At 68.8% G+C, this 57,671-nt stretch carries 49 protein-coding genes (2 of these 49 only partly in view); 26 read left to right on the forward strand and 23 right to left on the reverse strand.

What is annotated here, in order from left to right; all coding sequences use genetic code 11:
* Nucleotides 1-326, reverse strand: partial view of a tRNA (N(6)-L-threonylcarbamoyladenosine(37)-C(2))-methylthiotransferase MtaB gene (gene mtaB, locus PBN85_RS05695; protein WP_271300413.1) — the 5' end (the start) only. It extends 1,078 nt beyond the left edge of the window; the window shows 326 of its 1,404 coding nt (coding positions 1-326); it begins with the start codon at nt 324-326; the stop codon falls past the left edge of the window.
* A gap of 40 nt (nt 327-366) precedes the next feature.
* Here mtaB and PBN85_RS05700 point away from each other — a divergent pair, with 40 nt between their 5' ends.
* The 5 genes from PBN85_RS05700 (at nt 367) to rimM (ending at nt 3,705) form a co-directional block, all read left to right on the forward strand.
* Nucleotides 367-900, forward strand: coding sequence for a DUF924 family protein (locus PBN85_RS05700; RefSeq protein WP_037530126.1), 534 nt, complete (start codon nt 367-369; stop codon nt 898-900).
* A 163-nt stretch (nt 901-1,063) separates the two neighbouring features.
* Nucleotides 1,064-2,572 (forward strand): signal recognition particle protein, encoded by a 1,509-nt coding sequence (gene ffh / locus PBN85_RS05705; RefSeq protein WP_037530128.1) that lies wholly within the window; start codon nt 1,064-1,066, stop codon nt 2,570-2,572.
* A 40-nt stretch (nt 2,573-2,612) separates the two neighbouring features.
* Nucleotides 2,613-3,032, forward strand: coding sequence for a 30S ribosomal protein S16 (gene rpsP / locus PBN85_RS05710; RefSeq protein WP_037530130.1), 420 nt, complete (start codon nt 2,613-2,615; stop codon nt 3,030-3,032).
* Between the two features lie 57 nt (nt 3,033-3,089).
* The gene (locus PBN85_RS05715; RefSeq protein WP_271300414.1) at nt 3,090-3,239 is read left to right on the forward strand and encodes a hypothetical protein; all 150 of its coding nucleotides are present in this window, start codon (nt 3,090-3,092) and stop codon (nt 3,237-3,239) included.
* The gene (gene rimM, locus PBN85_RS05720; protein WP_037530134.1) at nt 3,205-3,705 is read left to right on the forward strand and encodes a ribosome maturation factor RimM; all 501 of its coding nucleotides are present in this window, start codon (nt 3,205-3,207) and stop codon (nt 3,703-3,705) included. Before PBN85_RS05715 ends, rimM begins: the two co-directional genes overlap by 35 nt.
* Before the next feature lie 709 nt (nt 3,706-4,414).
* Here rimM and PBN85_RS05725 read toward each other — a convergent pair.
* Nucleotides 4,415-5,323, reverse strand: a complete 909-nt coding sequence (locus PBN85_RS05725) for an NAD(P)/FAD-dependent oxidoreductase (RefSeq protein WP_051583133.1) — start codon at nt 5,321-5,323, stop codon at nt 4,415-4,417.
* 51 nt (nt 5,324-5,374) lie between these two features.
* On the opposite strand from PBN85_RS05725, the gene PBN85_RS05730 reads away from it, so the two are divergent.
* The 4 genes from PBN85_RS05730 to rplS are packed head-to-tail and all read left to right on the forward strand — an operon-like array spanning nt 5,375 to nt 7,154.
* Complete coding sequence (locus tag PBN85_RS05730) at nt 5,375-5,647, forward strand: AbrB/MazE/SpoVT family DNA-binding domain-containing protein (RefSeq protein ID WP_037530773.1); 273 nt, start codon at nt 5,375-5,377, stop codon at nt 5,645-5,647.
* Entirely contained in the window at nt 5,640-6,035 is a 396-nt protein-coding gene (locus PBN85_RS05735; protein ID WP_037530139.1) for a type II toxin-antitoxin system VapC family toxin, read from the forward strand. Before PBN85_RS05730 ends, PBN85_RS05735 begins: the two co-directional genes overlap by 8 nt.
* Nucleotides 6,032-6,757 carry a tRNA (guanosine(37)-N1)-methyltransferase TrmD gene (trmD, locus tag PBN85_RS05740; protein ID WP_271300415.1) on the forward strand — a complete coding sequence of 242 codons (726 nt, stop codon included), beginning with the start codon at nt 6,032-6,034 and terminating at the stop codon, nt 6,755-6,757. Before PBN85_RS05735 ends, trmD begins: the two co-directional genes overlap by 4 nt.
* A 4-nt stretch (nt 6,758-6,761) precedes the next feature.
* Nucleotides 6,762-7,154: a 50S ribosomal protein L19 gene (gene rplS / locus PBN85_RS05745; RefSeq protein WP_037530145.1), complete on the forward strand. Its 393-nt coding sequence runs from the start codon at nt 6,762-6,764 to the stop codon at nt 7,152-7,154.
* Between the two features lie 59 nt (nt 7,155-7,213).
* Here rplS and PBN85_RS05750 read toward each other — a convergent pair whose 3' ends face one another.
* The 6 genes from PBN85_RS05750 to PBN85_RS05775 all read right to left on the reverse strand — a co-directional run bounded on the left by PBN85_RS05750 (nt 7,214) and on the right by PBN85_RS05775 (nt 14,141).
* Complete coding sequence (locus PBN85_RS05750) at nt 7,214-7,567, reverse strand: hypothetical protein (RefSeq protein WP_037530148.1); 354 nt, start codon at nt 7,565-7,567, stop codon at nt 7,214-7,216.
* Nucleotides 7,560-9,110, reverse strand: a complete 1,551-nt coding sequence (locus PBN85_RS05755) for a PepSY-associated TM helix domain-containing protein (RefSeq protein ID WP_271300416.1) — start codon at nt 9,108-9,110, stop codon at nt 7,560-7,562. Before PBN85_RS05755 ends, PBN85_RS05750 begins: the two co-directional genes overlap by 8 nt.
* Entirely contained in the window at nt 9,107-9,415 is a 309-nt protein-coding gene (locus tag PBN85_RS05760; RefSeq protein ID WP_271300417.1) for a hypothetical protein, read from the reverse strand. Before PBN85_RS05760 ends, PBN85_RS05755 begins: the two co-directional genes overlap by 4 nt.
* Before the next feature lie 149 nt (nt 9,416-9,564).
* Nucleotides 9,565-11,601 carry an RNA polymerase sigma factor RpoD gene (gene rpoD, locus PBN85_RS05765; RefSeq protein WP_037530151.1) on the reverse strand — a complete coding sequence of 679 codons (2,037 nt, stop codon included), beginning with the start codon at nt 11,599-11,601 and terminating at the stop codon, nt 9,565-9,567.
* Nucleotides 11,601-13,481 (reverse strand): DNA primase, encoded by a 1,881-nt coding sequence (gene dnaG / locus PBN85_RS05770; protein WP_037530154.1) that lies wholly within the window; start codon nt 13,479-13,481, stop codon nt 11,601-11,603. The genes rpoD and dnaG overlap by 1 nt, the downstream gene beginning before the upstream one ends.
* A gap of 207 nt (nt 13,482-13,688) precedes the next feature.
* Nucleotides 13,689-14,141: a GatB/YqeY domain-containing protein gene (locus PBN85_RS05775; protein ID WP_271300418.1), complete on the reverse strand. Its 453-nt coding sequence runs from the start codon at nt 14,139-14,141 to the stop codon at nt 13,689-13,691.
* Between the two features lie 144 nt (nt 14,142-14,285).
* Between PBN85_RS05775 and carA the strand changes: the two genes are divergently transcribed.
* From carA to greA, 3 genes are all read left to right on the forward strand, one after another.
* On the forward strand, nt 14,286-15,473 hold the full coding sequence (gene carA, locus PBN85_RS05780; RefSeq protein ID WP_271300419.1) for a glutamine-hydrolyzing carbamoyl-phosphate synthase small subunit: 1,188 nt from the start codon (nt 14,286-14,288) through the stop codon (nt 15,471-15,473).
* A 47-nt stretch (nt 15,474-15,520) separates the two neighbouring features.
* Nucleotides 15,521-18,844: a carbamoyl-phosphate synthase large subunit gene (gene carB, locus PBN85_RS05785; RefSeq protein ID WP_271300420.1), complete on the forward strand. Its 3,324-nt coding sequence runs from the start codon at nt 15,521-15,523 to the stop codon at nt 18,842-18,844.
* Between the two features lie 75 nt (nt 18,845-18,919).
* Nucleotides 18,920-19,396, forward strand: a complete 477-nt coding sequence (gene greA, locus PBN85_RS05790) for a transcription elongation factor GreA (protein WP_037530161.1) — start codon at nt 18,920-18,922, stop codon at nt 19,394-19,396.
* Nucleotides 19,397-19,477: 81 nt separating this feature from the next.
* Here greA and PBN85_RS05795 read toward each other — a convergent pair whose 3' ends face one another.
* Together PBN85_RS05795 and PBN85_RS05800 are read right to left on the reverse strand one after the other, a co-directional pair.
* Nucleotides 19,478-21,046, reverse strand: coding sequence for an alpha-N-arabinofuranosidase (locus PBN85_RS05795; protein ID WP_271300421.1), 1,569 nt, complete (start codon nt 21,044-21,046; stop codon nt 19,478-19,480).
* 187 nt (nt 21,047-21,233) lie between these two features.
* Nucleotides 21,234-21,545, reverse strand: coding sequence for a hypothetical protein (locus PBN85_RS05800; protein ID WP_271300422.1), 312 nt, complete (start codon nt 21,543-21,545; stop codon nt 21,234-21,236).
* A gap of 403 nt (nt 21,546-21,948) precedes the next feature.
* Between PBN85_RS05800 and PBN85_RS05805 the strand changes: the two genes are divergently transcribed.
* Nucleotides 21,949-22,341, forward strand: a complete 393-nt coding sequence (locus tag PBN85_RS05805; protein WP_271300423.1) for a hypothetical protein — start codon at nt 21,949-21,951, stop codon at nt 22,339-22,341.
* Nucleotides 22,342-22,377: 36 nt separating this feature from the next.
* Here the strand turns inward: PBN85_RS05805 and PBN85_RS05810 are convergent, their stop codons facing one another.
* Nucleotides 22,378-22,701: an FtsB family cell division protein gene (locus PBN85_RS05810; RefSeq protein ID WP_051583136.1), complete on the reverse strand. Its 324-nt coding sequence runs from the start codon at nt 22,699-22,701 to the stop codon at nt 22,378-22,380.
* Between the two features lie 32 nt (nt 22,702-22,733).
* Nucleotides 22,734-24,011 carry a phosphopyruvate hydratase gene (gene eno, locus PBN85_RS05815; protein ID WP_037530167.1) on the reverse strand — a complete coding sequence of 426 codons (1,278 nt, stop codon included), beginning with the start codon at nt 24,009-24,011 and terminating at the stop codon, nt 22,734-22,736.
* A gap of 137 nt (nt 24,012-24,148) precedes the next feature.
* On the opposite strand from eno, the gene PBN85_RS05820 reads away from it, so the two are divergent.
* The 5 genes from PBN85_RS05820 to PBN85_RS05840 all read left to right on the forward strand — a co-directional run bounded on the left by PBN85_RS05820 (nt 24,149) and on the right by PBN85_RS05840 (nt 26,043).
* On the forward strand, nt 24,149-24,619 hold the full coding sequence (locus PBN85_RS05820; protein WP_271300424.1) for a hypothetical protein: 471 nt from the start codon (nt 24,149-24,151) through the stop codon (nt 24,617-24,619).
* Between the two features lie 7 nt (nt 24,620-24,626).
* The gene (locus PBN85_RS05825; protein ID WP_271300425.1) at nt 24,627-24,968 is read left to right on the forward strand and encodes a phage holin family protein; all 342 of its coding nucleotides are present in this window, start codon (nt 24,627-24,629) and stop codon (nt 24,966-24,968) included.
* Nucleotides 24,965-25,300: a DUF3618 domain-containing protein gene (locus PBN85_RS05830; RefSeq protein ID WP_271300426.1), complete on the forward strand. Its 336-nt coding sequence runs from the start codon at nt 24,965-24,967 to the stop codon at nt 25,298-25,300. The genes PBN85_RS05825 and PBN85_RS05830 overlap by 4 nt, the downstream gene beginning before the upstream one ends.
* 24 nt (nt 25,301-25,324) lie before the next feature.
* Nucleotides 25,325-25,708 carry a hypothetical protein gene (locus tag PBN85_RS05835; RefSeq protein ID WP_051583137.1) on the forward strand — a complete coding sequence of 128 codons (384 nt, stop codon included), beginning with the start codon at nt 25,325-25,327 and terminating at the stop codon, nt 25,706-25,708.
* Between the two features lie 104 nt (nt 25,709-25,812).
* The gene (locus PBN85_RS05840) at nt 25,813-26,043 is read left to right on the forward strand and encodes a DUF4170 domain-containing protein (RefSeq protein WP_037530177.1); all 231 of its coding nucleotides are present in this window, start codon (nt 25,813-25,815) and stop codon (nt 26,041-26,043) included.
* 3 nt (nt 26,044-26,046) lie between these two features.
* Here the strand turns inward: PBN85_RS05840 and PBN85_RS05845 are convergent, their stop codons facing one another.
* The 4 genes from PBN85_RS05845 to map are packed head-to-tail and all read right to left on the reverse strand — an operon-like array spanning nt 26,047 to nt 30,008.
* On the reverse strand, nt 26,047-27,366 hold the full coding sequence (locus tag PBN85_RS05845; protein ID WP_271300427.1) for an ABC1 kinase family protein: 1,320 nt from the start codon (nt 27,364-27,366) through the stop codon (nt 26,047-26,049).
* Between the two features lie 13 nt (nt 27,367-27,379).
* Nucleotides 27,380-28,444: an SDR family oxidoreductase gene (locus PBN85_RS05850; RefSeq protein ID WP_271300428.1), complete on the reverse strand. Its 1,065-nt coding sequence runs from the start codon at nt 28,442-28,444 to the stop codon at nt 27,380-27,382.
* Between the two features lie 56 nt (nt 28,445-28,500).
* A complete protein-coding gene (locus PBN85_RS05855; RefSeq protein ID WP_271300429.1) occupies nt 28,501-29,178 on the reverse strand; it encodes a GNAT family N-acetyltransferase in 678 nt (225 codons plus the stop codon).
* 2 nt (nt 29,179-29,180) lie between these two features.
* Nucleotides 29,181-30,008, reverse strand: coding sequence for a type I methionyl aminopeptidase (gene map / locus PBN85_RS05860; protein WP_271300430.1), 828 nt, complete (start codon nt 30,006-30,008; stop codon nt 29,181-29,183).
* A gap of 50 nt (nt 30,009-30,058) precedes the next feature.
* On the opposite strand from map, the gene PBN85_RS05865 reads away from it, so the two are divergent.
* Nucleotides 30,059-30,817 (forward strand): competence/damage-inducible protein A, encoded by a 759-nt coding sequence (locus PBN85_RS05865; protein ID WP_037530190.1) that lies wholly within the window; start codon nt 30,059-30,061, stop codon nt 30,815-30,817.
* Between the two features lie 292 nt (nt 30,818-31,109).
* On the opposite strand, the gene PBN85_RS05870 is transcribed toward PBN85_RS05865, so the two are convergent.
* The 7 genes from PBN85_RS05870 to PBN85_RS05900 form a co-directional block, all read right to left on the reverse strand.
* Complete coding sequence (locus PBN85_RS05870; protein WP_271300431.1) at nt 31,110-33,020, reverse strand: alpha-L-fucosidase; 1,911 nt, start codon at nt 33,018-33,020, stop codon at nt 31,110-31,112.
* Nucleotides 33,021-33,043: 23 nt separating this feature from the next.
* Nucleotides 33,044-35,395 carry a GH92 family glycosyl hydrolase gene (locus PBN85_RS05875; RefSeq protein WP_271300432.1) on the reverse strand — a complete coding sequence of 784 codons (2,352 nt, stop codon included), beginning with the start codon at nt 35,393-35,395 and terminating at the stop codon, nt 33,044-33,046.
* On the reverse strand, nt 35,392-36,849 hold the full coding sequence (locus PBN85_RS05880; RefSeq protein WP_271300433.1) for a glycoside hydrolase family 125 protein: 1,458 nt from the start codon (nt 36,847-36,849) through the stop codon (nt 35,392-35,394). The genes PBN85_RS05875 and PBN85_RS05880 overlap by 4 nt, the downstream gene beginning before the upstream one ends.
* Nucleotides 36,846-39,392, reverse strand: coding sequence for a glycoside hydrolase family 3 C-terminal domain-containing protein (locus PBN85_RS05885; protein ID WP_271300434.1), 2,547 nt, complete (start codon nt 39,390-39,392; stop codon nt 36,846-36,848). Before PBN85_RS05885 ends, PBN85_RS05880 begins: the two co-directional genes overlap by 4 nt.
* A gap of 31 nt (nt 39,393-39,423) precedes the next feature.
* Nucleotides 39,424-41,988 carry a beta-mannosidase gene (locus PBN85_RS05890; RefSeq protein WP_271300435.1) on the reverse strand — a complete coding sequence of 855 codons (2,565 nt, stop codon included), beginning with the start codon at nt 41,986-41,988 and terminating at the stop codon, nt 39,424-39,426.
* Complete coding sequence (locus PBN85_RS05895; protein ID WP_271300436.1) at nt 41,985-44,315, reverse strand: beta-N-acetylhexosaminidase; 2,331 nt, start codon at nt 44,313-44,315, stop codon at nt 41,985-41,987. The genes PBN85_RS05890 and PBN85_RS05895 overlap by 4 nt, the downstream gene beginning before the upstream one ends.
* Nucleotides 44,316-44,473: 158 nt before the next feature.
* Entirely contained in the window at nt 44,474-47,248 is a 2,775-nt protein-coding gene (locus tag PBN85_RS05900; RefSeq protein WP_271300437.1) for a TonB-dependent receptor, read from the reverse strand.
* Nucleotides 47,249-47,664: 416 nt separating this feature from the next.
* Between PBN85_RS05900 and PBN85_RS05905 the strand changes: the two genes are divergently transcribed.
* The 7 genes from PBN85_RS05905 to nagE form a co-directional block, all read left to right on the forward strand.
* A complete protein-coding gene (locus PBN85_RS05905) occupies nt 47,665-48,450 on the forward strand; it encodes a copper homeostasis protein CutC (RefSeq protein ID WP_271300438.1) in 786 nt (261 codons plus the stop codon).
* Nucleotides 48,451-48,526: 76 nt separating this feature from the next.
* Complete coding sequence (locus PBN85_RS05910; RefSeq protein WP_037530205.1) at nt 48,527-49,264, forward strand: GntR family transcriptional regulator; 738 nt, start codon at nt 48,527-48,529, stop codon at nt 49,262-49,264.
* A gap of 40 nt (nt 49,265-49,304) precedes the next feature.
* Nucleotides 49,305-50,324, forward strand: a complete 1,020-nt coding sequence (locus PBN85_RS05915) for an SIS domain-containing protein (protein WP_271300846.1) — start codon at nt 49,305-49,307, stop codon at nt 50,322-50,324.
* Complete coding sequence (gene nagA, locus PBN85_RS05920) at nt 50,321-51,457, forward strand: N-acetylglucosamine-6-phosphate deacetylase (protein WP_271300439.1); 1,137 nt, start codon at nt 50,321-50,323, stop codon at nt 51,455-51,457. The genes PBN85_RS05915 and nagA overlap by 4 nt, the downstream gene beginning before the upstream one ends.
* Complete coding sequence (galA, locus tag PBN85_RS05925; protein WP_271300440.1) at nt 51,454-54,369, forward strand: beta-galactosidase GalA; 2,916 nt, start codon at nt 51,454-51,456, stop codon at nt 54,367-54,369. The genes nagA and galA overlap by 4 nt, the downstream gene beginning before the upstream one ends.
* Nucleotides 54,370-54,452: 83 nt before the next feature.
* Nucleotides 54,453-56,936, forward strand: a complete 2,484-nt coding sequence (gene ptsP, locus PBN85_RS05930) for a phosphoenolpyruvate--protein phosphotransferase (protein ID WP_271300441.1) — start codon at nt 54,453-54,455, stop codon at nt 56,934-56,936.
* Nucleotides 56,933-57,671 carry the 5' portion of an N-acetylglucosamine-specific PTS transporter subunit IIBC gene (gene nagE / locus PBN85_RS05935; protein WP_271300442.1) on the forward strand. It continues 956 nt past the right edge of the window, so 739 of the gene's 1,695 nt are visible here — the first part of the coding sequence; the start codon lies at nt 56,933-56,935; its stop codon lies beyond the right edge, outside the window. The genes ptsP and nagE overlap by 4 nt, the downstream gene beginning before the upstream one ends.

Genomic DNA, 57,671 nt, shown 5'->3' on the forward strand with positions numbered 1-57,671 from the left:
TCGCCGACCACGACGGGGGCGAGGCTGTCCCACGCCGCGCGCGACAATTTCTCGCCATTGCCGATCACCCGGTCGACCTCGGGCATCGCCGCAAAGCCCTGCGGGTCGATCTGCGCCGCGCAGCCGGTGACGACCAGCTCGGCGTACGGCCGGTCGCGCCGCGCCCGGCGGATCGCGCTGCGCGTCGCCTTGACCGCGGCGTTGGTCACCGCGCAGGAGTTGACGACCACGGTATCGCGCCCGGCGACGAGCGTCCGGATCGTTTCGCTCTCGGCGATGTTGAGGCGGCAGCCGAGGGAGATCACCTCTGGCGCGGGAGCAGGCATGGCGGGCGATTTAGTCAGTGATGGAGCCCAAGTCCATGACATGGCGACGGCGGTGCTCGACTTCTGGTTCGGGCTGACCAGCGAACAGCAATTCGCCAAGGACGACGCCCTCGACCGGACGATCGCCGCACGCTTCGCGGCGATGCGCGATGGCGTGCTGCGCGCGCGGGCGGAAGGCTGGCGCGACGATCCCGATACGCTGCTGGCGGCGATCATTCTGCTCGACCAATTCTCGCGCAATCTGCATCGCGGCGCGGCGGAGGCCTATGCGGCGGACGGCCTTGCGCGCGAATTGACGCACACCGCGATCGGACGGGGCTGGGAGGGGCGCTATCCGCCCGAACGGCGCGTCTTCCTCTACATGCCCTTGATGCATGCGGAGGATCTGGCGGAGCAGGACCTGTCGGTGACGAAGTTCGAGGCGCTGGGGCTTGCGGATAACATCGCCTTCGCACACGATCATCGTGACGTGATCGCAGCCTATGGACGCTTTCCGAGCCGCAATGCCGCGCTGGGACGCGAATCGACCGATGCGGAACGCGCCTATCTCGCCCGGCCGGATGCCGGCTGGTAGGACCAAGCGGCCACTCTTGCCTCCATCGTCACTTTCGACTAACAGCGATGCACGTTCCTCCACGGAATGCGATCGATGAAGCGCCCATGGGTGCACGCTGGCCGGCGAGGTTTCGCCCGCCGGCGTCTTTTGCGTTGCGTGGCATGATAAGGGTTTCGAGGCGATGTTCGACAGTCTGAGCGACCGGCTTGGCGGCGTATTCGACCGCCTGCGTGGCCGTGGCGCGCTGACCGAGGCCGACGTGCGGACGGCGATGCGCGAAGTGCGCGTCGCGCTGCTCGAGGCCGACGTCGCGCTGCCGGTCGCGCGCCAGTTCGTCGACAAGGTGACCGAGGAAGCGGTCGGCCAGAACGTGCTGCGCTCGGTCACGCCGGGGCAGCAGGTCGTCAAGATCGTCAACGACGCGCTGGTCGAGATGCTCGGCGCCGACGCGTCGGAGCTGGACCTCTCCGTTACCCCGCCCGCGGTGGTGATGATGGTCGGCCTGCAGGGCTCGGGCAAGACGACGACCACCGCCAAGATCGCCAAGCGCCTCGCCGCCGGTGTCGGCGGGCGTGACCGCAAGAAGGTGCTGATGGCGTCGCTCGACGTCAATCGCCCCAATGCGCAGGAACAGCTCGCGACCTTGGGCACGCAGGTCGAGGTGGCGACGCTGCCGATCGTCCCCGGCCAGCAGCCGGTCGACATCGCCCGCCGCGCGCTCCACGCCGCCAAGCTCCAGGGCTATGACGTGCTGATGCTCGACACCGCCGGCCGGCTTCACGTCGACCAGGCGCTGATGGACGAGATGAAGGCGGTGGCGGAGATCGCCACGCCGCAGGAGATCCTGCTCGTCGTCGACTCGCTGACCGGGCAGGACGCGGTCAACGTCGCCCAGAACTTCTCCGAACAGGTGCCGCTGACCGGCGTCGTGCTCACCCGGATGGACGGCGACGCGCGCGGCGGTGCCGCGCTGTCGATGCGCGCCGTCACCGGCAAGCCGATCAAATTCGCCGGTACCGGCGAAAAGATGGACGCGCTCGAAGCCTTCCATCCCAGCCGCGTCGCCGGCCGCATCCTAGGCATGGGCGACGTCGTCAGCCTGGTCGAGCGCGCCGCTGAATCGATCCAGCAGGAAGACGCCGAGCGGATGACCGCGCGGCTCGCCAAGGGTCAGTTCGACATGAACGACCTGCGCGGTCAGCTCCAGCAGATGCGCCGGATGGGCGGCCTCGGCGCGCTCGCCGGCATGATGCCGGGGATGAAGAAGGCGCAGGGCGCGCTCGCCACCGCCGGCGGCGACAAGATGCTGATCCACATGGATGCGATGATCGGCTCGATGACCGTCAAGGAACGGACCAAGCCCGAGCTGATCAACGCCAAGCGCAAGATCCGCATCGCCAAGGGATCGGGCACGACGGTGCAGGAGGTCAACAAACTCCTCAAGATGCACCAGGAAATGTCGACCGCCATGAAGAAGATCAAGAAGATGGGTGGTCTCAAGGGCATGATGGCGATGCTCGGCAAGGGCGGCATGGGTGGTCTCGGCAATGCAATCGGCGGCGCCGGGCTCGGCGACATGATGGACAAGGCCGGCGGCGGCCTGCCCAAGGGGCTGCCCGGCCTCGGCGGCGGCCAGGACGGCATGCCCAAGCTTCCGCCCGGTTTCGAAAATCTTCTCAAGAAGAAATAAGACTTCAACGCAAACGACTTAGAACGAAGGATTATCTACAATGGCACTCAGCATTCGCCTGTCGCGTGGCGGCTCCAAGAAGCGTCCCTATTACCGGATCGTCGTCGCCGACGCGCGCAGCCCGCGTGACGGCAAGTTCATCGAGAAGATCGGCAACTACAATCCGCTGCTCGCCAAGGACGCCGAGAACCGCATCGTCCTCGACGCCGAGCGCGCCAAATACTGGCTGTCGAACGGCGCGCAGCCGACCGACCGCGTCGCGCGCTTCCTCGACGTCGCCGGTATCCGTGAGCGCGCCGCGCGCAGCAACCCCAACAAGGGCAAGCCGGGCGAGAAGGCGACCGAGCGCGCCGAGGAGCGGGCCGAGAAGCTGAAGGCGCAGGAAGAGGCCGCCGCCGCCGCCGCCGCCGCCCCGGCCGAAGAGGCGCCTGCCGCCGACGCCGAGACTGCCGAGGCGTAAGCATCGAAGCCGGCCATGGTGCGTTGATAGCCTCTCATTCCGAGGAGTTGACGCATCATGGCCGCCGAACCCGATCCCCGTACCGCCGCCGACGAACCGACCGACACGGCGGCGACCGACGACGCCACCAATCAGGGCGTCTCGGCCACCGAACCCGCAGAGGGAGACGATGATGCCCCAGCAGGAGACGGCGGATCGCCGGGCTGAGCCCAGCGTCACGCTCGCGGTGGTGATCGGCGCGCACGGCGTCAACGGCCAGGTGCGCCTCAAGGTCTTCGCCGAGGATTTCGGCAGCTACAAGAGCTTCAACCAGGGCGCGCTGACGCTCAAATCGGCGCAGGCCGGTAACAACGGCCTGATCGTCCGATTCGCCGAAGTCGCCGACCGCAACGCCGCCGAGGCGCTGCGTGGTACCGAATTGACCGTGCCGCGCTCGGCGCTGCCGCCGCTCGGCGACGGCGAATATTATCATGCCGATCTGATGGGCCTGCCGGCGGTGTCGACCGACGGCAGCGCGCTGGGCCGTGTGGTGCTGATCGAGAATTTCGGCGCCGGCGACGTGCTCGAGATCGAGCGGCCCGACGGCAAACGCTTCATGGTGCCGATGAACGCCGACGCGGTGCCCGAATGGAACGCAGACCGGCTGGTGGTGACCGCCGACTTCGTCGAATGACGCGGTGGCGGTGACGGGCGCAATCGGCCGGAGCGATCTGTCCTATAGTCCCCTGACGGGCTATCCTCGCGCACGCTCTTTCTAATGTGAGTCGCTCGTAGCGCAGGAATCGAAACGATCGCAGCGGATCGTTTCCGTTAAGGTGTCCAAGTTGTCCACGTCAGCGGGCTGACACGATCGCCGCGACACCCGCGCCGCGTGCCAAGCCGTCCCGTATTCCCGCGCAGGCGAAAATCCAGTGGCCAAGCAGAACAACGGCTTACCGGGTGAAGACCACAAGGATGCCGCCTCGCGGGAGCGCTGCGAAGAGGCTCGGCGGCACCCAAAGCGGGCCGCGGCCTAGGGCGTTCGGTCACTCAAACGTGGCGTTACCCGAAGCGCACCGTCGCCCAAAGCGCTCCGTCAATCCAGACGTGTTCCGGGGTCCACCGTTCCGCAAGGTTAGCGGCTTACGCTCCCGCGGAACCGTGGATGCCGGAACAAGTCCGGCATGACCAAGGGTGCAAGGGTCTCGCCTTCGCGCGGGCAAGGCCAAGGCCACCACCTTTCCCAACCGCCCATCCCGGCGGAGGCCGGGGTCCAGTCGGGCGAACCTCTAGACGGACTCACGCCACTCGCCTGACTTCGCCACGGACAGCGGATATGCAAAAGACCCGCCCCAGCCGCCGCGCTACCCTCGCAGGAACGCCGCCGGCGGCGGACCCGGCCATCACCGCCGGATCGGCTGTCGCTCGGCGAGCGTGTTGCGGATCGTCGTCGCCGCGACCCCGGCCTCGCCCATCGCATGGCTGATCTGGTCGAGCCCCTTGACCACGTCCCCCGCCGCGAACAGCCCCGGCACGCTGGTGCGTTGGTGATCGTCGACCTCCAGGCAGCCGTCGCCATTCGCCCGCGCCCCCGCCGCCACCGCGAGATGCGAGCGGATACGCGATCCCAGCGCCGGATAGACGCTGTCGAACGCCATCCGCCCGTCCGCCGTATCGAGCGCGAGACGATTGCCCTCGATCTGCCAATTGCCGCACGGACCGGCGACGCGCGCGATCCCCGCCGCATCGAGCCGGGCGACGCATGCGGGGTCGAGCCGATGCTCGGCGTCCGGCGCGATCAGGGTGATGTCGCGGCTATAGCCGCGCAGGAAGATCGCCTCGCGCATGCCATGGTCGCCGGTGCCGATCACGCCGACGCGCTTGTCGGTCACCTCATAGCCGTCGCAGATCGGGCAATAGCGGAACAGGCCGCGTTCGAGCGCCGGGTCGTGCACCTCCGGCAGGATGTTGGGCCGGTGATTGACCACCCCCGTCGCCAGCAGCACGGTGCGCGCGCGATACCGGCCGTGATCGGTGACGATGGTGAAATCCTCGCCGTCTGGCTCGATCGCGGTGACCTTCTTCTCCTCGCGGTGCGCGCCGTAACGCTCCGCCTGGGCGAGCATCAGCCCCAGCAGGTCCTTGCCGGCGATGCCGTCCGGATAGCCGGCATGATTGTGCGTGCACGGGATCATCGCCGCGCGGCTCGACCCGCTGTCGAACAGCCGGATCGAAAGGTGAAAGCGCGCCAGATAGATGGCGGCCGTCAGCCCGGCGGGGCCGGCGCCGATGATGATGCAATCGTCGGTCACGCTTGAAGGCTCAGCTGCATGTATATACGTCCCGTAGATACGGAGATTGGCATGGCTAACGAATATCGCGCCAAGGTGTTCAAATCAGGAAATTCGGTTGCGTTGCGCTTACCCAAGGCGCTGGGTCTGAAGGAAGGGGACGAGATGATCCTGCGGGAGGAGCGCGGGGCCTTCGTGATCGAGGCTGCGCCGCCTGTGCGGAAGAAGATCGACCTGACCGGCATCTACGGTTCCTGTCCAGGATTGAAGCCCTTGGCACCGGAAGACCGGATGATGGAGCCGCGTGACCTCGATTGGGCCGGGGCGCTGTTGCAGCGTGACTGATCTCCGGGTCGCACCCCGTTTCCTGCTCGACTCGAACATCTGCATCTACCTGCTGGAGGCGCTGTCGGACCGTGCGCGTCACCGGGCGGAATCATGTGCCTTGGGTGAGGTCGTCACCTCCGCCGTCGTCTATGCCGAGGTGCTGCGGGGCGTCGATCCGGCGGACGGCCATGCGATGCGCGCCATGCGTGCGTTCTTCGATCTCATCACGCCGCTGCCGTTCGATACCACGGCCGCCGAGGCCTATCAGCGACTACCCTTCCGCCGCGGCCGGTTCGATCGGCTCATCGGCGCGCATGCGCTGGCGTTGCGGCTGACCGTCGTCACCGCCAACGTGTCGGATTATGCCGATATCCCCGGCCTCTCCGTGGAAAACTGGACCCAATGACCTTCGCTGCGACGATCCTCACCCTCTACCCCGAGATGTTCCCCGGGCCGCTCGGCGTCTCGCTCGCCGGCCGGGCGTTGCGCGAAGGGGGGTGGCGGTGCGATCCGGTCCAGATCCGCGACTTCGCCACCGATCGGCATCGTTCGGTCGACGATACGCCGGCGGGCGGCGGTGCCGGGATGGTGCTGCGCGCCGACGTGCTCGCCGCCGCGGTCGACAGCGTCGCGGACGACCGCCCGATCCTCGCGATGACGCCGCGGGGGCGGCCGCTCTCCCAGGCCAAGGTCCGCGCCATCGCCGGCGGTCCCGGCGTCATCATCCTGTGCGGCCGGTTCGAGGGCTTCGACGAGCGCATCTTCGCCGGCCGTGCTATCGAGGAGGTGTCGATCGGCGACTATATCCTGTCGGGTGGCGAGATGGGGGCGCTGGTGCTGCTCGATGCTTGCATTCGGCTGCTCCCCGGCGTAATGGGCGCGGCTTCAAGCGGTGTGGACGAGAGCTTCGAAACGGGGCTGCTCGAATATCCGCAATATACCCGACCATTCGATTGGGAAGGGCGCACGATCCCCGAAGTGCTGCGATCGGGGGATCATGCGAGGATCGCGGCCTGGCGCAAGTCGATGGCCGAGACCGATACACGGCTAAGGAGGCCGGATCTGTGGGAGCGCCACGAGGGCGCTCGGGTCCGACCTCCCTCTGGCGCGCGGCACGAGAAGGACTGATGCGATGAACCTGATCCAGCAGCTCGAAGCCGAGCAGATCGAAAAGCTGACCGCCAAGCGCGCGATCCCCGAATTCCGTCCCGGCGACACGCTGAAGGTCGGCGTCAAGGTGGTCGAAGGCGAGCGGACCCGCGTCCAGAATTACGAAGGCGTGTGCATCGCCCGGTCGAACAAGGGCATGGGCTCGTCGTTCACCGTGCGCAAGATCAGCTTCGGCGAGGGCGTCGAGCGCGTCTTCCCGCTCTATTCGCCCAACATCGATTCGATCGACGTCGTCCGCAAGGGTGCGGTGCGTCGCGCGAAGCTCTATTATCTGCGTGGCCGTACCGGCAAGTCGGCGCGTATCGCCGAGCGTCGCGACACGCGTCCCGCCAAGGGCACCGTCGCCGCGGAATAATCCGTCGGTTCGGTGGAAAAATAAGGGCGTGGGAGGCTTCCTCCCGCGCCCTTTTCGCGTCAGCGGTCGGCGGCGGTGGCCGGGCTGCGCAGCAGCGCGGCGAGCGATGCGGCGGCGCGGCGCTTGGCCGCGAGCAGCCAGCGCGCCGGAGCGAGCGCGGCGATCGGCTGCGCCGACAGCGCCAGCACGACGATCACCGCGCCGATCGACGCGCCGGTCAGCGCGCGCACCCAGCGTTCGCCGCTCAGCGGGGCGCCGCAATGGAGCAGCGCGACGGCGAGCAGCGCCGCCGCGCCGCCGCGCAGCAACCATAGCTCACCACGGCTCGCCGTACCCGCCTCGCGGCGGAAGCGGAACGAGGCGCCGGCGAAGAGCAGCCAGGCGGTGGCGGAGAGCAGGATGGTCTCAGGCATGGATCGTCTCGGTCTGGCGGATACGGCGCGCGGCGGGCCGCGGCGGTCGGCCGGCGCGCCAGCTGGCGACGCCGAAGAGGATGGCGATGGCGAGCATCGCCAGGTCGAAGGCAGCGAATAACGTGTCGTCGCGCAGCAGCGAGCCCGGTAGCCCGCGCCCGGTCGTCACGGCATTGGCCAGCGGGATCGCGGCGAAGGCGAGCGCGCCGAGGGCGAAGCCCTCGCGCCAGGCGCGACGCGTCGGCCGCGCGAACTGGAGCAATGCCACCACGCCCCAGGTCCAGAACATCGCCGCGACCTCCCGGTCGGCGCGGCCGGGCAGATCGGCGGGGATCAGCCGGTTCGCGAGCAGGAAGGCGGCCATGCCGATCGGCAGCCCGACGATCGTCGCGATGTTGAGCCGCTCGACCAGCCGCAACCCGAAGAAGGGGGCGGCATTGGGGCGTCGCCGTGCCGCGGTCCACAGCAGCAGCCCGGTGCCGACCATCGCCGCGCCGGTCAGCCCGAGTCCGAACAGGGTCCAGCGCAACGCCGGCCGCGCGAATTGCGCGACGTGGAGGCCCAGCATCACCCCGGCGGTGGTCAGCGCCGGCCCGGCGTCACCGCTCGCCGCGATCAGCCGCCCGGTCGCGCCGCTGTAGGTCAGCGTCGGTCCGCGCGCATTGAGCGAGGCGCGGGGCGAGCGGTAGATGGTCACCGCCGCGGCGGCGTCATTGGGGTTGCGGATCGTCACGATCGCCGCCGGCGCGTGCCACCGGGCTTGCGCATCGGCAATCAGCGGCGCGACCGGCACCAGCGGCGCGGCGCGGCCCGCCGCCGCCGTCTCGGCCGGATAGCGATAGGCCGCCTGCGCGAAATCGGCCGGCTTGGCGTAGTTGCTGAGGATCGGATAGGGCATGTACATCACGACCAGCGTGATCAGCCCGGTATAGGTGATCACCGCGTGATAGGGCAGCGCCAGCACCGCCGAGACGTTGTGCGCGTCAAGCCAGCTGCGCTGCCCCTTGTTCCAGCGCAGCGTGAAGAAGTCGGCGAAGATGCGCTTGTGCGTCACCACGCCCGAGATGATCGCACCCAGCATGAACAGCGCGCACAGGCTGGCGAGCCAACGTCCCCAAGGATAAGGCAATTGCAGCTGGAAGTGGAAGCGATAGAAATGCTCGCCGCCGCGGGTTTCGCGGCCGTGCACCGGCTGGCCCGTCACGCCGTCGAGCGACAATTCGTTGGGGCGATTGTGGCCCGTGTCGGCGGCCTTGGCATTGGGCGTGATGAAGACGCGGGTGACCGGCTCGCGGTCGGTCGGCAGCGAGAGGTACCAGGCTTCGTCCTCGGGACCGACCGATTGCAGATAGCGGACCGCGCTGGTCGCCGCGACCCCGGCCGGGACGGCATGCGCATCGACCTCTGGCTGCATCCAGCGGGTGATTTCGGGGCGGAAATAGCTCGCCGTGCCGGTCAGGAACATCGCGAACAGCAGCCAGCCGGCGACGAGGCCGAGCCAGCCGTGGATCCACGCCATGTTGCGCCGGAGCGAGCCGTTCACGCGCGCACTCCGAGCCACCAGAGCAGCGCGGCGCAGAGCAGGGCGCTGCCCCACACGCCGGCGAGAATGCGGCCGAGCCGCGGCTCGTGGAAGCACCACAGGGCGATCACCGGATAGAGCAGGATCGACAGGATCAGCGCCCAGCCGGTCGCCTCCGCCCGGTCGATCGGCAGCAGCCGCGCCGACAGCGCCGAAAGCCCCGCCGTCGCCGCATAGCCGCCGATCAGCGCGGTGAGGCAGCGCAGCACCATCGGCCAGCGCGCCTTTGACGCCGCGGGCGTGGGGCAGGGCGGGGTCGCCTTCATCAGCATAGGGAGCGGGTCGTGCCGGCCATGCCGGTCCTATAGCCCGTCTTGCGAACGCCTATCAATAGCGTATTTCACGCGGCGGTGATTTGCCCGCGCGAGCCGATAGCGAAGGGGCCGCCGGATCGTCTCCGGCGGCCCCTGTCGGCTTACTGGTCGAGGAAGGAGCGCATCTTGCGGCTGCGACTCGGATGCTTGAGCTTGCGCAGCGCCTTCGCCTCGATCTGGCGGATGCGCTCGCGCGTCACGCTGAACTGCTGGCCGACCTCTTCGAGCGTATGATCGGTGTTCATGCCGATGCCGAAGCGCATGCGCAGCACGCGCTCCTCGCGCGGGGTCAGCGAGGCGAGCACCCGCGTCACCGTCTCCTTGAGGTTGGCCTGGATCGCGGCGTCGACCGGGATCACCGCATTCTTGTCCTCGATGAAGTCGCCGAGATGCGAATCCTCCTCGTCGCCGATCGGCGTCTCGAGGCTGATCGGCTCCTTGGCGATCTTCATCACCTTGCGCACCTTCTCGAGCGGCATGCTCAGGCGCTCCGCCATTTCCTCCGGCGTGGGCTCGCGACCCTGTTCGTGGAGGAACTGGCGGCTGGTGCGGACCAGCTTGTTGATCGTCTCGATCATATGCACCGGGATACGGATGGTGCGCGCCTGATCGGCGATCGAGCGGGTGATCGCCTGCCGGATCCACCAGGTCGCATAGGTCGAGAATTTGTAACCGCGGCGATATTCGAACTTATCCACCGCCTTCATCAGGCCGATATTGCCCTCCTGGATCAGATCCAGGAATTGCAGGCCGCGATTGGTGTATTTCTTGGCGATCGAGATGACGAGGCGCAGGTTCGCCTCGACCATCTCCTTCTTGGCGATGCGCGCTTCGCGCTCCGCCTTCTGCACCATGTTGACGATGCGGCGGAATTCGGTGAGCGCCATGCCGGTCTGCTGCGAGATCTCGCTGATCTCGCCGCGGATGCGGTCAACCGCGTCGGCTTCGTTATTGGCGAAGTTCGCCCATTTCTTGTCGAGCTTGCCGACCGTCTGCAGCCAGGTGTCGTCCATCTCGTGGCCGACGTAGCGGTCGAGGAAGTCCTTGCGGCTGACCTTGTGCCGTTCGGCGAGGCGCAGCATCTGCCCGCCCAGTGCGGTCAACCGGCGGTTGAACGCGTAGAGCTGATCGACAAGATATTCGATCTTGGCGTTGTGGAACTGGACGCTCTCCACCTCGGCGGTGAGTTCCTCGCGCAGCTTCTGGTATTTGCGCTCGTCCGCCGCCGAAAGCTCGCCGCCCGCCTGCATCGCGTCGAGCCGCGCCTGCTGGATCTTGCTGAACTTCTTGTAGAGCGCGGTGATGTTGGCGAACCGCTCGAGCGCCTGCGGCTTGAGCGTCTCCTCCATCTGCGCGAGGCTGAGCGTATTGTCCTCATCCTCGTCGTCCGAGGGACGCGGCGCGCGCGGCTCACCCGATTCGTCATCGTCGTCCGCGGACGGCTCCTCGGGCTCTTCCTCGTCCTTGAAACTGGCGCCGGCGGTCTTCTCGCTGATCTCGCCGGATTCGTCGTCCTCGGCCCCCTCGACCTGCTCGGCCGACGGACCCTTGGACAGCATCGCATCGAGATCGAGGATCTCGCGCAGCTGCATCGTGCCTTCGTTGAGCTGCGTCGACCAGTCGATGATCGCGTTGAAGGTGATCGGCGATTCGCACAGGCCGAGGATCATCGTGTCGCGACCCGCCTCGATCCGCTTGGCGATGGCGATCTCGCCCTCGCGGCTGAGCAGCTCGACCGCGCCCATCTCGCGCAGGTACATGCGGACCGGGTCGTCGGTGCGATCGACGGTCTCTTTCTTCTTGGTCTCGAGCGCGGGCGCGGCGGAGCCGTCGCCATCGGCCTCGACGGGCTCGGCCTCGTCGTCCTCGGCCGGCTCCTTGTCCTCGCCGTCCTCGCCGGCTTCCTCATTCTCGACGATGTTGACGCCCATCTCGTTCAGCGCGGACATGATGTCCTCGAGCTGATCGGACGACATCTGATCCTGGGGCAGCGCCTCGTTGAGCTGGTCGTAAGTGATGTAGCCGCGCTTCTTGGCGCGGGCGACCAGCTTCTTGATATCGGCGTCATTGAGGTCGATCAGCGGCGCGTCGGTCACGTCCGCACCCTCATCGCCACCGCTACCGTTAACCTTCGCCATCAATTACCCTCGGATCCAAACGATCGGGCGTCTTCGTTCGACTGCACCAGATTTGCAAGTCGAAGCTCCAAGCCCTGTTTCTCTTTCACCAACGCCACTTGCCGTTCGAACGCCTCGGCGGTGAAGTGCGCCTGCATCGAGGCGGTCGCTTCACCGAGCGCCATGTCCACTTCGGGGCGCGCCACCATGATGGCGATCGCTTCGTCGAGGTCGGCACGGGCGCGGGCGGGGTCGCCGCCGCTCTGCGTGAACGAATAGGGCATCGTATCGGCCCTCAGCAGATCGCTCGCGATCGCATCGAAACCGGACTTCGCCAATATGGTGCGCAGGCGCGCGCTATCAAGCGCCTGATCCTCCAGCGCGACGTCGACCACCGCCTCGAACAGCCGGCCGAGCGCGCCGTCGATCAGCTTGAGGCTGCCGAGCACCTCCATATGCCGCGCGATCTCGACCGGGTGGCGGATCAGCCCGGCGAGGATCGCCTTGGCGAGCACGCGGTCGATGCCGGCGGCGTGGAAGGCCTTGGCATCCTCGGTCGGCGGGGCGATCGGCGGCTTCCACTGGCCGTCGGCACCGCGCTTGCCCTGCGCGCGCGGCGCGGCGGGGGTGAAGGCGCGGCGTTTCGGGGCGAAATGTTCGTAGAAGCGGTTCTTGAAGTCGCTTTCATATTCCTTGCGCACCGATCCGTCGGCGATCGTCGCGGCGAGCTCGTGCAGCCGCTGCTTGAGCCCGGCGCGCTGCTCGGGCGTGTCGAGCGCGCCCGCGGCGACCTCGCTCTGCCAGAGGCGATCGACCAGCGGCTGCGGCTGCTGGAGCAGCGCCTCCATCGCCGCGCGGCCACCGCCGCGGACGAGGTCGTCGGGGTCCTGCCCCTCGGGCAGGGTGACGAAGGCGAGGCTGCGACCGTTGCCGAGCATCGGCATCGCGCGATGCGCCGCGCGCAGCGCCGCTTTCTGTCCGGCGCTGTCGCCGTCGAGGCAGAGGATCGGCACGTCGCTGATCCGCCACAGACGTTCGAGCTGCGCCTCGGTCAAGGCGGTGCCGAGCGGCGCCACCGCATCGCCGATCCCCGCCTGCGCCAGCGCGATCACGTCCATATAGCCTTCGACGACGAGGATGCGTGCCGACTTGCGCGCGGCGGGCGCGGCGCGGTCGAGATTGTAGAGCGTGCGCCCCTTGTCGAAGAGCGGCGTGTCGGGCGAGTTGAGATATTTGGGCTCGCCCTCGCCGATGACGCGGCCGCCGAAGGCGATCACCCGGCCGCGCGCGTCGCGGATCGGGATCATCAGTCGGCCGCGGAACCGGTCATAGGGTTCCTTGCCGTCGACCTGGATCAGCAGGCCGCATTCGATCAGCGCGGCGTCGCCATAGTCCTTGAGCGCGGCGCGCAGCTTGCCGCGGCTGTCGGGCGAGAAGCCCATGCCGAAGGCCCGCGCGGTCTCCGCCGAGATGCCGCGCCTGGCGAGCACCGCGCGCGCCTCGGCGCCGGCGATGCCATGGAGCTGCTCGGTGAACCAGGCGGCGGCATCCTCCATCGCCTCGTGCAGGCCCTTCGCCCGCTCCGCCTTGGCGGCAGAGGCGCGATCCTGTGCCGGCATCTCCATGCCGGCGGCCTGCGCCAGTTCCTTGACCGCGTCGATGAAGGGGAGGCCGCGCTGATCGGTCATCCAGCGGATCGCATCGCCATGCGCCGAACAGCCGAAGCAATGATAGAAGCCCTTGTCGTCGTTGACGTAGAAGCTGGGCGTCTTCTCGTTATGGAACGGGCAGCAGCCGCGCATCTCGCGCCCGGCCTTCTGCAGCTTGGTCGTCTTGCCGATCAGCGCGGACAGCGACGTGCGGGCACGCAGTTCGTCCAGAAAGGCCGGCGAAAGACTCATGCCGTGATTTTACCATGCGCGCTGGGGCGCCATTCGGCAAGGGCGCGTTTGATCGGAAAAGGAGGCTTTGACGGGCGGACGGGCCGGCGCCCGTGACAGCCGCCGGAACTGCCCGATCGGGGAGGCTTCATCCTGCGCCCCTCGTCGTCCCCGCCTGCGCCCGGACGACGCAAGACGGAAAGGAAAAGGGTTGGAAGCAAAGCCCCCTTATGACAGCGCCGCCTTCACCAGCCCGCTCGCCTTGCTCATGTCGAGGCTCGCGGCGTGGCGCGCCTTCAGCTCCGCCATGACCTTGCCCATGTCCTTCATACCGCTCGCGCCGAGCTCGGCCTTGATCGCCTCGATCGCGGCGACGGTGTCCGCCTCGCTCATCTGCGCCGGCAGGAAGCGTTCGATCACCGCGACCTCGGCCTTCTCCGCCTCGGCCAGCTCCTGACGGCCGCCGCTTTCGTACATGGCGATCGATTCGCGGCGCTGCTTGACCATCTTCTGCAGCACCTCGACCACCACGGCATCGTCGTCGGGCGTGGTGCCGCTGGTGCGCAGCTCGATGTCGCGGTTCTTGATCGCGGCCTGGATCAGGCTGATCGCGCTGCGGGTTTCCTTGTCGCCCGCCTTCATGGCGGTGACCTGGGCGGCCTTGATGTCGTCGCGAATCATGGGGAAGCTCTCGAAGATGGCGGTGAAGCGGACAAACCTAGCGGAGGAACGCTCCTTCGTGAACCGGTTGACCTGACGGGGGCGGGGGGCTAGCGGGCGCCTCTTAGCGACATAGACGAAATCTGTAGGAGTGCCCGCCAAGCCATGGCCGACGCCAAGCCCATTGCCATGCCTGCGAAGCCTGACGGCGCGACGGGTGTTCTGGTCCTCGCCACCGGTGAGGTGGCCTGGGGCCGCGGCTTCGGTGCGGAGGGGGCCGCGGTCGGCGAGGTGTGTTTCCACACCGCGATGACGGGCTATCAGGAGATCATGACCGATCCGTCCTTCGCCGGGCAGATCATCACCTTCACCTTCCCGCACATCGGCAACGTCGGCGCCAACCCCGACGATATCGAGGCGGATGCGCCGCATGCGCTCGGCATGATCGTGCGCGAGGACGTGACCGCGCCGTCGAACTTTCGCGCGGTCGAGCGGCTCGACGGCTGGATGAAGCGGCATACGCGCATCGGCCTCGCCGGGATCGACACGCGCGCGCTGACCCGCCGCATCCGCGCCGGCGGCGCCCCCAACGGCGTCGTCGCCCATTCGGCGAGCGGCGACTTTGACCTGCCCGCGCTGCTCGAGATGGCGCGCGGCTGGCCGGGGCTCGAGGGGATGGATCTCGCCAAGACGGTGTCGACCGAGGCGCATTACGCCTGGGGCGAGAGCCGCGAAGGCGGCGTCTGGCGGTTGGGCTTCGGCTATGGCGGCAGCGATGCGGGGGCGCGTCCGCACGTCGTCGCGATCGACTATGGCAGCAAGCACAACATCTTCCGCAATCTCGTCCGCGCCGGTGCCAAGGTCAGCGTGCTGCCGGCCGAGGCGACGTTCGAGCAGGTGATGGCGCTCGACCCCGACGGCATCTTCCTGTCGAACGGCCCCGGCGATCCCGCCGCGACCGGGACCTATGCGGTGCCGGTGATCCGCCAGTTGCTCGACACCGGCAAGCCGCTGTTCGGCATCTGCCTCGGCCACCAGTTGCTCGGCCTGGCGGTCGGCGCGACGACGACCAAGATGTTCCAGGGCCACCGCGGCGCCAACCATCCGGTCAAGCGGCTCGCCGACGGCGTCGTCGAGATCACCAGCATGAACCACGGCTTCGCGGTCGAGCGGGACTCGCTGCCCGCCAACGTCCGCGAAACGCACGTCTCGCTGTTCGACGGATCGAATGCGGGACTGGAGCTGACCGACCGGCCGGCGTTCAGCGTGCAATATCACCCCGAGGCGTCGCCGGGGCCGCAGGACAGCCTGTATCTCTTCGAGCGGTTCGTAGGATCGCTGTCGCCGCGGTGACGCTCTCTCCGACCGCCCCAGTCATGCCCGTTCCGGAATTCTGACCCATGCCCAAACGCACCGACATTTCCTCCATCCTCGTGATCGGCGCCGGACCGATCGTCATCGGGCAGGCGTGCGAGTTCGATTATTCGGGCACGCAGGCGATCAAGGCCCTGAAGGAAGAGGGCTATCGCATCGTCCTGGTCAATTCGAACCCGGCGACGATCATGACCGATCCCGAGCTGGCCGACGCGACCTATGTCGAGCCGATCACGCCGGCCGTCGTCGCCAAGATCATCGAGAAGGAGCGGCCCGACGCCGTTCTGCCGACGATGGGCGGGCAGACCGCGCTTAACACCGCGCTGGCGCTGTTCCACGACGGCACGCTCGACAAGTTCGGCGTCCAGATGATCGGTGCCGATGCCGAGGCGATCGACAAGGCGGAAGACCGCCTCAAGTTCAAGCAGGCGATGACCAAGATCGGGCTGGAAAGCGCGCGTTCGGCGATCGCGCATACCGTCGAGGAGGCGCTCGCCGGGCTCGAGGTCACCGGCCTGCCGGCGATCATCCGGCCGAGCTTCACGATGGGCGGGTCGGGCGGCGGCGTCGTCTACAACCGGTCCGAATTCGTCGACATGGTCCGCAAGGGGCTCGACGCATCGCCGACCACCGAGGTGCTGATCGAAGAATCGCTCCTCGGCTGGAAAGAATATGAGATGGAGGTGGTGCGCGACCGCAAGGACAATTGCATCATCATCTGCTCGATCGAGAACGTCGATCCGATGGGCGTCCACACCGGCGATTCGATCACCGTCGCGCCCGCGCTGACGCTGACCGACAAGGAATATCAGATCATGCGCAATGCATCGATCGCGGTACTCCGGGAGATCGGCGTCGAGACCGGCGGATCGAACGTCCAATTCGCGGTCAATCCGAAGGACGGCCGCCTCGTCGTCATCGAGATGAATCCGCGCGTGTCGCGTTCCTCGGCGCTGGCGTCGAAGGCGACGGGCTTCCCGATCGCCAAGGTCGCCGCCAAGCTCGCGGTCGGCTATACGCTCGACGAGATCGACAATGACATCACCGGCGCGACGCCGGCGTCGTTCGAGCCGACGATCGACTATGTCGTCACCAAGATCCCGCGCTTCGCTTTCGAGAAGTTCAAGGGCGCCGAGGCGGTGCTGTCGACCGCGATGAAGTCGGTCGGCGAGGTGATGGCGATCGGCCGCAACATCCATGAATCGATGCAGAAGGCGCTGCGCGGCCTGGAGACCGGCCTGTCCGGTTTCAACGAGGTCGACCGGCTGGTCGGCGCGCCGCGCGCCGAGATCGAGGCGGCGCTGGCGGTGGCCACCCCCGACCGGTTGCTGGTCGCGGCGCAGGCGTTGCGCGAGGGCTTCACCGTCGCCGAGATCCACGCCATCGCCAAATTCGATCCGTGGTTCCTCGAACGGCTCGCCGAGATCGTCGCCGCCGAGGTGGAGGTGACGACCAACGGCCTGCCGATCGACGCCGCCGGGATGCGCCGGCTCAAGGCGATGGGGTTCAGCGACAAGCGGCTCGCCTATCTCGCACTCAAATCGGCGAACCTGCGCGGCAACGAGCGGGGGATCGCGCGCGGTTCGGGCCTGATCCACGAAGCGGTCAAGGCGATGACCGGCGGCGTCACCGAGGAGGAGGTGCGCGAGCGGCGCCACAAGCTCGGCGTCCGCCCGGTGTTCAAGCGGATCGATACCTGCGCCGCCGAATTCGATGCGCGCACGCCCTATATGTATTCGACCTATGAGGCGCCCTCGTTCGGCGAGCCCGAGGATGAGAGCATGCCGTCGGATCGCCGCAAGGTGGTGATCCTGGGTGGCGGCCCCAACCGGATCGGGCAGGGCATCGAGTTCGATTATTGCTGCTGCCACGCCTGTTTCGCGCTCGCCGACGCGGGTTACGAGACGATCATGATCAACTGCAATCCGGAGACGGTGAGCACCGATTACGACACGTCCGACCGGCTCTATTTCGAGCCGCTGACCGCCGAGGACGTGCTGGAGATCCTCCATGTCGAGCAGAGCCGCGGTGAACTGGTCGGCGTCATCGTCCAGTTCGGCGGCCAGACGCCGCTCAATCTCGCGCGGGCGCTGGAGAAGGCGGGTATCCCGATCCTCGGCACCAGCCCCGATGCGATCGACCTGGCGGAGGATCGCGAGCGGTTCGCCGCCTTGGTCAACAAGCTGCGCCTCAAGCAGCCGGCCAACGGCCTCGCGCGCAGCCGCGACGAGGCGGTCGCGGCGGCCGAGCGGATCGGCTATCCGGTGTTGATGCGCCCGAGCTACGTGCTCGGCGGGCGGGCGATGGAGATCGTCGATTCGCTCCAGCAGCTCGACGATTATATCCAGACCGCGGTGCAGGTGTCGGGCGACTCGCCGGTGCTGATCGATCAGTATCTGCGCGACGCGATCGAGGTCGACGTCGATGCGATCTCCGATGGTGACGAGGTGGTCGTCGCCGGATTGCTCCAGCATATCGAGGAGGCGGGGGTCCATTCGGGCGACAGCGCCTGTTCGATCCCGCCCTATTCGCTCAACCCCGAGACGATCGCCGAGATCGAGCGGCAGACGGTGGCGCTGGCGCAGGCCCTGTCGGTCAAGGGGCTGATGAACATCCAGTTCGCGGTCAAGGACGGCGAGGTCTATCTCATCGAGGTCAACCCGCGCGCGTCGCGCACCGTGCCGTTCGTCGCCAAGGCGATCGGCGTTCCGATCGCCAAGATCGCGAGCCGGGTGATGGCCGGCGAAATGCTGCGCGAGCTGCCGCCGATCGATCGCCACATCGATTATTATGCGGTCAAGGAAGCCGTCTTCCCGTTCAACCGCTTCCCCGGCATCGATCCGGTGCTGTCGCCCGAGATGAAGAGCACCGGTGAGGTGATGGGGATCGACCCCGATTTCACCACCGCCTTCGCCAAGTCGCAGCTCGGCGCCGGCACCGTGCTGCCGACCGGCGGCACCGCCTTCGTCAGCGTCAAGAGCGGCGACAAGCCGCATATCGTCCCGGCAGTGAAGTCGCTGCTCTCGCACGGCTTCAAGGTGCTGGCGACCGGCGGCACCGCCGACTATCTCGCCAGCGTCGGCCTGCCGGTCGAGACGGTCAACAAGGTCGCACAGGGGCGGCCGCATATCCTCGACCGGATCATGGACGGCGAGGTGACGCTGATCTTCAACACCACCGAAGGGTGGCAGAGCCTCAAGGACTCCAAACCGATCCGTCAGGCGGCCTTGGCGCAGAAGATCCCCTATTTCACCACCGCCCCGGCGAGCGTGCAAGCGGCGGCGGCAATCGGGGTCACCTCTCTTGAAGTACGGCCTCTGCAATCCTACTATTCGCAGTCGCACAACTGATCCCGACATAATGACGTGATGTGCGGGGCGGGCCGGTGGTCCGCCGCGGGGTATGAGTGAATTGGGGACGTAGATATGGCGACCGTCGAAAAGATGCCGATGCTCCAGGAGGGCTATGACACGCTCACCGCGGACCTGAAGCGTCTGAAAACGGAACGTCCCCAGATCGTCGATGCGATCGAGGAAGCGCGGGCGCACGGCGATCTTTCCGAAAACGCCGAATATCACGCCGCCAAGGAACGCCAGGGCCAGATCGAAGCGTCGATCGCCGATATCGAGGACAAGCTCAGCCGCGCGCAGATCATCGATCCGCGCGACCTGTCGGGTGACAAGGTGGTGTTCGGCGCGACGGTGACCTTGCTCGACGACGACGACAAGCCGGTGAAATACCAGATCGTCGGCCAGACCGAGGCGAATGCCAAGACCGGCCGCATTTCCTACAATTCGCCGCTCGGTCGCGCGCTGATCGGCCGCCGGGTCGATGACGAGATCGAGGTCTCGGTGCCGGCGGGGGACCGCTATTACGTCGTGTCGAAGGTCGAATTCATCTGATCGACCGCGTCGGCGCCGCCGTGGCGCCGTGGCGAGCTTTTTTTATCGGGGCGGCACCCATCGGGTGCCGCCCTTCGCATGTCAGCGGATGTCGAGCATCACCACCGACTTCGCCGGCAGTGCGACCGACAACGTCCCGTTGGCGAGCGTCGCGCCGGTGAAGGCGACCGGCCTGATCGTATCGGGGGCGTCGAACGTGTTGTGCGCGTCCATCGTCGTACCCGTCAGGATGCGCCCGCTCACCGTCCCGCCGCTGATCCCGGCGAGCTGCACCGAGACGTTCGCCGCCTGATTGGGGTCGACGTTGGTCAGCGCGACATGGACGACGCCGTCGGTGCCGCGCACCGCGCTCGAACTCACCGCACGCAGCTCATGCCCGCCATTGCGATACCAGTGCGAGCTGACCTCGACCGGCAGCACCGTGCCGTCCTGATAGCCCTTGTACAGGTCGAACACCCAATAGGTCGGCGTCTTGACCATGCGATTGCCGTCGGTGAGCAGCATCGCCTGCAGCACGTTGACCATCTGCGCGATATTGGCGCCGCGGACGCGATCGGCATGGCGGGCGAAGATGTCGAGGTTGAGGCTCGCCACCACCGCGTCGCGCAGGCTGTTCTGCTGGTAGAGGAAACCGGGATGCGAGCCGGGTTCCTGATCGTACCACGTGCCCCATTCGTCGACGAGCAGCGCGACGCGCTTCTTGGGATCATATTTGTCCATGATGCGCGAATGGTTCTGGAGCAGTTCCTCCATCTTCATCGTCTTGACCAGGGTGCGAGCCCAGGCCTCCTCGTCGAAGCCGGTCGCGGCGCCCTTCTGCTCCCAGGTGCCGGGCACGGTGTAATAATGGACGCCGATGCCGGAGAAGGCGCTCGCCGCCTTCTGCATCATCACCTCGGTCCAGTTATAATCCTCGGAATTGGCGCCGCTCGCCACCTTCATGATCTGGACGCCTTCGGGCACCTTGATGAAGGTCGAATAGCGCCGCGTCTCGTCGGCGGCATATTCGGGCGTCATATTGCCGCCGCAGCCCCACAATTCGTTGCCGATGCCGAACATCGCCAGCTTCCACGGCGTCTTGCGCCCGTTGGCGGCGCGTTCCTTGGCAAGCGTCGATCCGGTCGGCGAGGTCATATATTCGACCCACTCGGCCATCTCGCGCGGCGGCGCCGAGCCGACGTTGCCCGAGACATAGGCCTCGGCGCCGAGCAGCTCGCTATAGTCCATGAACTCGTGCGTGCCGACGGCATTGTCTTCGGTGACGCCGCCCCAGTTGGTGTTGACCTTGACCGGGCGCTTGTTGCGCGGCCCGATCCCTTCCCGCCAATGATATTCGTCGGCGAAGCAACCGCCGGGCCAGCGCACCACCGGCACTTTGATCGCCTTCAGCGCGTCGAGCACGTCGGTGCGATAGCCGCGGACGTTGGGGATCTTGCTGTTCGGGCCGACCCAGATCCCGCCATAGATGCCGGTGCCGAGATGTTCGGCGAACTGGCCGAAGAGGTGGCGGTCATATTTCGCGCCGAGATGATCGCCGCGCACCGACACGGTATCCGGCAGGGCAGGGGCTGGCGCCGCCTGCTGCGCCATCGCGCCCCCCGATACCAGACCCGCGAGCGCGGTACAGAACAGCAGCCTCGAAACCTTCATCTCTCTCCCCTGACGCGTCCCAGCGCGCGATGGAGAGGATGCTATCGGGCGGCGCTCGCCGCGTCAATTTGCCCGACAAATCCACACGCCGGAATCCGGCGTCCAGAAGCCGGGATCGGGCCGAAAACCAGCCGCTGCCGGCCGCTCAACTCCGACAGAACCGGCCGCGGTCGCTCGGGACGATGGGTCAGGCGCGACCGCGCCGTGCCTCGGCCTGCCGTGCCGCAGCGATCGTGTCGACGACCAGCTCGTAGAAGGCGGGCGAATAGCCGGAGGCGAGGAAGGCCTTCACCTCGGCCGAGGCGATCGCATAGCCGCGCTTCCAGCTCAGCACCGCGATCCGGCGCAGCGCCTCCAGCTTGGGGTCGGCGAGCTGCGGGCTGATCCGCACGCCGAACACCAGCCCGAGCCAGCGCGTCAGCCGGCCCGGCTGCCGCAACGTCGACAGGCCGTCCTGCCGCGCGATGCCGATCACCGAGCGTTCGAGTTCCGTCAGCACGGGGCGCGGCTCCTCTATCGAAGCGGGGGCGGGAAGGGTGAGGGACGGGGCGGGCGTCGGCACAGGGGCGCTCACCCGCGCGTAACCGGCATTGCCCGGTTCGGCAAAAGCAAGAAAAGCCATGGCGTCACTCCCTTTTCGCATCCGCACGTCACCACGTCCGCATCCATGGCGATGCAGAGCTGTGACCGCGAATTGTTGCACCCCATTTGCCGCCGCGTCGCGGAAGGCATCCGGTACCCGATCGATGATAGCGTTTTCCGTCGCCCTCATCTTCTATACTGGTCGGTATAGAAGCGTGATTCCGTACCGTCAACGGCTTTTATACCGGTCGGTAGCAAAAAGTACGATGGGATATTCGGCGGTCGCAGGGCGTTGGCCCGGGACGACAGCAGGAGGTCCCATGTCCGATACGCCCCGCGACGCCAAGGTCGATCCCGAACGCGACCCCAGCGGCAACCCGTTCGACCGTCAGGACGGCAGCTTCGGTCAGGATTACCATATCGCCCGCGAGGAAGCGCTCGGCGCCAAGGCTCCGAGCGGCACCGTCGCCGCGCGCCCCTCCGATCCGGCCCCGCCGCGCGATCCGGCGATCCCGCCCGACAATGGCCGCCGGGCGAGCTTCGACCCGGCGACGGGCGAGGTGCACGGCAGCGGCTCGGGCGCGGGTGGCGGCAATCCCGGCGAGGATTTCGACGGCGATGCCGCGACCGGTGACGGGTATCCCGTCACCGGCGGCGAGGGACGGACCAAGGGCGCGGAGCGCGATCTCGGCCCCGGCCACGTGTCGGAATAGCCCGGCGCCCCGCCGCCGGTGAAGCGAGGCGGACCATCACTTGAGGGGCACGATCACCTCATCGGGGTGGGCGACGTTGAGCTCGCGCCGGACCATCTCGTCGACCATGTCGGGATTGGCATGGTCGGGATCGAGCAGGGCGACGCGGTTCTTGAGCACCGCGCGCTTCTGGTCAAGCGCGGCATATTGCTTCTCGCGTCGCATCAGCTGCTTCTTGTAGTCACCATAAGCGAGGATGCCGTTCGGGCCGAGCACGGCATAGGCGCCAAAGAACGCCATGATCGTCAGCCCGAGCGCGGGCAAGGCGGCACGCCGCATCGTCCGCTGGAATGCCGATTGCCTGTGTCCGCGCGCCGCCATGCCGTGCATCCTCGCTCGTCGTTCGTGCCCGATCAAGCCTTCAGAACGTCGCGACCGGCGTAACGTGCCGAATCGCCCAGCTCTTCCTCGATGCGGATGAGCTGGTTGTACTTGGCGAGCCGGTCCGACCGGGCCAGGCTGCCGGTCTTGATCTGGCCGCAGTTGGTGGCGACCGCGAGGTCGGCGATCGTCGCATCCTCGGTCTCGCCCGAACGATGGCTCATCACCGCGGTATAGCGCGCGCGCTGCGCCATGTTGACCGCTTCCAGCGTCTCGGTCAGCGTGCCGATCTGGTTGACCTTGACCAGCAGCGAATTGGCGTAGCCGCCGTCGATGCCGCGCTTCAGCCGCTTCGGGTTGGTGACGAACAGATCGTCGCCGACCAGCTGGACCGTGTCGCCGACGAGGTCGGTGAGCGCCTTCCAGCCCTCCCAATCGTCCTCGCTCATCCCGTCCTCGATCGAGAAAATCGGATAGCGGCGGGTCAGGTCGGCGAGATATTCGGCCATCGCGCCGCTCTCCAGCACCTTGCCCTCGCCGGAAATATTGTAGCGGCCGTCCTTGTAGAATTCGGTCGCGGCGCAATCGAGCGCGAGCATGACGTCGTCGCCGGGCGTGTAACCCGCCTTTTCGATGCTCTGCATGATGAAGCCCAGCGCCTCCTCGGTGCTGGCGATGTTCGGCGCGAAACCGCCCTCGTCGCCGATGCCGGTGGCGAGGCCCTTGTCGTGCAGCGCCTTCTTGAGCGTGTGGAAGATCTCCGAACCGCAGCGCACCGCCTCGACGATGTTCGCCGCGCCGACGGGAACGATCATGAACTCCTGGAAGTCGATCGGATTGTCGGCATGTTCGCCGCCGTTGATGATGTTCATCATCGGCACCGGCAGCACGTGCGCCGATACGCCGCCGACATATTTGTAGAGCGGCATGCCGCGCGCTTCCGCCGCGGCCTTGGCGGCGGCGAGGCTGACGCCGAGGATGGCGTTGGCGCCGAGCCGGCCCTTGTTCTCCGTGCCGTCGAGCTCGATCATCGCCGCGTCGAGATCCGCCTGATCCTCCGCGTCGAGGCCGAGCAGGGCTTCGACCAGCTCGCCGTTGACCGCCTCGACCGCATTGTCGACGCCCTTGCCGCCCCAGCGGCTCTTGTCGCCGTCGCGCTTCTCGACCGCCTCATGCGCGCCCGTCGAGGCGCCCGACGGCACCGCCGCACGTCCGAAGCTGCCGTCCTCCAGCAGCACGTCGACCTCGACCGTCGGGTTGCCGCGGCTGTCGAGGATCTGCCGGCCATGGATGTCGATGATTGCGGTCACGTAACGATGCTCCTACCTCTGGGGCGTGATGGGCGCGCTCTATCGTGCCGACCGTGTCGCGGCAATCTCCTCCACGGCGAGGGAACCGCGCCGGACGGGCCGGGGTTGAGCGTTGCGAACACAGGAAAGGGCGATCCATGGCCGATACCGATTTCACCACCGTTTCCGCCACCGACGCCGGTGCCACTACCACCGACGCCGCCGATCCGGCCGCCGCGCCGGCGAGCACGACCGAACAGGCCAAGCAGACGGTGAAAGACTATTCGTCGAAATATGGCGCGCAGGCGACCGACCGGATCCGCACCTTCGCCGATACCGGCAAGGAACGGGCGGTGGGCGGTCTCGACCAGCTGTCGCAGCTGATCAACGACGCGGCGGGGCAGGTCGATGACAAGCTCGGCGCGCAATACGGCGATTACGCCCGCACCGCCGCCGGTACCGTCTCGGGCTTTGCCGAGCAGCTCAAGGCGAAGGACGTCGAGGAGCTGCTCGAAGAGGCACGCGAGTTCGTCCGCAAGAGCCCCGGCGTCGCCGTCGGCGTCGCGGCGGCGCTCGGCTTCGCGCTCGCCCGCCTCGTCCAGTCCGGCATCGACAGCAACAAGGCCTGATCGCACGATGGCGACGACCCAGCCGGTCACCGAGGACGAAAGCATCCCGACGTTGCTGTCGCAGCTCGTCGACGATGCGCGTGGCCTCGCCAGCGCGGAGATCGCGCTGGTCAAGGCGCGCGTCGGTGAACGCGCCAGTGCCTATCGCAACGCGGCGATCTTCTTCGTCGCGGCGGCGGTGCTGGCGCTCGCCGGTCTCATCACCCTGCTCGTCGGGCTGATCCTCAGCCTGGCAACGCTGATCGGCCCCGGGCTCGCCACCGCCGCGGTGGTGATCGCGGTGTTCGCGATCGCCGGTGTGCTTGCGATCATCGGCAAGGGCCGGCTGGCGCCGGGCACCGCGCGATGAGCGCTCCCGAACCCTCGCTGCGTCTCGCGACGGCCGAAGCCGAGGCAGCGGCGGCACGCGCGCGGCTCAACGCCACGCTGGGGCGGCTGCAGGTCCGGCTCAACCCGCGCACGCTCGCGCTGCAGGCGGCGCGTGAGATCACCGACAAGAGCGGTGCCGCGGCGCAGGCCAGTCTCAACACCGCGGTGCGCAATCCGGGTGCCGTCGCCGGCGCCACTGCGGTCGCCGGCCTGTTCCTCGCCCGTCACCGTATCGCGGCGCTGTTTCGCCGCAAGCCCAAGCACAAGCCGGGCCACCGCGACCATGAACCCGGTCTCGGCCCGCAGGACTGACCCCGTTCGCAAAAGGATAGCCCCATGACCGACAGCCACGACATCCACGCCCGTATCGACGACGCCAAGCATGTCGCCAGCGATGCCGCACGCCGCACCGCCGATGCGGTCGAGCATAATCCGCTGGCGATCGTCGCCGGCGGCCTCGCCATCGGCGCGCTCGCCGGCGCGCTGATCCCGCGTTCGGCGAAGGAGAAGGAATTGCTCGCTCCGCTCGGCCGGACGCTCGGCGAGCGGGCACGCGGCGCCGTGCAGGCGGCGCGCGAGGCCGGTGCCAGCGAGCTGCAGAATGCCGGCCTGTCCAAGGATGCCGCCAAGGATCAGGTCAAGTCGCTGTTCCAGGGCATCGCCAAGGCCGCCTCGACCGCCGGCTCCGCCGCGGTGAAGACGGCCGCCAACAAGGCGTGATACCGGCGCGACGCCGCCGTTCGCGCGGCGGTGTCGCGGGGGTTCAATAGTGCGGCGCAACAGGCTAGGGCGCTGGGCTTGACCCTCACACCCGGGATACGCGCATGAGCAAGCTTCACCTCGTCTTCGGCGGCCGCGTCAAAGACCCCCGTACCCTCGAGTTCGCCGATCCGTCGCAGCTCGAGATCGTCGGCATCTACGCCGATTATGCCAGCGCCGAAAAGGCGTGGCGCGCCCATGCGCAGCGCACCGTCGACGATGCGGAGATGAAGTTCGTCGTCGTCCACCTCCACCGCCTGCTGGAACCCGAACTGCTCGCCCCGCCGGCGGCGTAATCGTCAGACCCGTCCGGCGACCATCGCCCTGATGTCGACCCGTGCCTTCAGCCGGGCGGCGAGCAGGGCGGTGCCGCTGATCTTGCGCTGGACGAACAAGGTGTCGGCGGGGGGCAGATGCCAGGTCGCACGGTCGCGTGCCATCTCGATCCCCTGTTCGCGCACGACGCCGACGAAGGCGCGGTCGCCGAAGTCGAACGGGCCGGGGCGGTTGAGTTCGCCGAGGATCACGTCGATCATCGCATCGACCAGCGGACGATGCCGCGCCGCCGCCGCCTCGCCGAGGAAGCCCGCCGCGATCGCCGCCGCGCGCACCGCGTCGCGCTCGCCCGACAGGCCGGCGGCGAGCAGCCGGCGATAGCCCGCCGCCGTCGCCGGCGCGACCGGTCGGGCCGCGCCGAAATCGAGCAGCACGATCCGGCCCGTCTCGGGCTGCCAGCGGTAATTGGCGAAATTGGGGTCGGTCTGCATCAGCCCCCAGTCGAGCAGCTCACGCAGCACCAGTGCGATCAGGCTGTGCATCGCATCGTCGCGCACCGATTGGTCCGCCGTCTCCAGCGTCTCGATCGGCACGCCTGCGACATAGCTCATCGCCAGGACATTGGGGGTGGTGAGGTCGGGATCGAGTTCGGGTACGACGAACGCCGGCTCGCCCGCGAGCAGGTCGCGATAGCGCGTCATCATCGCGCCCTCGCGCAGATAATCCGCCTCCTCGTGCAGCTGCCGCTTCGCCTCGTCGAGCAGCGGCGCGATGTCGAGTTCCTTGGGCAGCAGGCCAGAGACGCGCAGTAGGGTCGCGACATTGTCGACATCGGCGTCGATGCTCTGCATCACGCCGGGATATTGTACCTTGATCGCCAGTTCGCGGCCGTCGGGCAGGTGGGCGCGATGGACCTGACCGATCGAGGCGGCGGCGATGGGATGCGCCTGGAAATGCGCGAAGCGCCGTCGCCAGTCGCGCCCCCAGGCGGCGGTGAGCACCGTGTTGAGCTGCGGCGGCGGCATATGGTGCGCGTCGTTGCGTAGTCGGGACAGGATCGTCGCGAGTTCGGGCGGCAGCATGTCGCCCGCATCCATCGAGATCATCTGGCCGAGCTTCATCGCCGCGCCGCGCAGATGCGCGAGCTGATCGGCGACGCGGGTCGCATTGGCGGGGGTGAGCAGCAGATCGCCCATCCGCGGCCGCTCACCCGCCGCCAGCCGCCGCGCGCCCTCGGCGACGACGCCGCCACCGACCCCCGCGGCAAGCCGCCCGAAGGCGCCGAGCCGCGACAGCCGGCCGCTCGGCACCGCACGGCCCTTGTCGGATCGCTCGTCGTTCATCGGCGTGGTGCCGTCACGGGATCAACCGGTCGGCGCGCAGCCGCTCGAACAGGGCGAAGAAGGCGTCGTCGGTCGGCTGATAGGCGGTGAAGCCCAGCTTGCGGCTCTTCGACATGTCGGTGACGACTTCGATCGGCCGGCCGAGGTCGGCGTCGGTGTGCCACGGCGAGGCGAGGCGGGCGAGGTCGGGCTCAGCCAGTCCCTCGCGCGTCGCGATCTCGCGCCACAGGTTCGCGTCGTCCGCCATCTGCTGTTCGAGCGGCATCACCGTCCCGTCGAACGGCGCAACTTCCACGCCGAACCAGTCGGCGATCCGCTGCCACATCCAGCTCCAGCGGAAGACATCGCCGTTGACGATATTGAACGCCTCGTTCGCCGCTGCCGGCGTGGTCGCCGCCCACAGCAGATGCCGGGCGAGCTGGCCGGCGTCGGTCATGTCGGTGAGGCCGTTCCACTGCGCCGCTGATCCGGGGAAGCGGAACGGTCGCCCCGTCTCGCGGCACATGGTCGCATAGACCGCGAGCGTCGTGCCCATGTTCATCGCATTGCCGACCGCCTTGCCGATCACCGTATGCGGACGGTGGACGCTCCAGCTGAACCCGTCGCGTTCCGCCGCGGCGAACACCTCGTCCTCCTGGGCGTAATAGAAATTCTCGACATCGAGCCGGCCCTGTTCCTCGCGGAACGGCGTCTGCGGCAGCGTGCCTTTGCCATAGGCCTCGAACGGCCCGAGATAATGTTTGAGGCCGGTGACGAGCGCGACATGGCGCGCCGCGCCGTCATTGGCGCGCAGCCCGTCGAGCAGGTTGCGGACCATCGTCGCATTGACGCGGATATTCTCCGCCTCGCTGTCCTGCCGCAGCCAGGTGGTGATGAACACGGCATCGGGCCGCAGCCCGGCCAGCGCGGTGGCGGTACCCGCCGCGTCGAGCAGGTCGGCGGCGACCGGGGTCACACCCTGCTGTTCGCCGGGACGACGGGCGAGGCCATGGACCTGCCAGCCCTGTTCGACGAGCAGCGCGGCGGTAGCGCTGCCGACGATTCCGCTCGCGCCGACGATCAATGCCTGTTTGGTCATGCTAAGCCTTTGATAGAACAGGCCGCTGCCAACGCAGGGGGACTGCCAAGGGTCCGTCAGACGCGGGCGAACAGATGGAAACGCAGCGTTGCACGCGGCGTAAAGCCGAGCCGGCGATAGAGCGCGATCGCGCCGTCATTGTCGGCATAACTGGTCAGGAACGGCACGTCGCCCGCCGCGCGGATCGCCGTCGCGACGCTGGCGATCAGGCGCGCCGCTTTGCCGCCGCCCCGATGATCGGGATGGGTGCAGACGCCGCTGATCTCGCGAAAGCCGGGAAGCGCGAGCCGCGTCCCGGCCATTGCCACCAGCCGGCCGCCGCTGCGCATGCCGACGAAGCCGCCGAACCGGTGCGTCCGCCGGAAGAAGGGGCCGGGACGGGTGAGGGTGGCAAGGGCGAGCATCTCGGCGGCATCGTCCTCGCCCAACGGCAGGATCCCGGCATCGTCGGCCGCCGCCACGGGGGTTTCCGCTATCATCTGGAGGCAGGCGGCGCGGCTGGTGCAGTGAAAGCCGGGCAGGGTCGCAGCCGGCGCGACTTCGATCAAGCCGATCGTCTCGCCCGGCGCGACCAGTGCGGCCAGCGCCGCGCCGTTCGATCGGCCGCCGGGCGCCAGTGCCGCAAACAGGCCATGGTCGGGATCGATCCGCCGCGCCTCGCCGTCGCCGCTCGCCAGCGGCGCCAGCCGGGTCGTCAGCGCATGCCAGACCGGCGCGTCAAGCGGATGCGACACGCTCAGCCATAAGGTGGCTGGTGATAGCCGGCGGGGGAGGTGGTGAAGATCTCGCAGCCGTCCTCGGTGATGCCGATCGAATGTTCGAACTGCGCCGACAGCGAGCGGTCGCGCGTCACCGCGGTCCAGCCGTCGTCGAGCAGCTTGACGTCGGGGCGGCCGATATTGATCATCGGTTCGATCGTGAAGATCATCCCGGGCTTGAGCTCGGGGCCGGTGCCCGGCTTGCCGACATGCACCACCTCGGGCGCGTCGTGGAACAGCCGGCCGAGGCCATGGCCGCAGAAGTCGCGCACGACGCCATAGCGATGCTTTTCCGCATGGCGCTGGATCGCATTGGCGACATCGCCCATGTGGTTGCCGGGCCGCGCCTGTTCGATGCCGAGCATCAGGCATTCATAGGTCACCTCGACCAGCCGCCGCGCCTTCAACGGCACCTCGCCGATCAGGTACATGCGGCTCGAATCGCCATGCCAGCCATCGACGATCGGCGTCACGTCGACATTGACGATGTCGCCCGACTTAAGCGTCTTGTCCGACGGGATGCCGTGGCAGACGACGTGGTTGATCGAGATGCACGTCGAATGCGTGTAACCGCGATAACCGAGCGTCGCCGGTACGCCGTCGCGCGCGACGATGAAGTCGTAGATCAGCCGGTCGAGCTCCGCGGTGGTGACGCCCGGCACCATATGGGGCACGAGCATGTCGAGCGTCTCGGCGGCGAGCCGGCCTGCCTTGTGCATCCCGGCGAAGGCGGCCGGGCCGTGCAATTTGATCGCGCCGGTGCGGCCTTCGGGAGCGTCGGAGGTAACGGTCACATATTCGGTCATCGCCGCGATATAGCGTGGTCGCCGCGATTTTGCGAGGCTATGACCGGGGGATGGAGCAGGAACGTATCTGGACCGCCGCGCTGGTCGTGATCGGGGATGAAATCCTCTCCGGCCGGACGCAGGACAAGAATATCGCGCAGCTGGCAAGCTGGCTCAACGTCCAGGGCATCCGCCTTGCCGAGGTGCGCGTCGTGCCGGATCGCGAGCCGGCGATCGTCGAGGCGGTCAACATCCTGCGCGCGCGCAACGACTATCTCTTCACCACCGGCGGCATCGGCCCGACGCATGACGACATCACCGTCGACGCGATCGCCGCGGCGCTGGGCGTGGCGGTCGAGCACCATCCCGAAGCGATGGCGACGCTCGAAGCCTATTATGCGACGCGCGGCGGACTGACCGAGACGCGGGCGCGCATGGCGCGGGTGCCGGCGGGGGCGGGCCTCATCCCCAATCGCGTGTCGGGTGCGCCGGGTATCCGGGTCGGCAACATCTTCATCATGGCCGGCGTACCGCATATCACCGCCGGCATGCTCGACGCGCTGACCGGGACGCTGGAAGGGGGCCGGCCGGTGGTGTCGGGCACGATCGGCTGCTGGGTCGCCGAGAGCGAGGTCGCCGATCTGCTGCGCGACTCGGAGAAGGCGCATGCGGGCGTCTCGATCGGGTCCTACCCCTTCTTCCGCGACGGGCGGACGGGGGCCAATTTCGTCGTGCGCAGTGCAGACGCGGATCTGGTCGCGCAATGCGTCGCCGATCTGACGCAGGCGCTCGAGGCGGGCGGGCGAACGGTGACGGTCGGCGGGATCTGAGCGGGCGCGCCGCGTCTCGCGGTGGCGGTGCCGTGTCGGTCGAGCAATCGGCCTCGTCGCGCCGATGTAGGTGCTCACGGAATTCTCACCTCGGCGTACACCAGTATTCCCGCGCAAGCGGAACTCCAGTGGCCAAGCAGGGCGAGATCTGGCGGCAGGAAGAACTGGGCTCCCGCCTTGGCGGGAGCCCTGGTGCGCTTTACCGGAAGCCTCGCACACGCAGAGAATAGCGGTCAAATCTTCGGGACTGCTGCGCGTAATGCCCTGCCGCTGCCCATGAGCCCGCCCCGCTTCACCCGCTGAACGCCCCGACATCGGCGATCGCCAGCTTCGCCGCCGGCACCGCGGTCGCCGGGAAGCTCAGCCGCAGGAAGCGCAGCTCGCGCGGCGCGGCGAACGGGATACGCTGCGTCGCCAGCGCATAAGCGATGTTCTGGAACTCGCCTTCACCGGCGTCGGTCCAGTGCGTGCCGTCGAGGCTGGTTTCGGCATGATAGCCGCGCGGCGGCGCGCTGGCGGTGTCCGGGTGCCGCCATGGCGTCAGGCTGAACCCGGCGACGGTCTGCGCGCGGCCGAGATCGAGCGTCACGCTTGCCGGCGTCGCGGCGGGGGCGGGTTGCGACCAGATCGTGTCGCCATTGCCGTCGAGCAAAGCTTCGGCGCCCGGCGCGCTCGCCGTGACGACCTTCCAGCCGCGCGGTGACAGGGCGGTAGCATCGGCGACGCGCGGGGCGGCGACGGCGACCGGCGCGACGCTGTGGAACAGCGCGACTTCGCTGATCGCCGGGCAGGCGGGGGCGTCGAGGATCACCAGCCGCAGCCGGCGCGCGTCGATCGGCCGGGGCAGGCGGATGATCCGCTGCGCGCCGATGCAGCTCTTTTCGGCGAGCCGCTGCCAGCGGCCGCCGACCTCCGCCTCGACCGCGAAGCGGGTGACGCGGACGCCGAGCAGCAGAAATTCGCGCAACCGGATAAGGTCGAAGCGGCGGCCCGGCGGCAGGTCGAGCGTCAGCGTCGGCGTGGTGATGCCGTCGGGGGTCGACCAATAGCTGTCACGATCGCCGTCGAGGACCTTGGCGGGGGCGAAGGCCGCGCCGCGCGTCGCGCTCGCCGAAGCGACCGCGCCCTGTGCGAGATCCTTGGCAAAGCTCGCCTCCAGCGCCGCGCCGAAGCTCTTGAGCACCGCGACGTCGTGATCGGGGATGCGACCGCGCCGGTCGGGCGGCAGATTGAGGTTGAGGTTGGTGCCCCGCCCGATCGATTCGTCGTGCAGCCGGATCAGCCGCTCCGGCGTCTTCACTGCGCCGTCCTCGTCGGGATGGTAGAACCAGCCGGGCCGGATCGACACGTCGGTCTCCGCCGGCCACCACAGGGAACCGCCGCGGACGCCGCTGTTGCCCTCGCTTTGCACATAGGGATGATCGGGCATCGTCGGCCAGCAGGGATCGCCGGCGACGCCATCCTCGTTGCCGACCCAACGGATGTCCGCGCCGAGCGGATCGAAGGTGCAGGCCATCGGCTGATGCTGGTGGACGAGCGCGATGATCGACGGCCAGTTATAATATTTGGGCGCATCGATCTTCCGCGTCTCGCGGGCGCCGCCATAATAGCCGTCGCCGCCATTGGCGCCGTCGAACCAGAATTCGAACAATTCGCCATAGCGGGTGCACAGCTCGACCACCTGCTTGCGGTAATAGTCGATATAGGCGGGGCGGCCGTATTCGGGATGATTGCGGTCCCAGGGCGACAGATACAGGCCGAACGACAGGCCGGCGCGGCGCGTCGCCTGTTCCATTTCGCGGACGATATCGCCCTTGCCGTTCTTGTAGGGGCTGTTGCGGATGCAATGTTCGGTCAGCTGCGTCGGCCACAGGCAGAAACCGTCGTGATGCTTGGCGGTGAGGATGATGCCGCGCATCCCGCCGGCCTTGGCGGCGGCGACGATCTGGTCCGGCGCGAAGTCGGTCGGGTTGAACAGCGCCGGGCTCTCGTCGCCATAGCCCCATTCGCGATTGGTGAAGGTGTTGATCGAGAAATGGACGAAGGCGTAGCGTTCGCGGCGATGCCAGGCGAGCTGGCGCGGCGAGGGTGTCGCACCATAGGGCTTGGGCGTACCGGCCGTGGAGGCGGGCGCGGCGAGCGCGGGCATGGCGGTGGCGGCGAGGCCGGTGGCGAGGATGGTACGGCGGCTGAGGTCGGTCACGAAACTCTCCGATTGGATGGCGGTCAGGCGCTGGCAGCGCGGCCGTGCGATGGCGGCCGGTCGGCCTTGGCGGCACCGAAGGCCGTGTTGGGCATCGCGCTCATCGTGAAGCTGAGGCGGCCGCCCTGCATCAGCTCGGCATGGCTGATCCACGACTTGGTCCACGGCCGGCCGTTGAACGTCACCGCGCGGATATACGGCGTGTCGGCGCGGTTGCCCGGCGCCTCGATCGTCAGGCTCTTGCCGCCAGGCAGGCGCAACTCGGCGCGTTCGAACAGGGGCGAGCCGAAGACATAGACCGCCTCGACCGGATCGACCGGATAGAAGCCGAGCGACGACAGCACGAACCACGCGCTCATCTGCCCGCAATCGTCGTTGCCGATGATCCCGTCGGGGTCGTTCTTGTACATTTCGGTGCACAGGCGCCGCACCATCGCCTGCGTCTTCCACGCCGCGCCGGCATAGACGTAGAGATAGGCGACGTGATGGTTGGGCTCGTTGCCATGCGCATATTGGCCGACGAGGCCGCTGATGTCGGGCGGCGCATTGGCCGGCAGCGTCGACGGCGCGGTGAACAGCGCGTCGAGCCGCGCCTCGAACCTCGCATCGCCGCCCATATGGTCGATCAGGCCATAGACGTCATGCTGGTTGAGGAAGGTCGCCTGCCAGCCGTTCGCCTCGGTATAGTCGCGCCACCACGGCTTGGGCATATGGCCGAGCTGGACGGGATCATAGGGCGACCACCACTGGCCGTTGGCGAAGCGCGGCTTGGCGAAGCCCGCCTTGCCGTCGATGACGTTGCGCCAGTTGCCCGACCGCTTGAGCAGCCGGTCCGCCGCGGCGCCCTCCCCCGCCGCGCGGGCGAGGTGCGCCGAGGCCCAGTCGTCATAGGCATATTCCTGCGTCCGGCTGACGCTTTCGAACCAGACGTCGGCGGGGACATAGCCCTTGGCGTCATAGACGTCGCGGCCCTTGCTGTTGTCGAGGTCGGGCGCGGTGAAGTCGAAGCTGCGCTTGGCGATCGCCGGCCAGGCGGCGGCATAATCGGCGGCGATCCCCTTGGCCTGCGCCTCGGCGAGGACCGATACCGCGTGCCAGCCGATCATCGTCCCCGTCTCGACCCCCTGCAACGGCCAGACCGGCGGGCCGTAGACGCTCTGCTGCGTCTGGCGGATCAGGTCGTGGACCAGCGCCTGCGCCTGATCGGGGGCGACGATGGTGAGCAGCGGATGCAGCGCGCGATAGGTGTCCCACAGCGAATAGCTGCTGTACGCGCGCTCGCCCGCGCCGAGCCGGTGCGGCTTGCGGTCGAGCCCGATGTAGCGGCCGTCGACATCGGAGAAGAGCGTCGGCGCGAGCAGCGCATGATACAGCGCGGAGGCGAAGATGACGCGCTGATCGGCGCTGCCGCCGGCGATGCGCACGCCGGCGAAGGCCTCTGCCCAGCGGTCCTGCGCGGCGCGGCGCACCGCGTCGAAATCCCAGCTCTTGCCCTCGGCGGCGAGGTTGGCGCGCGCACCGGCGACGTCGACGCCCGAAATGCCGCAACGGACCAAAATCGGTGCCCCGCCGGCATCGTCATAATGGAGCACCGCCTTCAGCCGGTTGCCCCGCACTGCGCGCGCGCCGGCGGGTTGGCCGGCATCGCCGTCGCCATAGAGCGTGACGCGGCTCGGCGTGCGCGAGGTCTGGAGCGCGAAATGGATATGCCGCCCCTTCGCCCAGCGGTTGACGGTGCGGCTCCCGGTCAGCGTGCCGTCGGCGTCGAGCGTCAGGCTCGCGTCGGTGATCAGCGGCGGCTGGTCGCTCTTGTCGAGGACGAGATGCGACAGGTCGATCAGGATATGCCCCGCACCCGCGGGGAAGGTATAGCGGTGATAGCCGGTCCGTTCGGTGACGGTCAGCTCGGCGCGCACGCCGCTTTCCAGCGCAACGCGATAATAGCCGGGCTCGGCCTGTTCGGCGGTGAACCGCTGGCGGTAGCCGGCATCGGGATCGGCGAGCGGCCCCGGCAGCAATTCGACCTTGCCGCCCGTTTTCGTGCCGGCCGTCGGCACCACCAGCACGTCGAGCATGTCGCCGATGCCGGTGCCCGACAGATGGGTATGGCTGAACCCCATGATCGACGTATCGTCGCGGTGATAGCCGGAGCAGGCGTCCCATCGCTCGACATCGGTGTCGGGGCTGAGCTGAACCATGCCGAACGGCAAAGTCGCGCCGGGATAGGTATGGCCGTGGCCGCCGGTACCGACGAACAGATTGGCCTTGGCCGGCGCGGGCGCCGCGGCGAGGGCCGGCAACGGCAGGGCGAGCGGCAGGCCGGCGGCGGCGGTGCCGGCGAGCAGCGCACGGCGGGAAAGGGTGCGATCGGTCATAGGGGCGCCTTGAGCAATGCGGGCCGGGTCGCGGCGAGATGGAGGATGAGTTCCGCGAACAGGCCATTCGCCCAGGCGAACCAGGCGCGGGTGAATTTGGCGGGATCGTCCTGGTCGAAGCTTTCGTGGATGAAGCCGGTGCCGCCGTCGGTATCGCGCAGGCTGCGCAGCGCGGCGCGGATCGTCGCGTCGTCGGTCGCGGAAAGCGCGCGGATAGTCAGCGACATCGGCCAGATCTGGCCCGCACCGACATGCGGGCCGCCGATGCCCTCGCCGGCGCGGCCGCGGAAGAACCACGGATTGGCCGCGCTCCAGCACGCGGCCTGCGTCCGCCGCCACAGCGGATCGGCCGAGTCGACGCAGCCGAGATAGCCGAGCCCCGACAGCGACGGCACGTTGGCGTCGTCCATGAAGATGGCGTTGCCGAAGCCGTCGACCTCATAGGCCCAGACCTCGCTGCCGTCGCGCAGCCGCATCGTCCCATAGGCCTTGAGCGCCGCCTCGACCTCCGCCGCCAGCGCGGTGGCGGCGGCGGCGAGGGCGGCATCGTGCCGCGCCTCGTTGGCGACGACGGCGAGTTCGCGCAGCGCCGTGACCGCGAACAGATTGCTCGGGATCAGGAAGGGATAGAGGCAGGCATCGTCCGACGGGCGGAAGCCCGAATGGATCAGCCCGACCGGCCGCGTCGGATGGCCGTGACCCCAGAGCAACGTCTCGGTCGGCTGCGGCGCGGAGCGGCGGAAGCTGTACGGGCCGGGGCCGTCCTTCCTCTGCTGTTCGCGGAAGGTGCGGATGCTCGCGCGCGCGGCCTCCGCCCAGGTCGCGTCGAAGGGCGCGGCATCGCCGGTCGCGCGCCAGTATCCATGCGCGAGCCGCATCGGATAGCAGAGCGAGTCGATCTCCCACTTCCGTTCGGCGACGCCCGGCTTCATCTCCGTCTCGTCCTTCTGCGACCATTCGAGGTTCGACCTGGCGGTCGGGTCCTCCATGAAGGCGTTGGCATAGGGATCGATCAGGATGCAGCGCGCCTGCCGGGCGATCAGGCCGCCGATCAGTCGGCGCAGCTCGGGCGCCTTGCGGGCAAGGTGGAGATAGGGCTTCACCTGCGCCGACGAATCGCGCAGCCACAGGCAGGGGATGTCGCCGGTGATGACGAAGCTGTCCGGCTTGCCGTCCACCGTGCCGACCTGCGTCACCGTTGTGTCGAGCGTGTTCGGATAGCAATTGCCGAACATCCAGCGCAGCTTGTCGTCACCGATCCGGCCGGCGACGCGGACCAGCTCGCGCTCCACCGCGGGGCTGGTGAAGCGCCGGTCGGCCGGCGCCGGTCGTTTCGACGGCAGGGATGCGGCGAAGGCCGGCGTCGCCAGCCCCGCGGCGGCCACGACCCCGCCGGCGAGCACGCTGCGGCGGGGCAGGGCGATGTCGCCCGCGGCACGGAGTTCTCCGCTCATTTCGGCAGCTCCATGTCCGTCCCCGTCACGGTGAAGTCGAACCATTGCCCCGCGCCGTCACCCGGCTGACCACCGCCGACGTAGAGCCGGTAGGCGCCGGGGACGACGTGGCGGCGGCCGTCGCGATCGACGATGCTCATGCCGCGCGGATCGATCGTGAAGCGCACATTGCTGCTGCGCCCGCGCGCGACGGCGATGCGGCGGAAGCCGACGAGCTGGCGTTGCAGCACCGCGTCATTGCCGCCGAGGCCGGTTCCTGCCGGCGGGACGAGATAGGCCTGCACCACCTCCTCGCCGTCGCGCGCGCCGCTGTTCGTCACCATCGTGTCGATCGTCAGCGTGCCGCCCGCCGCGACTGATGCGGCGCCGCGCGGTGCCGCATAGCCGAAGCGCGTGTAGCTGAGGCCATGGCCGAAGCCCCACAGCGGCGTGCCGGTGAAATAGCGATAGGTGCGCTCCTTCATGTTGTAATCGGTGAAGGCGGGCAGGTCGGCGGTGGTGCGGTACAGCGTCACCGGCAGGCGCCCGGCGGGATTGGTCGCCCCCGACAGCACGTCGGCGAGCGCGGTGCCGCCCGCCTCGCCGCCATACCAATTGGCGAGGATCGCATCGGCGGCGGCGGGATCGACCGCCACCGCGCTGCCGCTGGTCAGCACCAGGACGATCGGCTTGCCCGTCGCCTTGAGCGCGGCGAGCAGCCGCAGCTGCGGCTCGGGCAGAGCGATGTCGGTCCGGTCGCCGCCGACGAAGCCGGGGACGGAGACGGAGAGCGCCTCGCCTTCCAGATCGGGCGACAGGCCGGCGACCACCACCGCGACGTCGGACTGGCGCGCCGCCTCGACCGCCTGCGCGAGCAACGGCTCGGCGGGCGGCAGCCACAACAGACGGAAGCTGTCGTCCTCCGACCGATGGTCGAGCCGGATGTCGATCGGCTGCGGCGTGCCGTCGCTGTCGATGACGAGGTCGACGCGGCCCTTGGGCAGATCGCCGTCGTGCAGCGTCTTGCCGCCGAGCGTCAGCGTCGCGCGGTCGTGGACCGTGCAATCCTTCCAGCATTGCGTCTGGTCGAGGATCAGATGGTAGCGGCCGGGCGCGGGCGGCACGAACTCGCCGGTCCAGCGCGCGGTATAGCCGATCGCGGGCAGGCCGGGCGCGGGCGGCGCGCGGTTGACGTCGAGGTCGATGCGACGGTCCTGCCGCACGGTCGGTGCGCCGCTGCCGCCGGTATAGGTGGCGCGCAGGCCGGGCTTGCCGTCGGCGCGCAGCGCGGTCTCCGGCACGACGATCGCCGAGCTTTCGGCGAGCAGCGAGCCTTGCGCATAACGGACATTGGCGGCGCCGAAACGCTGGCGAAGGCCTTCGAGCGGCGTCACCGGGTGCATCGCCGTGCCGTGGTAATTGCCCTGCAGCACGCCGAGATCGTCGGCATTGGCGCCGATCACCGCGATCCGGCTCCCGGCGGCGAGCGGCAGGCGCGCGTTGGTATTCTGCAACAGCACGATCGCCTTGCGTGCCGCCTCCAGCGCGACGGCATGATGCGCGGGCGTCGCCAGCTCGCTGGGCTTGATGCTCGCCCAGGGGCTGGTGCCCCCGTAAGCGATGCCGAGCGCGCGGCGGGCGCGCAGCGCGCGGGTCAGCGCGGTATCGACCTCCGCCTGGGTGACGAGGCCCTTGGCGAGCGCTTCGGGCAAGGCGGCATAGGCCGTACCGCAATTGATGTCGGTCCCGCCACGGATGCCCGCCGCCGCCGCGCCGGCCGCGTCGAGCCGGTAATGATGGTAGATCGAGATGTTCGACACCGCGTCGCAGTCCGAGACGGTGAAGCCGGCGAAGCCCCAGTCGTGGCGCAGGCGATCGTTCATCAGCCACGAGGCGGCGCAGGCCGGCACGCCGTGGATGCTGTTATAGGCACACATCAGCGACTGTGCCTTGCCCTCGGTGATCGCGCGGCGGAAGGCGGGAAGATAGGTCGCCTCGAGATCGCGCGGGCTGACGTCGACGTCGAAACTGTCGCGTCCCGCCTCGGGGCCGCTGTGCACCGCGAAATGCTTGGGTGTCGCGACGACGCGCGGGTGCCGGGGGTCGGGGCCTTGCAGGCCGGTGATGAAGCCGACGCCGAGCGACCCGGTCAGATAGGGATCCTCGCCATAGGTTTCCTGCCCGCGGCCCCAGCGCGGATCACGGAAGATGTTGATGTTGGGCGACCAGATCGTCAGCCCCTGATAGATGCGGCGATCCGCGGCGGCGGGTTGCGCGTTGAACTTGGCGCGCGCCTCGGTGCTGACGACGGTGCCGACCTTGTTCATCAGATCGACGTCCCAGGTCGCGGCAAGGCCGATCGCCTGCGGGAAGACCGTGGCATAGCCATCGCGCGCGAGGCCGTGCAGCCCTTCGTTCCACCAGTCATAGGCGGGCAAGCCCGCGGCGGCGTCGGCGGGCGCGGTGCTCTGCAATTGCGCGGCCTTGCGCTCGGGCGACATCGCCGCGACGCTCGCGGCGACCGGATCGGCGGCCTGGGCGAGCAGGAGGAGGGCGGGGATCATAAGGTCGCTCCGAGACAGGGGGAGGAAAGGGTCATCGCGCCAGCGTCCGCAGTACCGGCGTCTGCTGGCCGGTCAGTGTCACCGTGATGCTCTCGCCGGGCAATAGGTCAAAACCATTGTCGGAAGCCTGGCCCGGCATATCGCCCATGTCGATCATCACCGCGCGCGCCAGCCGGGTGGCGGTGATCGTCGCCCGGTCGCCGTCGCGGCGCAGCGTCAGGCCGGGATCGGGATAGGCCATATCCTTGGGCGCGAGCCGCTCGACGATCGTGCGGCTGACGCTGCGCCCGTCGATCAGCAGCTCGGCGACCGCATAGCTCTGCGCCGGCGGGGCGGCGCCGAACAGCGCGGCATCGGGCAGCGTCGCTACCGTCGCGGCGGAGAGCGGCGCGAGCGTCGCCGCCGCCTCGCGCGTCGCCAGCGTCGTGCCGGTCATGTCGCGCACCGTCACCCGCCAGCGCGCCGCGATCGGCGTCGTCGCGTCCGAGATCAGCGTCACCTGCGTGCTCGCGTCCTTATGCTCCGCGACGATCGCCTGCGGTGCGAAGAACCGCCGCGCCTCATACTGGAGCAGCTTCCACTGGCCGAGGTGATCGATGCTCGCCCAGCTGATCGACGGCCAGACGTCGTTGAGCTGCCAGAACAGCGACCCCATCGTCACCGGCCGGCAGGCGCGGTGGTGGCGCGCGGCGAGGCCGATCGCCTGCGCCTGATTGACCTGCGTCAGATAGACGAAGTCGGCGAAGTCCTTGGCCGGCCGCAGCCGCTGGTCGAGGTACAGCCGCAGCCGGGCATTGCCTTCGCCCGCCAGGAACTTCTGATGCGCCTTCATCACCGCGCTGTCGGCATCGAGCGCGCCCGGCCCGGCGAAGTCGCGGATCGTCGCCATCGTCGGCATCGCCTGGAAGCCATATTCGGACATGAAGCGCGGGCAGTGATCGAGATATTGCTCGACCGGCTTCGATCCCGACCAGACGTCCCAGAAATGGCGATCGCCATTGGCGTCGGTATCGGTCGGGCCTTCGTAATCGCTCGACGGCGATCCCGGCATATAGGGCGTGCCGGGACTGTTGCGCGTGACGGCATCGCGCAGCACCCGGTCGAACAGCACCGCCATGCCAGTGCCGATCCGCTCCTGCTCGTCGGGGCCGACCGCCGTCTTGAACGCCTTGCGGTCGCTCCAATTCTCCCAGCCGGACAGGACTTCGTTATTGCCCGCCCAGAGGACGATCGAGGGATGGTCGCCGAGCCGCGCGACCTGCTCGTCCGCCTCGATGCGGACGTTCTCGCGGAATGCGGCCTCGGGCGGCGTCACCGAGCCGCCGAACATGAAATCCTGCCAGATCATCAGACCCAGCCGGTCGGCCATTTCGTAAAAGTCATCGTCGAGATAATAGCCGCCGCCCCAGACGCGGATCATGTTCATATTGGCGTCGCGCGCCGCGGTGAGCAGCCCCTGCATCTCGGCCGCCTCGACACGCGCCGGGAAGCTGTCGAACGGGATCAGATTGGCGCCCTTGGCGAAGACGCGATTGCCGTTGACGACGAAGGCGAAGGCGCCATCACGCCGGTCGAGCGACACGGTGCGCAGCCCGATGCGCCGCGCCCGCTGCTCGCTCGCCGCGCCGTCGACCAGCAGGGTCGTCGCGACGGTGTAGAGCGGCTGCGCGCCATAACCGGCGGGTTGCCAGCGCTGCGGCGCGGCGACGGTGAGCGGGATCGCGACGCGGTTGAGCCCGGCGGCGACCGCCACCGCCTGTTCGACGGTGCGCGCGGTGCCGTCGGGCGCGGTCAGCGTCGTGCGCAGCATCACCGTCTTCGCCCGGTCGGCGACGATCGTCGCGCGCGCGGTCAGCCGCGCCTCGGCATCGTTGAGCGCATCCTGTTCGACGCGCAGCGTCTCGATCCGCGCCGCGTCCCACGCCTCGAGCCGCGCCGGCCGCCACAGGCCGATGGTGACGATCCGCGGACCCCAGTCCCAGCCATATTGGTATTTCGGCTTGCGGATATAGGGCGAGGTCTGGCGGTCGCCGGGATCGTCCTTGAACGCCGAGACATATTCCCCGGGCAGCGGGTGCTTGGCGGCGAGGACCAGCGGCGCGAGCTGCTTGATCGGCGAGGCGATGGTGACGAGGATCTCATTGTCGCCGGCCTTGAGCAGCGACTTGGCATCCGCGCGCCAGCGGCGATGCGCATTGTCGGCGGAGAGCAGCACGCGACCGTTGACGCGCACCGTCGCGAAGGTGTCGAGCCCGTCGAAGACGAGGTCGAGATGGTCGCGCGCCAGCATCGCCGGCGACATCGCGATCTGCGTGCGGAACTGCCAGTCGGTCAGGCCGACCCATTGGATCGCGGCTTCGTTGGTGCCCTTGAACGGATCGGGGACGCGGTGGGCGGCGATCAGATCCTGCTGGACGCTGCCCGGCACGTGCGCGGGCAGCCAGCGCGTTTCCTTGGGATGCGCCTGTCCGGCAGCGCTGTCGGCGGGATCGATCCGCACCTGCCAGCCACGGTCGAGCGCCACGTCCGTGCGCGGCGCGGCGAAGGCCGGCGTCGATGCGAGCAGGGCGAAGAAAAGGGGGAGGGCGGGCTTCACTGGACAGGCTCCGTCAACTGGACGTGATCGACCACGTAGAGCGGGTCGACTAGCGGCGAGGTGAATTGCAGGCAGAGGTCGGCGTCGCGCGTCTGCGGCGGCAGCGCGGCCTCGAAGCGCATCCGGTTGGGCGCGCTTGCCGGATCGGGCAGTGGGAAGGTCGCCAGCACCGCCGGCCGCGGCGCGTCCTTCGTCGGGCAGCCGGCGGTGACGACCAGCTCGCCGTGCGGCGTGACGTTGTAATGCGCGCGCAGCTTGGTGAACTCGTGCGCGAGCCCGAACGGCCGCGGCAGTCGCGCGACGTCCAGCGCGATCGTCCTCGCGCGGGCGATCGGTGCAGCGGGGAAGACCGAGCAAGTGTCGAACAGGTCGATCTTATAGGCGGGCGCGTCGGCGGTGGCGTCGGCGGTCAGCGGTACGTGCAGCGCCAGCGATCCGGTCGGGCAGGCGGTGAGCGCGTCATTGCCAGCGCCGAGCAACGCCTGCCGGTCGGTCGCGAAGCTGCGCGGCGCCGCCAGCGCCACGCCCGCGGCATCGAAGGCGGCGGCGCGGATCGTCGCGCCGGGTGCCAGCGTCAGCGGCGCGGCATAGCGCCGACTGTTGGCGGCGGGGGCGCTGCCGTCGAGCGTGTAGCGGATCGTGCCGAGCGGGGCCTGTGTCGCCAGGGCGACCGTCATGCGCCCGCTGCGCAGCACGTCGCCGCGCTTGCCCTCCAGCGTGTACGTGACCGCGAAGGCGCTGTCGGCGACCTCCAGCCCTGCCCGCCGCCAGCGCGCGATCTGCGGCTGGAGCCGTGCGACGAAGCCGGGAAAGTTGCGCGCACCCGGCGCCGACCAGCTGATCTCGGCGAGCGCCGCGGCGCGCGGGAAGATCGCATGCTGCACCTGCCGCGCGGTGATGAGATATTCGCTGAACGCATTGCCCTGCGCGCCGAGGATATGTCCGGCGGCGGCGGCATCGATGCCCGCGGGCAGCGGATCGTAGCGATACAGGTCGGCCAGCGTCTGGATCGCCAGCCGGCCGGGCGGCTCGTCCGCCTGATCGCTCTGCGCATTGTCGAGGTAGAGCGTCGGCCCCGGCGACAGCACGACATCGTGCCCGCGCTTCGCCGCCTCGACCGCGCCCGCCTCGCCGCGCCACGACATCACCGCCGCCGATCGCGGCAATTCGCCTTCGAGGATCTCGTCCCAGCCGATCAGCCGCCGGTTGCGCTTGGCGAGATAGGCGGCGAGCTGGCCGATCAGCCAGCTCTGCATCTGCATCTCGGTCTTGAGGCCGAGCGATGCCATCTGCGCCTGCACAGCGGGCGAGCGCTCCCATTGATCCTTGACCGCCTCGTCGCCGCCGAGATGGACATACGGCCCCGGAAATACCGCGAGCAGCTCGTCGAGGATGTCCTCGACGAACCGCACCGTCTCTGGGCGCGGGTTGAGCAGATACGGATTGACGCCCCAGTCGTGGCCGACTGCGGGCCGATCGCCGAGCACGCCATGTTCGGGATAGGCGGCGACCAGGGCCTGCGCATGGCCGGGCAGGTCGATCTCTGGCACGATGACGATACCGCGCTCGGCGGCATAGGCGACGAGGCCGCGCAGCTCCGCCTGCGTATAGAAGCCGCCGACGCGCGCTCCCGGCGGGCCGCCGGCGGAGGGCGGGGTGCGCCAGGCGCCGACCTCGGTCAGCTTGGGATAGCGTCTGACCTCGAACCGCCAGCCCTGATCGTCGCTGAGATGGAGATGGAGCGTGTTGAGCTTCACCGCCGCCATCTGGTCGACGATATCGCGCAGCACCGCGACGGGCTGGAAATGCCGCGCCGGATCGATCATCAGCCCGCGCCAGGCGAAGCGCGGCGCATCGGCGATGGCGAGCGCCGGCACCGCGACCGGCCGGCCATAAGCGCGATCCGGGCTGAGCAATTGCGCGAGCGTCATCGCGCCGTGGACGAGGCCGCGATCGCCCGATGCACTGATCCGGATGCCGTGCGCATCGCTGTCGAGCCGATAGGCCTCGTCGCCGGTGACGGTCGCATCGCGGACGAAGCGGATCGCGGCCTCGCCGGCGACCGGTGCGAGCGCGATCCCGCGCGCGGCGCGGACGTGCTGGGCGAGCAACCGCGCGGCCGCCGCCGCACCGGCATCGCCCGGCGGTGTGCCGACCCGCGCGCCGTCGGCGACGAGGAAGCTTCCGCTGCCCTGCGTCACGCTCTGCGGCAGGGGGACGAGCGGCAGCTCGCCCGCAGCCGGCGGGGCGGGGCGGGCGGCGGCGGGCGCGGTCAGCAGCGCCAGCGCAGCGCCGACGACGATCGCGATTCCCGGTTGCTCCCTCATGGCCGCCCCTTGGTCCTGTTTTGGTATTGATGGTATCTTGGCCGACGCTTTCCGCGGCGTCCATGCCTGATCTGCAAAAAAGCCCCGGCAGCCGCATCACGGGCTGCCGAGGCAATGATTTTTTACACACGTTATTTGAGTGGTTTGACCGGGGCGTCTTACATCCGGAACGACACCGCCGCCGCGAACGTGCGGCCGTTCTTGTAGAAGGCGGTGGGCCGGTCCGGCGTCGCATTATATTGCAGGTACGTCTCGTCGAGCAGGTTCTGCGCGTTGACGCTGAGCACGATGCCCTTGGTGATGTTGAGCGAGGCGGAGGCATCGAGCTGGCTGTAGGGCGCGACCATTTCGCGCGAGCCGAGCCGGCCGATCGTGCGGAAATAGCTCGACCGGTAATTGTAACTGACCCGCGCCTGGAACGGTCCCTTTTCGAAATAGGGGATCACGTTAACCGTATGCTTCGACAGATAGGGCAGGTTGAGCGTCGTGCCGGTCACGTCGGTATTGGAGGTCGAACTTTCCTGATAGGAATAATTCGCCTGCAAGCCGAAGCCGCCCCAGATGTCGCTCTGCGCGGAGATCAACGCGCCGTTGACCTTCGCCTTGCCGCCATTGATCGGCTGGTTGACGTTGTAGGTCGCCAGCGCGCCGGTCAGTGAGTTGAAGAAGACCGCATTGGTCCGCGTGTTAAAAATATAGTTGCTGATCTCGCGTCGGAACAGCTCGACCGCCAGCAGGCTGCCGGCGCGGGGGTAATATTCGGCGGTCAGTTCGTAATTGGTCGACTCATAGGGCTTGAGGTTGGGATTGCCGCCGCCACCGTCGAGCGTGACGTTGTTGAGTGAGGTCGCCGCCGCCAGATCCTCGTAGCGCGGCCGCGCGATGACCCGCGCCGCCGCACCGCGGACGATCACCTTCGGCGTGATCGAATAGGCGATGTTGAGGCTCGGCAGGAACTTGAGATAGTCGTTCACCGTGCGGGTCGGCACCGGCACCGGATTGACCGTGTTGCTCAGCGTCGTCGCGTAATTGGAGATGTCGCGGGTATAGACGAGCCGGCCGCCGATATTGCCGCGCAGCCCGTCCTGATCGAAATTGGCCTGGGCATAGGAGGCCATGACCGTTTCGCGCACCTCGGTCGAGGCACCGACCTTGGTGACGAGCGGGCTGTTGATCGCATTGGCGAGGATGTCGATCACCGACTGCTGCGGCAGGTTGAGATATTTGGTGGCATTGCCCATGCCGCCGCTGCCGTCGAACGTACCGTCGGGCGTGGTCAGCGCGGTGACGCCGAGCTGGGTGACGTCGAGCGACTGCTGCAGATAGGTGTTGATCCCGCGCGCATCGACGCGATTGACGTGATCGGTGACGCGGCTGCCGAGCAGGATCTCCGTGAACGGCCCGACGCTGACCGGGATGGTCGCGTCATAGCCGCCGAAGATATCGCGATCGGTGGTGACGCTATAGTCCAGCCCGCCGATCTGCGCCGCGACCAATTGCGCCCCGGTCGACGTCAGCACCGGCCGCCCCTCGATCTGCGCGGCGTTGTTGTTCGGATTGGTGAAATAGTTCGCCGGATTGGTCAGGTCGCCGACGAAATTGACCGTCGCGGTGTTGTTGGTGAAGGCGTAGCTGTACGGCAGCTTGGTCTGCACGTTGAACAGATATTCGGGATTGCGGCCGCCCTTCGCGCGCGACCAGCCGCCCGAGAAGTTGACCTTGGCGCCGCCGTCGCCCTCCCAGTCGGCGAACAGGTTGAGATTGTCGGTCTTGAGGCTGGTGCGGCGGACGAGCGTATCGAGCTGCGCGCTCTGGCTCGTCGCCGCGCCGAAGCTCGCGGCGGTGACGACGCCGTTGCTGATCGTCGCGGACTGCAACACGTTCCCCGTCCAGGCGCCGGGGATGGTGTACATCGACTGGCTGTAATTGTTGTAATTGCCGTCGATATGCGTGCCGTTGAGGGTGAGAGTCAGGTCGCTGCTCGGCCGGAACTGCATCGTGCCCGACACGCTCTTGCGCTCGCGCTGCTGCTGGAAATAGGCGTAGTTGATGCCGAAGGGCGAGGCCGCCTTGTACAGATCCTCGATCGTGCCGCCGGTGATCGTCGCGCCGGGACTCTTGAGGCTGAGGGTGCCGTCGCTGGCGCGATTGACGAACGGGCTGTTGTAGGTGCCGTCGGCATTGGGTGCGGTATTGTCATAGCCGAAGAATTCGACGCCGGCGCGGGTCAGGTTCTGCTTGTCGTAGGTGGCGGCGACGAGCACGCCGAACGTCTCGTCGGCGTTGCGCCAGCTGTACAGGCCCGAGCCGCGGGCGTTGCCCTTGTCCGACCGGTCATTGTACGAATAGCCGCCCGAGGCGAAGATCGAATTGGCCGGCAGATCGAGCGGCCGGCGCGTGCGGACGATCACCGTACCGCCGAGGCTGCCCTCCTCGATCCGCGGCTCGGGCGACTTGTACACTTCGAGCCGGTCGACCAGTTCGGGGGCGAGCAGCGAATAGTTGAAGGTGCGGCTCGACGGATCATTGTCGTTGCCGCCCCAGTCGGCCGAGGCGAGCGCATGGCCGTCGAGCAGCATGCGGTTGAGCGCCGGATCGGTGCCGAGGATCGCCACCTTCTCGCCTTCGCCGAAGCGCCGGTCGATGCTGACGCCGGGAATGTGCGACAGCGATTCCGCGACGTTGCGATCGGGGAATTTGCCGACGTCTTCCGAGGTGATGACATCGACCACCGCATTGGCGTTGCGCTTGACGTTGATCGCCTTTTGCAGACTGCCGCGATAGCCGGTGACGATGATGTCGCCGTCGGCCGGTGCGTCCGTCGCGGTCGTCGTCGTCGCCGCCTGATCGTCGCTGCCGGGTGGGCTGGCGGTGGGCGCGGTCTGCGCCGTCGACGGAATGGCCGTGGCAAGGCCGGCCAGGGCCGTGGTCACGAGGATCGCATGGCGAAGGTGCATCAGCTTCAGTCCCCTTTGTGGCGCACGCCCGGCCGCATGCTCCGTTCACACAGCCGCATCGGCCGGCGGCGATCCACGAGCGTGCCATTTTGGCATATAAATCCGCTCGCTATGGAAAGGTTATAACCAATCCATGCCAATCCATGCATTAAAAGTGTAACATCGCTCGGCGAATGCGGCGAATTGTGTGACCGGTGGCGTGACCGCTCTGGGACCGGTACGGTCCGAAAGCGTGTAGCGCAGGTAAAGTGTAAAGCGATCAGTGATTTGGGAGAGAGGATCATGCGGGACGACGGATACGGCGGCGGCGGGTGTTGCAACGGTTCGTCGCACACGATCGCGACGGACGAGCGCCGGCAAACGCGGCAAGTGCGGGTGATGCGGGCCGAATCATGACGATGCAGGCGAATCGTCACGACACTTCGGACACCGCTCCGCGAATCACTCTGGAGATCTGCGTCGAGACCGTCGCGGGTGCCGCCGCGGCGATCGCCGGCGGCTGCGACCGGATCGAATTATGTGCCGCGCTCGCACTCGGCGGGCTGACCCCGTCGGCGGGTCTGGTCGCGGCGGTGCTCGATGTGGCGCGACCGGCCGGCGTGGCGGTGCGCGCGATGGTGCGACCGCAGCCGGGCGGCTTCACCTATGACGCGACGACGCTGGCGCTGGCGCAGCGCGAGGCGGCGGCGCTGGTCGCGGCGGGGGTCGACGGCCTCGTCTTCGGCGCGACGCGGGAGGGGGTGCTCGACACGGCGGCGCTGGCAGGCGTCCGCGACGTGTTGCCCGCCACCGTCGGCATGACGCTGCATCGCGCGATCGACGTGGTCGACGATCCGGTCGCCGCGGTCGATACGGCGGTCGCGCTCGGCTTCGACCATATCCTGACCTCGGGCGGTGCGGCCTCGGCGCCCGCCGGGGCGGCGACGATCGCCCGGATGGTGGCGCGCGCCGCGGGCCGCTGCACCGTCATGGCCGGCGCCGGTGTCGCGCCCGGCAATGTCGCCGCGCTGATCGCCGCCACCGGCGTCTGCGCGGTCCACGGCTCGGCGAGCACGGCCGCCGCACCCGCCTCCGCCGAGCGTATCGACTTCGGGCCGCCGCCGCGGATCACCAGCGCCAGGCTTGTCGCGCAGCTACGTCAGGTCATTGACGACCAGTCCAATCTAGGACAATTGTAGGGCAAGGCGCCACTGGCGCCGCTCTGCGAGCCGTGGCACCCGTTGACGCCACAAGCAGCAGAACAGGGAGTGAGGGATGAGTTTCGTGAGCCGGGTGGGGCGGTTTCGTGCCGACAATCCCTCACCGCTCTATCTGCAGCTGCAACAGCTCATCCGCGACGCGATCGGTGGCGAGGTGATCACGCGCGGCGATGCGATTCCGGCCGAGCGCGATCTCGCCGTCGAATATGGCGTGTCGCGCATCACGGTGCGCAAGGCGATCGAGGGGCTGGTCGAGGAAGGCCTGCTCACCCGTCGCCGCGGCGCGGGCACCTTCGTCGCCGGGCGCGTCGAGAAGAATTTCAGCAAATTGTCTTCCTTCTCGGAGGATATGATCGCGCGCGGCCTGACGCCGAGCAGCAGCTGGGTTTCGCGCAGCGTCGGGACCGTCAGCCCCGAGGAATCGATGGCGCTGGCCTTGTCGCCGAGCGCGCCGGTGTTCCGCTTCCAGCGGCTGCGCTTCGCCGACGAGGTGCCGATGGCGCTGGAGGTGGCGACGATCGCCGGTTTCTGCCTGCCGTCGATCGATGCGGTCGAAAGCTCGCTCTACGCCGCGCTGACCGAGGCGGGGCATCGCCCGGTGCGCGCCCTCCAGCGGCTGCGCGCCGTGCCGTTCGGCACCGACCACGCGCGGATGCTCGGCGTCGATCCGGGCTCGCCCGGTCTGCTGATCGAGCGGCGCGGCTTCCTGCGCGACGGCCGCGCCGTCGAATTCACCCGATCCTATTACCGCGGCGACAGCTACGATTTCGTGGCCGAGCTCGCCGACAGCTGACACGAGCCCGGGGGCCCTGAACCAAGTGACGACCGATACGATGACGGGCACGCTGATGCGCGCCGAGACGCTGGAGGCGGGAGCGACCGTCGCCCGGCTGGTGGCGCGCAACACCGCCGCGCTGACCGCGCTCGGCGAGCGGCTGCGTGCGACCCCGCCCGACGTGGTCGTGACCTGCGCGCGCGGATCGTCGGACCATGCCGCGATGTACGGCAAATATCTGATCGAGACGCTCATCGGCGTGCCGGTCGCCTCCGCCGCGCCCTCGGTCGTATCGCTGTTCGACGCGCCGGTGACGACGCGGCGCGCATTGTGCATCGCCATCTCGCAGAGCGGTCGCAGCCCCGATCTGCTCGCGACGGTCGAGGCGCATGCCAAGGCCGGTGCCGACGTGGTGGCGCTGGTCAACGACGAGACGTCGCCGCTCGCCGAGATGGCCGACACGTTGCTCGCGCTCAGCGCCGGGCCGGAACGCTCGGTCGCCGCGACCAAATCGTGCATCGCCGCGATGGCCGGCCTCGCCGCTCTGGTCGCAGCCTGGTCGGGCGATGCCGCGCTTGCCGAGGCGGTGAAGGCCTTGCCCGAACAGCTCGAACGCGCCGTCGCGCTCGACTGGAGCGCGGGCGTCGAGCCGCTTGCCGAGGCGAAGCAGATGTTCGTCATCGGTCGCGGCTATGGCTTCGGCGTCGCGCAGGAATGCGCGCTCAAGCTCAAGGAAACCTGTCAGGTGCAGGCCGAGCCGTTCAGCGCCGCCGAGGTGCGCCACGGCCCGATGGCGATCGTCGGCGAAGGCTTTCCGGTGCTCGCGCTGGCGACCTCCGACGCGGCGGGCGACGACGTGATGGCGGTGGCGGAGACCTTCGCCGGCCGCGGCGCGACCGTCCTGTCGGCGCATGCCGGCGATGCGCGCGCCAACCTGCCCGCGCTCGACGCGCATCCGGCGGTGCAGCCGATCCTGATGCTGGCGAGCTTCTACGGTCTCGCCGAGGCGCTGTCGCGGCGGCGCGGGCTTGATCCCGACACGCCCCCGCACCTCGCCAAGGTGACGCGCACGCTATGAGCGAGGCGTTCCGATATACCAACGGCCAGGTCGTCGTCGCCGATGCGGTGTGGCGCGGTGCGGAGATCGTCGTTGCGGGGGATCGCATCGCGTCGATCCGCCCGCTCGACGGCGAGGCGGGTGACGCGGTCGATCTCGACGGCGGCTGGCTGATGCCGGGCTTCATCGACACGCAGGTCAACGGCGGCGGCGGCGTGCTGTTCAACGACGAGACCGACGTCGACGGCATCGCCGCGATCACCGCGGCACATGCGCGCTACGGCACCACCGCGCTGCTGCCGACGCTGATCAGCGACACGCCCGACCGTATCGCGCTCGCGCTCGATGCGGTGGATGCGGCGATCGCGGCGGGCGTGCCCGGCGTGGTCGGCGTGCATATCGAGGGGCCGTGGCTCAACGTCGCGCGCAAGGGCATCCACGACCCGGCGCGCTTTCGCCTGCTCGATGCCGAGATGATCGCGCTGCTCACCCGGCCGCGTCGCGGCAAGGTGATGGTGACGCTGGCGCCAGAGCTGGCGCAGATCGATGACATCGCCCAGCTGACCGCCGCCGGCGTGCTGGTCAGCGCCGGTCATACCGAGGTGAGCTATGACGGGGCGCTCGCCGCCTTCGATGCGGGGCTGAGCGGCATCACCCATCTGTTCAACGCGATGCCGGCGATGGTGCAGCGCACTCCCGGCCTCGTCGGCGCAGCGCTCGACGATTCGCGGCCGTGGTGCGGGCTGATCGCCGACGGCGTCCACGTCGCTCCGGCGGTGCTGCGCATCGCGCTGCGCGCGCGCGGGCTCGACCGGATGATGCTGGTCACCGATGCGATGTCGTCGGTCGGCGCGGAGGTGAAGGATTTCGTCCTGCAGGGGCGGCAGATTCGCGTGCGCGACGGCATCTGCTCCTATGAGGATGGCACCTTGGCCGGATCGGACCTCGACATGGCGGCGGCGGTCGCCAATGCGATGGGGATGCTCGGGCTCGAGCCGGTGGCGGCGGCGCGGCTCGCCGCGGGCAATCCGGCGGCCTTCCTCGGCCTGTCGGCGGAACGCGGGGCGCTCGCCGCCGGGCTGCGCGCCGATTGGGTGCAACTGACCGCGGCGATGGCGCCGGTCGCCACCACCATCGGCGGCCATCCGGCATGACGATCGACCGGCGGCAGCTGCTCGGGTCCGCCGGTGCCGGTCTGACGCTGACCCTGCCCGCCGCCGCGCGCGCAGCGCGCGGGCCGGATTATGGCGCGCTGCCGATGCCCGCCCCGGTCGACGGCCTGCGCGCGCCGCTGCCGGTGGGGGATCCGTCGCGGATCGGCTTCGACCAGGGCTGGCTGTTCCACGAAGGCGACATCGCGGTGCCGCCGGCGGCGACGCATAACGAGACCTATCTGCGCGCCAAGGCGGGCAATGCGGTCGGCGCGGCGGCGATCGATTATGACGACAGCGACTGGCCGCTGGTGACGCTGCCGCATGACTGGGCGTCGTTCCAGCCGTTCGTCGAGAGCGCCAATGTCGCGCAGGGCTATCGGCCACGCGGCATCGGCTGGTACCGGCGCAGCTTCCACCTCGATCCCGCCAGCCGCGGCCAATATTGCGAATTGCAGTTCGACGGTATCGCCACCAACGCGACCATCTGGGTCAACGGTAGCGTCGTCGCGCATAATTGGTCGGGCTATAACAGCATCTACGTCGACATCACGCCGTTCGCCCGCTTCGGCGACGAGCGCAACGTCGTCGCGATCCGCGTCGATGCCGAGGCGATGGAGGGCTGGTGGTATGAAGGCGCCGGCCTCTACCGCCATGCCTGGCTCGCCCGCCGCGCGCCTGTCTCGATCGTCACCGACGGCGTGCATTGCGACCCGCGCGCCGGCAGCGGCGGCGGCTGGAGCGTGCCCGTCACGGTGACGGCGCGCTCGACCGAGGCCGCGGCGGTCGGGGTCCGCGCCGTGGCCCGGCTGCTCGATTCAGGCGGCCGGACGGTCGCGACCGCGACGACCGATATGGCCACGGTGCCGCCGCTCGGGCAGGGCGACCTCACCACGACGCTGACGATCGCCGATCCGGCGCTCTGGTCGGTGGCGACGCCGACGCTGTACACCGTCACCGTGGCGCTCGAACGCGACGGCGCGACGGTCGATGCGCGCAGCGTGCCGGTCGGCTTCCGCACGATCCACTTCGATGCCGACCGCGGCTTCTTCCTCAACGGCGCGCCGGTCAAGCTGAAGGGCGTGTGCATCCACCACGACCATGCCGGCGTCGGCGTCGCCCTTCCCGACGCGCTGATGGCGTGGCGGCTGGAGCGGCTCAAGGAGCTGGGCTGCAACGCGATCCGCTGCTCGCACAACGCGCCGCCGCTGGCTTTCCTCGACCTATGCGACCGGATGGGTTTCCTCGTCATGGACGAGAACCGCAATTTCAATCCCTCGCCCGACTATATGGCCCAGCTCGAATGGCTGGTGCGGCGCGACCGCAACCATCCCAGCGTCATCCTCTGGTCGGTGTTCAACGAGGAGCCGATGCAGGGCACCCACGCCGGCGTCGAGATGGTGCGGCGGATGGCCGCCGCGGTGAAGCGGCTCGACGACAGTCGCCCGGTCACCGCGGCGATGAACGGCGCCTTCTTCAATCCGGAGAATGTCTCGACCGTCGTCGACGTCGTCGGCTTCAATTATTATCCCGGCGATTACGACAAGTTCCACGCGCTCAACCCGACCAAGCCGATGACCAGCTCGGAGGATACCAGCGCGTTCGAGACGCGCGGCGCCTATCAGACGATCCCGGCGAAGAACATCCGCTCGTCGATGGACGACGATGCGGCGGGCTGGGGCGAGACGCACCGCAAGGGCTGGGCAGAGATCGCCAGGCGCCCGTTCGTCGCTGGCGGCTTCGTCTGGACGGGCTTCGACTATCATGGCGAGCCGACGCCGCACGTCTGGCCGACGATCAGCAGCTTCTTCGGCATCCTCGATCTCTGCGGCTTCCGCAAGACGGCCTATGACATCCATCGCGCCGGCTGGATCGACGATGCGCCGGTCGTCGGCCTGGCGCCGCACTGGACCTGGCCCGGACGCGAGGGGCAGCCGGTGCCGATCCTCGTGCTCAGCAATGCCGAGCGGATCACGCTCAGGCTCAACGGCCGCGTCGTCGGCGAGGCGGCGGTCGACCGGCTGATGGGCAACAGCTTCACCGTGCCCTATGCCCCCGGCACGATCGAGGTGATCGCCTCAATCGGCGGACGCGAGGTGGCGCGCGCTGGGCATGAGACGGCGGGGCCACCGGTGGCGCTGCGCCTCACCCCGGCACGGCGCGCGATGGCGGGCGACGGCGAGGACGTCCAGCCGGTGACGATCGACGCGATCGACGCGCGTGGCCGCCACGTCCCCACCGCCAATCTGCCGACGCGGTTCGTCGTCACCGGCGCGACGATCATCGGTGTCGGCAACGGCGATCCCAACAGCCACGAATCCGAGAAGGGCGACAGCGCGACGAGCGGCGCGCGATCGCTGTTCAACGGGCTGGCGCAGGTCATCGTCCAGGCCGACGCCGGCGGGCGCGGTCGCATCACGCTGCGCGCCACCGCACCCGGTCTGCGCCCCGCGACGCTGACGATCGACCGTATCGCCGCGGCGCCCCGCGCGCAGGTCGCACCGCTCGCCGCGACGCGGACGATCGACGACTGGCGGCGCTCGCCCTTGCTCGCGGCGCGCCCCGACGCGTCGCTGACGCCGGCAGAGAATGACAATAACAGCTGGGCCTTCGTCCACAGCGGCACCGCCACCCCGGCCGAGGCGCAGGCGGGCTGGCAGGTCTATCGGGCCAGCGTCACGCCGGTGCGCGTCATCGCCGCGAAGGGCGGCCGGATCGCCTTCGCCGCGGTCGCAGGACGGGCCGAACTGTGGGTCGACGGACGCAAGCTCGCCGACAAAGCCGGTGCGGCGGTCGGACCGATCACGGCGGCCTTGCCGGCGGGCGCGGGGCCGCGTGCGATCGTCCTGATCGTCGCGCCCGAGCCGGGCCGGCCCTCCGGCATCGTCGGCCCGGTGACGATCAGCGCTGGCTGAGGCGGTCACAAAGGTATTCAATAGGTATTGTCAGCGGGTTGCCGCGCGATACACTGCGCGTCCGACCGGCGAGGAATGATGGAATGACCGACAAGCAGCTGCTGGCGCCACTCGCGGGATGGGTCCTGCCGCTGACCGCCGTGCCCGATCCGGTCTTCGCCGAGGGGATGATGGGGCCGGGCGTCGCGATCGATCCGACCGGTGACACGCTTCACGCGCCCTGCGATGCGCGCGTCCTGACGCTCCACGCTGCCGGTCATGCGATCACCCTCGACCTCGGCGACGGCGTGTCGCTGCTCGTCCATATCGGCATCGACACGGTGCGGCTCGGCGGCAGCGCCTTCACCCCGCTCGTCGCGCCGGGCGACAGCGTCCGCGCCGGTGATGCGCTGATCCGCTTCGACCTCGATGCGATCGTCCGGCAGGCCGCCTCGGCGGTGACGCCGGTGCTGCTCGTCGAGGGCGCGGCGACGATCGCGCCGATCGCGGGCGAGGGGCTGATCGCGGTCGGAGCCCCGCTCGCGCGGATCAGCGCCGCCACCGCCGAAGGCGGCTTGGCGGACGCCGCGGCGGGCGAGACGCTGCGACGCGACGCCACCGTGCTGCTGCCCCATGGTCTGCACGCGCGGCCGGCGGCGCGGATCGTCGCCGCGGTGCGCGACAGCGGCGCCGAGGTGACGCTGACCGCCGGTGACGACAGCGCATCGGCGACGAGCCCGATCGCCTTGCTGTCGCTCGGCCTCGCGCAGGGGCGCGCCGTCACCATCACCGCGCGCGGCGGCGATGCGGCCGGCGCGATCGACGCCGTCGTCGCCTTGCTCAGCGCCGAGGTCGACGCGCCGCCGCCGGCCGTCGCGCCGCCGCCGGCCGCCGCGCCGTCGCTCGAGCCGGGGGCCTTGCCCGGCGTACCTGCCGCGCCGGGCGTGGCGATCGGCCGCGCCGTCTGGCTGCGTCCCGACATTCCCGAGCTGCCGACGACGGGCGAGGGGGTGACGATCGAACGGGCGCGCCTCGCCGAGGGTATCGCCGCGGTCACCGCCGACCTCGCCGCCACGGCGGGCGGCGGGCAGATCGGCGGCGTGCTGGCCGCGCATCGCGCGATCCTTGACGATCCCGACCTGCGCGGTCGCGCCGAGGCGGGGATCGCCAACGGCATGGCGGCGGCAGCGGCGATGATGACCGCGGCGGAGGCGCAGGGGGCGCAGCTTCGCGCCACCGGCAACGCCCGCATCGCCGAACGCGCCGACGACATTCGCGACGTCGCGTTGCGCGTCGTCCACGCCATCCTCGGCACGCGCGCCGCAGCGGTCAGCGTGCCGGCCGGCGCGATCGTGCTCGCCGACGATCTGCTGCCCTCGCAATTCGCCGCGCTCGCCGCGGCGCAGGTCGCCGGCTTCGCGGTGGTCGGCGGTGGCCCGACCTCGCACGTCGCGATGCTCGCCGCCGGCCTGGGCGTGCCGATGGTCGTCGCGGCCGGCGACGCGCTGCGCGTCATCTCCGACGGCACGATGCTGATCCTCGACGCCGACGCCGGTGCGGTCGTCGCCGATCCTGCCCCCGATCGCATCGCGCAGGCGCAGACGGTGATCGACCGCCGCGCCGCCGCCGAGGCCGCCGCGCGCGCCGCCGGTGACGCTCCCGCGGCGACAGCCGATGGTACGGCCATCCACGTCTATGCCAATCTCGGCTCGATCGCCGATGCCGAGGCGGCGGCGGCGGCCGGTGCCGAGGGCTGCGGCCTGCTCCGCACCGAGATCCTGTTCCTCGACCGCGCCGTCGCGCCGGACGTCGCCGAACAGGCGGCGGATTATCGCGGTGTCGTCGCGGCCCTGCCGGGGCGGCCGGTGGTGATCCGCCTGCTCGACGTCGGCGGCGACAAGCCCGCGCCCTATCTGGCCATTCCCCCCGAGGAGAATCCGGCGCTCGGCCTGCGCGGCATCCGCGTCTCGCTGGCGCGGCCGGAGGTGCTCGACACCCAATTGCGCGCGATCCTCGCCGTGCCCGAGATCGACCGGGTGCGCATCATGGTGCCGATGGTGGCGAGCGTCGCCGAACTGATCGCGGTGCGCGCCGCGCTCGACCGGCTGCGCGACGAGCTCGGCATCGGCCCGGTGCCGCTCGGCGCGATGGTCGAGACGCCGGCGGCGGCGGCGACCGCCGATCTGATCGCCGCGCATGCCGACTTCCTGTCGATCGGCAGCAACGACCTGACCCAATATGTGCTGGCGATGGATCGCGGCAATCCCGCCGTGGCCAGCGGGATCGACGGCCTGCATCCGGCGGTCCTCCGCCTGATCGGCATGACCTGCGACGGTGCGGCGACACGCGGCGTGCCGGTCAGCGTCTGCGGCGGGCTTGCCGCCGATCCGCTCGCCGCGCCAATCCTGATCGGGCTCGGCGTCCGCACCCTGTCGGTGCCGCCGGCGCGTGTGCCGGCGACCAAGGCGCTGGTCGGGCGGCTGACGCTGGCGGCGGTGCGGACGCATGCCGCCGCGGCGACCGCCGCCGCCGGCGCCGCGGAGGTCCGCGCGCTCGCCCGCCAATTCGCCGAGGAGATCAGCCGATGACCCGTTCCACCGCCGGCGCCACCATCATGGGCTTCCTGCAGCCGCTTGGCCGCGCGCTGATGCTGCCGATCGCGGTGCTGCCGATCGCCGGGCTGCTGCTTCGCCTCGGTCAGCCCGACCTGCTCGACATCCCCTTCGTCAGCGCGGCGGGGGATGCGATGTTCTCCAACCTCGGCCTGCTGTTCGCGGTCGGCGTCGCTACCGGCTTCGCACGCGACGGCAATGGTGCCGCGGCGATGGCGGGGATCGTCTGCTATCTCGTCTCGGTCAACGCCTCGCAATCCTTTCTGACCGTGCCCGCCGCGACGCTCGCCAACGTGCCCGACGCGCTCGTCGCCGGCGTGTCAGCTGCGTGGAAGACCGCGGCGATCGATCGGCTGGAGGTGCCGGTCGGCATCCTCTCGGGGCTGGTCGGCGGCGGTTTCTACAACCGGTTCGCGACCTTCAAGCTGCCGGATTATCTCGCCTTCTTCGGCGGCCGTCGGTTCGTGCCGATCATCGCCGGCATCGCCGGGCTGGTCATCGCGCTGCTGCTCGGGCTGAGCTATGCGCCGATCGACGCCGGGATGGACGCGCTCAGCCACGGCGTCGTCGCGGCGGGCGGCTACGGCTATTTCGCCTTCGGCCTGCTCAACCGGCTGCTGCTCGTCACCGGCCTGCACCATATCCTCAACAACGTCGCCTATTTCGTCGTCGGCGATTATCACGGCAAGACCGGCGACCTGACCCGCTTCT

It is taken from the genome of Sphingomonas sp. CV7422, from assembly GCF_027945725.1.
GTDB classification, from domain to species: Bacteria; Pseudomonadota; Alphaproteobacteria; order Sphingomonadales; family Sphingomonadaceae; genus Sphingomonas; species Sphingomonas kyungheensis.

Coding starts and splice junctions, on each gene's coding strand:
- PBN85_RS05750 (WP_037530148.1), bottom strand. CDS start 7,567: ATGCCTGAGACCATCCTGCTCTCCGCCACCGCCTGGCTGCTCTTCGCC.
- PBN85_RS05835 (WP_051583137.1), top strand. CDS start 25,325: ATGACCGACAGCCACGACATCCACGCCCGTATCGACGACGCCAAGCAT.
- PBN85_RS05730 (WP_037530773.1), top strand. CDS start 5,375: ATGGCTAACGAATATCGCGCCAAGGTGTTCAAATCAGGAAATTCGGTT.
- PBN85_RS05810 (WP_051583136.1), bottom strand. CDS start 22,701: ATGGCGGCGCGCGGACACAGGCAATCGGCATTCCAGCGGACGATGCGG.
- PBN85_RS05915 (WP_271300846.1), top strand. CDS start 49,305: ATGACGGGCACGCTGATGCGCGCCGAGACGCTGGAGGCGGGAGCGACC.
- trmD (WP_271300415.1), top strand. CDS start 6,032: ATGACCTTCGCTGCGACGATCCTCACCCTCTACCCCGAGATGTTCCCC.
- rplS (WP_037530145.1), top strand. CDS start 6,762: ATGAACCTGATCCAGCAGCTCGAAGCCGAGCAGATCGAAAAGCTGACC.
- PBN85_RS05845 (WP_271300427.1), bottom strand. CDS start 27,366: ATGAACGACGAGCGATCCGACAAGGGCCGTGCGGTGCCGAGCGGCCGG.
- PBN85_RS05820 (WP_271300424.1), top strand. CDS start 24,149: ATGGCCGATACCGATTTCACCACCGTTTCCGCCACCGACGCCGGTGCC.
- ptsP (WP_271300441.1), top strand. CDS start 54,453: ATGACCGACAAGCAGCTGCTGGCGCCACTCGCGGGATGGGTCCTGCCG.
- PBN85_RS05885 (WP_271300434.1), bottom strand. CDS start 39,392: ATGATCCCCGCCCTCCTCCTGCTCGCCCAGGCCGCCGATCCGGTCGCC.
- PBN85_RS05880 (WP_271300433.1), bottom strand. CDS start 36,849: ATGAGCGGAGAACTCCGTGCCGCGGGCGACATCGCCCTGCCCCGCCGC.
- PBN85_RS05805 (WP_271300423.1), top strand. CDS start 21,949: ATGTCCGATACGCCCCGCGACGCCAAGGTCGATCCCGAACGCGACCCC.
- galA (WP_271300440.1), top strand. CDS start 51,454: ATGACGATCGACCGGCGGCAGCTGCTCGGGTCCGCCGGTGCCGGTCTG.
- PBN85_RS05760 (WP_271300417.1), bottom strand. CDS start 9,415: ATGAAGGCGACCCCGCCCTGCCCCACGCCCGCGGCGTCAAAGGCGCGC.
- PBN85_RS05850 (WP_271300428.1), bottom strand. CDS start 28,444: ATGACCAAACAGGCATTGATCGTCGGCGCGAGCGGAATCGTCGGCAGC.
- PBN85_RS05875 (WP_271300432.1), bottom strand. CDS start 35,395: ATGACCGATCGCACCCTTTCCCGCCGTGCGCTGCTCGCCGGCACCGCC.
- PBN85_RS05840 (WP_037530177.1), top strand. CDS start 25,813: ATGAGCAAGCTTCACCTCGTCTTCGGCGGCCGCGTCAAAGACCCCCGT.
- PBN85_RS05775 (WP_271300418.1), bottom strand. CDS start 14,141: ATGATTCGCGACGACATCAAGGCCGCCCAGGTCACCGCCATGAAGGCG.
- PBN85_RS05715 (WP_271300414.1), top strand. CDS start 3,090: ATGGCCGCCGAACCCGATCCCCGTACCGCCGCCGACGAACCGACCGAC.
- rimM (WP_037530134.1), top strand. CDS start 3,205: ATGCCCCAGCAGGAGACGGCGGATCGCCGGGCTGAGCCCAGCGTCACG.
- PBN85_RS05895 (WP_271300436.1), bottom strand. CDS start 44,315: ATGAGGGAGCAACCGGGAATCGCGATCGTCGTCGGCGCTGCGCTGGCG.
- PBN85_RS05795 (WP_271300421.1), bottom strand. CDS start 21,046: ATGAAGGTTTCGAGGCTGCTGTTCTGTACCGCGCTCGCGGGTCTGGTA.
- PBN85_RS05905 (WP_271300438.1), top strand. CDS start 47,665: ATGACGATGCAGGCGAATCGTCACGACACTTCGGACACCGCTCCGCGA.
- greA (WP_037530161.1), top strand. CDS start 18,920: ATGGCGACCGTCGAAAAGATGCCGATGCTCCAGGAGGGCTATGACACG.
- dnaG (WP_037530154.1), bottom strand. CDS start 13,481: ATGAGTCTTTCGCCGGCCTTTCTGGACGAACTGCGTGCCCGCACGTCG.
- rpoD (WP_037530151.1), bottom strand. CDS start 11,601: ATGGCGAAGGTTAACGGTAGCGGTGGCGATGAGGGTGCGGACGTGACC.
- PBN85_RS05700 (WP_037530126.1), top strand. CDS start 367: ATGGCGACGGCGGTGCTCGACTTCTGGTTCGGGCTGACCAGCGAACAG.
- nagA (WP_271300439.1), top strand. CDS start 50,321: ATGAGCGAGGCGTTCCGATATACCAACGGCCAGGTCGTCGTCGCCGAT.
- PBN85_RS05865 (WP_037530190.1), top strand. CDS start 30,059: ATGGAGCAGGAACGTATCTGGACCGCCGCGCTGGTCGTGATCGGGGAT.
- carA (WP_271300419.1), top strand. CDS start 14,286: ATGGCCGACGCCAAGCCCATTGCCATGCCTGCGAAGCCTGACGGCGCG.
- ffh (WP_037530128.1), top strand. CDS start 1,064: ATGTTCGACAGTCTGAGCGACCGGCTTGGCGGCGTATTCGACCGCCTG.
- rpsP (WP_037530130.1), top strand. CDS start 2,613: ATGGCACTCAGCATTCGCCTGTCGCGTGGCGGCTCCAAGAAGCGTCCC.
- carB (WP_271300420.1), top strand. CDS start 15,521: ATGCCCAAACGCACCGACATTTCCTCCATCCTCGTGATCGGCGCCGGA.
- map (WP_271300430.1), bottom strand. CDS start 30,008: ATGACCGAATATGTGACCGTTACCTCCGACGCTCCCGAAGGCCGCACC.
- PBN85_RS05825 (WP_271300425.1), top strand. CDS start 24,627: ATGGCGACGACCCAGCCGGTCACCGAGGACGAAAGCATCCCGACGTTG.
- PBN85_RS05910 (WP_037530205.1), top strand. CDS start 48,527: ATGAGTTTCGTGAGCCGGGTGGGGCGGTTTCGTGCCGACAATCCCTCA.
- PBN85_RS05830 (WP_271300426.1), top strand. CDS start 24,965: ATGAGCGCTCCCGAACCCTCGCTGCGTCTCGCGACGGCCGAAGCCGAG.